Below are 56239 nucleotides of genomic sequence, written 5' to 3'. Positions count from 1 at the left end.
CGAACCCAGCCCTGCGGGACAGAAGGAGGGTCTTTACATGACCCTGAAATGGTCGGCAGTCGTGGTCGCAACAGTCTCGGTGACACTCTGCGTCACCGGCAACGCGGTGACCCTGGCCCTCGACGGCGGGCAGCTTCCGCTGCTCGTCAACCTCGTCGCGCTCGTCGCCGCGAGCACCGCGATCGTCCTGGCCGTGATCGCTGAGCTGCACGAGCGGCTCAACGACCGGGTCACCGCGCTCACCGAGTTCCTGGTCGAGCGACTTCGGGAGATCGAGGCGCACACCGGCGACCGCAACGCCGGATTCGTGGAGGGCTACCTGCTCAGTCACGGTCAGGAAGCGGCCGTATTGCCGTTCGGTCGCCGAGGACGGGGAGCCGCCGAACGCTGAGCGCAAGGGCCGAACGAGCCGACTCGGGCCAGGATTGATCGCCAAAAGCCGGGGTACGCTGTGGCGCGTGCCACCGTTGAATCTGGGCGACCAACCGCCGAAGATCCCTTTGAATGCCGACCAGGCCTGGCGAATCACCGCCGACCGGGCCGGCGAGACCGTGCTCTTCTTCGACTTCGACGGCACACTCGCGCCCGTCGCCGACGACCCGACAAAGGTGCAGCCCGCGCCGAAGGTGCTGGCCGCTATCGAGGCGCTGGCCCCGGTGGTACGGCGGATCGCGATCGTCTCCGCCCGGCCCGTCGAGTTCCTGCGGGAGCACTTCGACGGGCTGAGCGGCGTGGACCTCTACGGCCTGTACGGCTTGGAGCACAGCCACTCCGGCGGCGAGACGGTCACCGAGCCGGCCGCCCTGCCCTTCGTGCCCACCATGAGCGAGCTGGCCGACCTGGCCCGCGCCGAGCTTCCGGCGCAGGCCCTGGTGGAGTACAAGCGGCTGTCGGTGGCTCTGCACTGGCGTACCGCCCCGCAGCTGGCGGAGACGGTCGAGCAGTGGGGCCGGGCCCAGGCCGAACGCCTCGGGCTGCGGGTGCAGATCGGCCGGATGGTGCTGGAGATCAAGCCGCCGGTCGACCGCGACAAGGGCATGGTCATCGACGAGCTGGTGCAGGACGCGGGGGGCGCCTGGTACTTCGGCGACGACGTCTCCGACATCAAGGCGTTCGCCGCGCTGCGGGCCCGCGCCGCCGCCGATGCCGACTTCATGGGAGTCTGCGTCGCTGTCGCCAACCCGGAGACCGGTGCCGAGGTCGCCGAGGCCGCCGACCTGACCATCGACTCACCGGCCGCCCTGGGCGACTTCCTCACCGAGGCCACCCATCACCTGACCTGACGGCCGGAAGAACGGCCGACCTGGTCAGGCCCCGAAGCGGCGCTGACGGGTGGCGTACGAGCGCAGTGCGCGGAGGAAGTCGACCCGGCGGAAGTCCGGCCAGTTGAGTTCGCAGAAGTAGAACTCCGAGTGTGCCGACTGCCAGAGCATGAAGCCGGACAGCCGCTGCTCCCCGCTGGTCCGGATGATCAGATCCGGGTCCGGCAGGCCGCGGGTGTAGAGGTGCTCCGAGATGTCGTCGACGTCGAGGGAACCGGCCAGTTCCTCAAGCGTGCCGCCGTTGGCCGCGTGCTCCAGCAGCAGCGAGCGGACCGCGTCGGCGATCTCCCGGCGGCCGCCGTACCCGACGGCGATGTTGACCTGAGCGCCGCCGCTGCGGTCCCGGGTCCGCTCCTCGGCGGCCTTGAGCGCGGCGGCGTGGTGGGCCGGCAGCACGTCGAGCGCGCCCACCATCCGCAGTCGCCAGGGGTTGCCCGCCTCGGCCAGCTCGGTGGTCAGATCTTCGATGATCTGGAGCAGCGGGTCCAGTTCCGTCGCGGGGCGGGAGAGATTGTCGGTGGAGAGCAGCCAGAGCGTCACGTGCCCCACCCCGGCCGCGTCACACCACCGCAGCAGCTCCTTGATCCGTTCGGCACCCATCCGGTGCCCGTCGTTCGGGTCGACGAAGCCCATCTCCCGGGCCCACCTGCGGTTACCGTCGCACATCACGCCCACGTGGCGGGGCACCGGACGGCCCGCGAGCTTGGCCGTCAGCCGCCGCTCGTAGACGGAGTAGAGAAGTTTCCGCAGAGTCATCACTTGCAGAGTAGCGAGCCCGCGCGCAGGAGAGCGTGCCGGTGGCAGATACCGCACCGAGCGGCCGAGACCCGGTCGAATCGCCCCAGCTCAGGACGCGGGCGCGGCGGTGGAAGCACGGCGTACGCCATAGAGGGCGAGGAACGCCGCGGCGACGAGTGGCGTGCCGTCGCGGATCAGGCCATCCACACCGAGTAACCACCAGCACAGCGGAAGGTCCACCGCGAGCACGATCACGGTGATCACCACGAGCAGGATGCCCGCCCAGCGCTTGCCACGCATCAGGAACGCGGTGCAGAACAGCACCAGGTAGCTGGTCGCGATCCCCGCCGCCAACCAGAACAGCACCGCGGGCAGTGCGAACGGCCGGCCGTCGAGGATCTCCGCGACGGCCACCAGCGCCGGTACGAGCATCAGCGGGCTGTAGGTGAACGCGGCGACCCGGCTGGTCAGCAGCCAGGCGTTGGCCTCCGGTCGGCGTGGGGGCGTTTCCCGCCAGAAGATGCCGGAGCGCTCGATGACCAGGCGGGGCCGGTGCCGCACCAGATGGCCGGCGATGGCCGGGGAGCGGTACAGCAGCCAGACCACGGCGACACACAACGCGGTGAGCAGGGCGAACCCGAGCAGACCGGGCAGCGGTGGCACGCCGTGCCGGGGCACGATCAGCCGCCCGACCGCGAAGACGGTCGTGACGGCGAGGATCAGGCCGAGCGGGCGGGCCACCGTACGCCCTCGTCGTACGTGACCGATCAGCAGCAGGAAGCCGATCGACCGCAACATCGCCCAGCCGGTGCGTACCGCCAGCCCGAAGCCCTGCTCCGGGGCGTACCACCAGTTGAGCACCTCGACCACGACGGTGGCCGCGGCGGTCACGGCGAGCAGCACGGTCATGGCCCGGACGGCGGACGGCCGCCGGACCTCGGTCTCGGCGGCCGTCCTCATGGGATCCGATGATGCCTCGGATCCCGCCTCGATCACACCCCGCGCGGCGACTGTTCCGCGTCGAGTCGTGCCCGCAGGGCGTCCAGCTCGGCCCAGAGCACACCGGGCAGCTTGTCACCGAACTTCTCGAACCACTCGGTGACCATCGGCAGCTCGTTGCGCCACTCGTCCGGGTCGACCTTGAGCGCGATCCGGACGTCCTCCGGGGTCATGTCCAGGCCCTCGACGTCGAGGGAGTCCAGCGTCGGGACCATGCCGATCGGCGTCTCGACGGCCTCCGCCCGACCCTCGATCCGCTCGATGACCCACTTGAGCACCCGGGAGTTCTCCCCGAATCCGGGCCACAGGAAGTTGCCCTCCGGGTCCTTGCGGAACCAGTTGACGTAGTAGACCTTGGGCAGCTTCGACTCGTCGCCGTTGGCACCCTTGCCCATCTCGATCCAGTGCCGGAAGTAGTCGCCACCGTGGTAGCCGATGAACGGCAGCATCGCCATCGGGTCACGGCGGACCACACCGACCGCGCCGGAGGCGGCGGCGGTGGTCTCCGAGGAGAGGGTGGCGCCCATGTAGACACCGTGCACCCAGTCCCGGGCCTCGGTCACCAGCGGTACGGTGTCCCGCCGCCGGCCGCCGAACAGGATCGCGTCGATCGGCACGCCGTTGGGGTCGTAGTAGTCCTCGGCGAGAATCGGGCACTGGGCGATCGGGGTGCAGAACCGACTGTTCGCGTGCGAGGAGAGGCTGTCGCTCTCCGGCGTCCAGTCGTTGCCCTTCCAGTCGATCAGGTGCGCCGGCGGCTCGCCCATGCCCTCCCACCAGATGTCACCGTCGTCGGTCAGGGCGACGTTTGTGAAGATGGAGTTGCCCTTGTCCAGGGTCCGCATGGCGTTGGCGTTGGTCTTCCAGTCGGTGCCGGGTGCCACGCCGAACAGGCCGAACTCCGGGTTGACCGCGTAGAGGCGACCGTCCGGGCCGAAGCGCATCCAGGCGATGTCGTCGCCGATGGTCTCGACCTTCCAGCCCGGGATGGTCGGCTCCAGCATGGCCAGGTTGGTCTTGCCGCAGGCCGACGGGAACGCACCGGCGATGTGGTAGACCTTGCCCTCCGGCGAGGTGATCTTGAGGATCAGCATGTGCTCGGCGAGCCAGCCCTCGTCGCGCCCCATCACGCTGGCGATCCGCAGCGAGTAGCACTTCTTGCCGAGCAGTGAGTTGCCGCCATAGCCGGAGCCGTACGACCAGATCTCCCGGGTCTCCGGGAAGTGCGAGATGTACTTGGTCTCGTTGCACGGCCAGGCCACGTCCTGCTGACCGGGGGCCAGCGGGGCACCGATCGAGTGCAGAGCGCGGACGAAGTCCGCGTCGTCACCCATCGCCTCCAGGATCTTGGCACCCATCCGGGTCATGATCCGCATGGAGGCGACCACGTACGGGCTGTCGGTGATCTCGACACCGAACATGGGCTTCTCGGCCTCGACCGGACCCATCACGAACGGAATGACGTACATCGTCCGACCGCGCATCGAACCGCGGTACAGATCGGTCATCGTCCGCTTCATCTCGGCCGGCGCCATCCAGTTGTTGGTCGGGCCGGCGTCCGCTTCGTCCACGGAGCAGATGAACGTCCGCTCCTCGACCCGGGCGACGTCCGTCGGGTCGGTCCGGGCATAGAACGAGTTCGGTTTCTTCTCGGGATTGAGCCGGATGAGGGTGCCGGCCTCGACCAGTTCATCGGTGAGGCGACGCCATTCCTGATCGGACCCGTCAACCCAGACCACCTGGTCAGGGGTGGTCAGTTCAGCGACCTCACGGACCCAGGCGAGCAGTTTGGGGTGGGACGTCGGGGCCTGATCGATACCCCGAACGGTGGCCGGAGCAACCATGACACTTCTCCTTGTGGTCGACGCTGACCGGTCTATTGGAGTGCACGAGTCTCGGCGCGCGTTGTGCGTCGCCTTCGTGGAAACCTGGGATTGCGCTCAGCGTAAACCGAGGGACCTCCACAGTCAGTGGGACTGGTTGTGAAGAACTGCACAAGGTACGGGTACGCTGCCGCTTCACGGCCCTTTACCCGCTTTCGCGCGCAGTTTCACGCAAATCTTGCGGTGAACCTCTATCAAGGCCACCCGGCGACGGCGCTTTGGCACCTGCTGGGAGGTAGCGGAAATCGACTCCGGATTGAATCGGTCCGGTTACGCTCCGTTCGTGCCCGTCCGCACCGCCGCGCCACCGGACACCGCAGGTCGTCACTACCCGCCTGCGGGGCCACCAACCGGTACGCTCGCACGGTGGCCGCCACGATGACCGGAGAGCCAGGCTCCCGGCAGACCCGATCGGGTCTGATCCACTCCCTGCGCGACCGTTTCGGTCACCTCGTGCGCGAGATGAGCAAGTTCGCGACCGTGGGCGGAGTGGCCTTTCTCATCGACTTCGCCCTGTTCAACTACCTGATCGGCCCTGCCGGGGTGGAACAGATCACGGCGAAGACGATCTCCACGGTGATCGCGGCCACGTTCGCGTTCCTGGGCAACCGGTTCTGGACGTGGCGGCACCGCCAGCGCTCCCACCCGGCCCGCGAGTACGCGCTGTTCTTCTTCTTCAACGCGGTGGGCCTGGGCATCGCGGTGGCCTGCCTGGCCATCAGCCGCTACGGCCTGGGCGGCATCTGGCCGGAGGTCTTCCAGACCCGGCTGGCCGACAACATCGCCAGCTTCGTCGTGGGCACCGGCCTCGGCACGCTGTTCCGATTCTGGTCGTACCGACGGTTCGTCTTCGTGGATACGGGAACTCCCGTCGCCGCGGAAGTTGACCGGGACCGCGGGGCGTGACCTCCCGCCCACCCGTACGGCCGGAGCCTGCCGGCCCGAGCCCACTGCCCTAAGGTGTTACGCATGCCTCTTGTCCGTCTGCTGCCTGAGCGCTGGCAGAAGTTCATCCATGAGGCGCTCAAATTCGGCCTGGTCGGTGGCATCAACACCGTCATCAATTATGCGGTGTTCAACGCCCTCGCCCTGACGATTTTTGTCGATGGTCAGCTGAAAGCGACGGTGATCGCCACGGTGGTGGCGACAATCACGTCATATCTGATGAATCGGCACTGGACGTACCGAGATCGCCCTAAATCGGCCATGCAGCGGGAATACGCCCTTTTCTTCCTGTTCAACGGGGCGGGCCTGCTGATCGAACTCGGTGTCCTCGCCGCCGCGAAGTACGGGCTGGGCATGACCAGCCTGTTGGCGCTGAACGTGGCCAAGACCGGCGGTGTGGTGTTGGCGACGCTGTTCCGCTTCTGGTCGTACCGCACGTTCGTCTTCCAACCTGCCGCGCCCGCCGAGGCCAGGCCGGCCTGGCAGGGCCTGCCCCGCGACGAGTGGGACACGATGGCCGGGATGGATCCGGTGGCCGAACTCGCCGAGTCCGTCACCGAGTTGGAGGAAGAGGAACCACCCGCCACCCGGCCGCCGAGCCTGACGCCTCGGCCGCTCCAGCCCCGCGCCGCGGCCCTGAGCAACGAGGCCGAACTCACCGCCGCGCTGGACAAGGAGCTGGAGGCCGAGCTGGCGGCAGAACTCCAGCCCGCCCCGGCGCACCGCCGCTTCCGGCGCCGCTGATCCGTGTGAACGCCCGAGAGCGCCCGCCGAGTCTGGCGGGCGCTCTCGGGCGTTCACGCAAGCTGGGTCATCTCGCTGTCGGGCGTACTCCCGTGCCTGGTCGGGCTGCTCAGGCGTCGGGGGCTCAGAGGCCGGACTTGTTGTCGCGTTCCGCGAGGATCTCGCGCAGCTCCCCGTCGCCCAACGAGTGCTTGTCGTGGAACGCCTCGACCAGCTCGTAGAGCTTGGTCTGGACCCGGTCGACCTTCGGCACGTCGGGCAGCACCGACTGGCCCCGCTCGCCGGCCGACTCGATGGTGAGCGTGCCGTAGCCCAGCAGTCGCCCGACGAACTGCTGGTTCATCGAGTGGTCGTTGACCCGGCTGAGCGGGATGTCCCGCCTCTCCCGGGAGAAGACCCCGTGCTGGAGCACCACTCGCTCGTTTGTGAACAGATAGTGCGTGGTGCGCCAGACGATGTACGGCCACGCACCCAGCACCAGTACGGCCAGCACCGCCAGCCCGCCGATCACGGCGAGGGTGATGGAGCCGCCTCCACCGGAGGGTAGGAACACCAGGCCGACCACCACCGCGGCGATGGCGAGCACCAGCACCGCCACCGGCCGGATCAGGGCCTTCCAGTGCGGACGCAGGTGCAGCACGACGTGCTCGTCCTCGGTGAGCACGTCTTCGGGGAACGCCACGGATACCTCCTCGCAGAACCGGACGCGCAGACGTTAACCCCCCACCCCCACTCCGCCACATCCACCACGCGGCCACCCTCCCCACCCCGTCCACCCACACCTCGCCGATCTTGCACTTTCGGTCCCCCTTACGCCCCGATATGCACCTTTAACCCCGACCAAAACTGCAAGATCGACGGGCCGAGCGCGGGGGGCGCGCGCGACGGGCCGAGCGCGAGGGGCGCGCGCGACGGGCCGAGCGCGAGGGGCGCGAGGGGTGGGGGTTTAGCGGAGGTGGAGGAGGTCGGCGGCGGGGAGGGAGTGGGTGGTGGGGGTGGGGTGGGGGGTGGTGAGGAGGAGGTGGCCTTCGCCGGTGATGGTGGTGGCGGTGCCGGTGAGTTCGGTGCCGTCGGGGAGCAGGGCGCGGACTTCGCGGCCGACAGTGGCGCAGACCTTCAGGTACGCCTCGCGCAGGCCGCTTGCGGTCGCGTCGCCGCCGGCGGCTCGCCAGCGGGCGTACCACTCGGCGAGTGAGCGGAGCAGTGCGCGCAGGAGTGGGTCCCGGTCGGTGGCTGTCGCACCGGCCAGTTGCAGCGAGGTGGCTCGCAGACCTGTCGGGTTCTCCGGCAACTCGTCGGCGCGCAGCGTGACGTTCAGCCCGATGCCGAGCACGACGGCGGGCGGGTCACCGAACTCGGGGCCGGGCACCGCCTCGGCGAGGATGCCGGCGCACTTCGCCCCGTCGATCAGCAGGTCGTTCGGCCACTTCAGGCTGGCGTCCAGCTCGGCCAACCGACCGACCGCCTCCACCAGCGCCACTCCGGCCAGCAACGGCAGCCAGCCGTACCCCGTCGGTGGTGCGGGTTGCCAGTCGCGGTCCGGCACCGCCTCCCCGGGCCGCAACAGCACGCTCGTCGCGATGCCCGCGCGCGGCGGCGACTGCCAGGTCCGGCCGCGCCGCCCTCGGCCGGCGGTCTGCCGCTCGGCCACCACCACCAGGCCCTCCGGCTCGCCGTCGCGGGCGGCCTCGGCGACATCGGCGTTGGTCGAGCCCGTCTCGGCGCGCAATTCCAGCCGCGCCCACGGACCGTACGGCGCGACCAGCGCCCGGCGCAGCCGCGCCGCCGACAGTGGCGGACGGTCCAGATCGGTGTACGGCGAGCCCGGCATCCCGTCAGCCTACGGTTTACCCCTCCTGCCGACCGCCGCCGACCTGAACCATCGTTATATTCCCTGGGTGACTACCGAGACCGGCAGCAACCTGCACAGCACCGCCGGCAAGCTGGCGGACCTGGCACGACGGGTCGACGAGGCGGTGCACGCCGGGTCGGCCCGTGCCGTGGAGAAGCAGCACGCCAGGGGCAAGAAGACCGCCCGTGAGCGGATCGACCTCCTGCTCGACGAGGGCTCCTTCGTCGAGTTGGACGAGTTCGCCCGGCACCGCTCCACCAACTTCGGCCTCGACCGCACCCGCCCGTACGGCGACGGTGTGATCACCGGCTACGGCACCATCGACGGCCGGCAGGTCTGCGTCTTCGCCCAGGACTTCACGGTCTTCGGCGGCTCCCTCGGCGAGGTCTTCGGCGAGAAGATCGTCAAGGTGATGGACCTCGCCATGAAGATCGGCTGCCCGGTCATCGGCATCAACGACTCCGGTGGCGCCCGCATCCAGGAGGGCGTCGTCTCGCTCGGCCTCTACGGCGAGATCTTCTTCCGCAACGTACGCGCCAGCGGCGTCATCCCGCAGATCTCGCTGATCATGGGTCCGTGCGCGGGCGGCGCGGTCTACTCCCCCGCGGTCACCGACTTCACCGTGATGGTCGACCAGACCTCGCACATGTTCATCACCGGCCCCGACGTCATCAAGACGGTCACCGGTGAGGACGTCGGCATGGAGGAGCTGGGTGGGGCCCGCACCCACAACAGCCGCAGCGGCAACGCGCACTACCTCGCCACCGACGAGGACGACGCGATCGACTACGTCAAGGCGCTGCTGTCCCACCTGCCGTCCAACAACCTGGACGAGCCGCCGGTCTTCCCGGTCGACGCGGAACTGGACGTCACCGACACCGACCGGGAACTGGACACCCTGATCCCGGACTCGGCCAACCAGCCGTACGACATGCACCGGGTGATCGAGCACGTGCTCGACGACGGGGAGTTCCTGGAGGTCCAGCCGCTCTACGCGCAGAACATGGTGGTCGGCTTCGGTCGGGTCGAGGGTCGGCCGGTCGGTGTGGTGGCCAACCAGCCCATGCACTTCGCCGGCACCCTGGACATCGCGGCCAGCGAGAAGGCGGCCCGCTTCGTGCGTACCTGCGACGCCTTCAACATCCCGGTGCTGACCTTCGTGGACGTGCCCGGCTTCCTGCCCGGCACCGGCCAGGAGTGGGACGGCATCATCCGCCGGGGCGCCAAGCTGATCTACGCGTACGCCGAGGCCACCGTGCCGAAGGTCACCGTGATCACCCGCAAGGCGTACGGCGGGGCGTACGACGTGATGGGCTCCAAGCACCTGGGGGCGGACCTGAACTTCGCCTGGCCGACCGCACAGATCGCGGTGATGGGCGCCCAGGGGGCGGTGAACATCCTCTACCGGCAGGAGTTGGCCGCCGCCGAGGACCCGGCCGCCGTCCGCGCCGAGAAGATCGCCGAGTACGAGGACACTCTCGCCAACCCGTACGTGGCCGCCGAGCGCGGGTACGTCGACGCGGTGATCGCGCCGCACGAGACCCGTACCCAGATCGTCCGGGCACTGCGGGTGCTCCGCACCAAGCGGGAAACCCTGCCCCCGAAGAAGCACGGCAACATCCCCCTCTGATCCCTCTGCCCCTCTCCCCTCCCCGCGCCCACCCCGCGCCCACCCCGCGCCCACCCCGCGCCCGCGATCTTGCAGTTTGGGTCGCCGCTCTGCGGCTTCTGCCCCTTATGCAGGGGCCAAAAGTGCAAGATCGCGGGGACGAAGGGGTGGGCAGGGGGGTCAGCAGGGGGGGTTGGCGGCTGTGCAGAGTCGTTGGGCGGCGATGGTGGCGACGCGGCGTAGCTCGGGGTCGGGGGCGTCGCGGTTGAGGGTCAGCACCGTGATGAGGTCGCCGACGCGCAGGACAGCGGTGGTGTCGGGGGGTGGGGGTTCCCGGGTTGCGCCGGTGTCCAGGTTGCGGGTTGCCGTGATGGTGTGCCGGATCAGCATCGCCTCGTCGCCGGCGAAGTCGCGGTCGGCCACCTCCCACCGGTGGTCCGCCTCGGCTCGGGCGATCCGGTCCTCCCACAGGACATCGCCGGTCGATCGCCAGTTCGCGCAAGGTGCGAGCACCTCGTCGAGCCGGCTGAAGAAGCCGGCGACCCGCTCCGGTGCGATCCGGTAGACGTCCTGGCTGAGCAGCACGTCGGCCGGCCGGCGGGCACCGTCCGCGCTCGCCCGCAGCAGGGTCTGCGAACGCGAGTACCGCGACGGCTCCCAGTACGCTGCCCGGCCCTGTTCCTCCAGGCAGACCGGCAGCAACTGGTCGATCTGCACCAGTTCACCGAAGCCTGCCTGACCGAGCGGCGGGTCAGTCATCGCCGTCAGGTCTGTCGGCTGCACCAGCGCCTCGTGTGGAATCTCCACGTACGCCGACGGCGACGCCTGCGGCTGCGGAACGGCAGCCGGTGACGCCCCGAGACGTAGCCCCGCGATCATCGGCCCGGCGGCCAGGAGCAGCACCGCGGTCGCCGCGCCCACCATGGCTCGACGCCGTCGTCGGCGGGCCCGCTCCCGCAGCACCGCAGGTTCCGGCCAGCGGACGTTCCGCAGGTCGTTGTGGAGTCGCTCGACGAACGTCATCTCGTCATGCACCGGGTGCCTCCTCCAGGTCAGAGACGGCGAGCAGTCCGGCGAGCGCGGTACGCCCCCGGGAAAGGCGGGCCTTGACCGTGCCGACCGGGGCCGAGGTCTGCCTCGCCACCTCGGCGACCGGCAGGCCGACCAGGTAGTAGAGCGCGATGGCGACCCGCTGTTCCTCGGGCAGGCGGCGCAGGGCGGCGACCACCTCGACGGTCTCCGTGCCCGGTGCGGGGACGCTCTCCACCGCGCCGTGCCGCAGGTACGCCCGAGCCCGACTACGCAGGCTGCGCCATCGGCTCACCGCGAGCCGGCTGGCCACCACCCGTACCCATGCCTCAGGGTCGTCGTAGTGCCGCACCGTGGACCACCGTTGCCAGGCTCGGACGTACGCCTCCTGAACGGCGTCCTGGGCTTCGGCGAGGTCACCGGTGAGCACGTAGACGAAGCCGAGCAACCGTTGTCGGCTGCCCCGGTAGAAATCGTCGAACCCGTCGACGTCCGGCACCTGCCACCTCCCTGCGGGTCGTAGAGGACACGCACCAGGGGGTGGGTGCGGTTGCCACCGGACGCGAACCGGCCGCGCCGGAGGGTCAGGTCACCAGGTGATGCCGGCCTCCGCGAGCAACGGGCCGGCCAGCATCAGACCGCCGACGACCAGCACCGCCAGGTTGACCAGACCGAAGAGGACGACCCAGAAGAACGCCGGAAACCCGGTGATCCCGGCCAACTGGTCGGCGTCGGAGGCGGGCATCCCCCGCCGGGTACGCAGCCGTTGCAGCTCGATCACCGGTCGTACGCCGCCGAGCAGCAGGAACCACACACTCGTCCAGGCGAAGGCGGCCTGCACCTGCGGGCTGGCGTACCACGAGACGGCGAGCACCACTCCGCCGGTGACCAGCAGCGACAGCACCCCGAACAGGTTGCGGATCATGACCAGCATGGCGAGCAGGAGGATCACCGCGAGCCAGAGCAGCAGCGTGATCCGGTTACCGGCCAACAGCCACGCCCCGCCCAGGCCGACCAGCGGTGGCGCGATATAGCCGGCGAGCAGGGTGAGCACCATGCCCGGACCGGTGGGCCGACCCGCAGACAGCGTCAGTCCCGAGGTGTCCGAGTGCAGCCGGATGCCGCGCAGCTTACGGCCGGTGAGCAGCGCGGCCAGAGCATGGCCGCCCTCGTGCGCGATGGTGATCGCGTTGCGGGCGACCCGCCACGGCAGCCGGGTGCTGACCACCAGCAGCGCGACCACGCCGGTGACCAGCACCAGCAGCGGGGGCGGATCCGGCTGCGCGCCGACCAGGCGGTCCCAGAACTCCGTCATGCCCTCGATCGACACCATGGGGCGCGAGCCTACCGCCCGTGTTCCGGTGTCATTGCCGGGCCAACCGCCCGTACGGTGTGAGACTGACCGGGTGGCGATCGGATCGGGAGGTGTACGCCGGTGAGCGCAGCCCCTCTGGAACCCCACGTCGGCCTCTGGACGGAGGACGACTACTTCGCCATGGGCGAGACCCATCACCGGATCGAGTTGCTCGACGGGAGCCTGATCGCGAGCCCTGCTCCGAGCCGACGGCATCAGCGAGTCGCCAGGCGACTGGCGAACAGCATCGAGGCTGCGGCGGAGGTCAACGACCTCTCGGTCTACGACGCGATCAACGTCCGGCTCAGCGTCGATCGCGTGGTGATTCCGGATCTCGTGGTCACCGACGCCGATGACGAGGGGACGGTGCTGGACGCGGCAGAGGTGGTGCTCGTGGGTGAGATCGTCTCGCCGGGCAACGCGGCCGCCGATCGGGTGCTCAAGATGCAGCTCTACGCGATCGCCCAAATCCCCTGGTACCTGCTGGTCGAGCAGGACGGTGACACCCACTCGCTGCGGCTGTACCGGCTCGACGGAGGGCACTACGTCGAGGATCAGGTGGCCAAGGCCGGGGAGACGTTGACCCTCGCCGAGCCGTTCCGCTGGCAGATCGATCCGGCCACCCTGCGCTGATCACCAGGTGGGCTCGCACCACAAGCCGGACATCGAAAATTATCTTTACCTCTATTGCCTGGCCGAGCAGGCCCACCCAAAGATGACTGTCAATTGACTGTCGTCTCAGGAGGACGCCATGAGTCAGGTCAGGTCTTCGCTGCGTCGGCTGACCGCCGCCGCACTCACCGTGCTCGCCACCGCCGCCGCCGGGCTCGTCGCCACCGCGACCCCCGCCGCGGCGGCCACCGTGCCCGGCATCGACGTCTCGCGCTACCAGGGCACCATCAACTGGACCAGCGTGCGCAACGCCGGCATCCAGTTCGCCTTCATCAAAGCCACCGAGGGTACGAGCTACAAGGACCCGAACTTCAACACCAACTACGTCAACGCGTACAACGCCGGGGTGATCCGGGGGGCGTACCACTTCGCCCGGCCCAACATCTCCTCCGGCGCGGTCCAGGCCAACTACCTGGCCTCCAACGGCGGCGCCTGGTCGGCCGACAGCCGTACCCTGCCCGCCGCCCTGGACCTGGAGGCGAACCCGTACAGCGGCGGCTACTGCTACGGCCTGAGCACCACCGCGATGCGCAACTGGGTGCAGGACTTCCTCAACACCTACCGCTCCCGCACCGGCCGCTACGCGGTCATCTACACCACCACCAGCTTCTGGAACCAGTGCACCGGCAGCTGGAGCGGCCCGTGGAACAACCACCCGCTCTGGATCGCCCGCTGGTCCTCCTCGGTGGGTGCTCTGCCGGCCGGCGCGCCCTTCTGGAGCTTCTGGCAGTACACCGACTCCGGCAGCGTCCCCGGTATCAGCGGCGCGGTGGACCGCAACTACTGGAACGGCGACCGCAGCCGGCTGATCGCCCTGGCCAACAACACCTGACGTACGCCCCGACCACCGGCCGGCGTCCCGTGACCCTGCGGACGTCGGCCGATCGTCGGTGTAAGTGTCATGCGGCGTTCAGGCCGGACGTCGCTGTGAGTCGTAGGCGCGGCACTCAAGCCGCGCGATGCTGTCGCACAGGCCGGGCGTCGCTGTCGGTGCGTAAGGGCTCAGGCCCGTCGTCGCGAGGCGAGCGCGACCGGCACGCTCATGCCACCCCGGCGGGTGACGCTGCCTCGGCGGGTGAGGTGCCAGCCGGCGAGCGCGGCACCGGCCAGCGTCACCAGACTCAGCAGGGTCGCCAGCACCGCGACTCCGGCGGCGGCGACCAGCAGTACGACGTTGCCGAGCACCACGAGCGTCCACAGTGCCAGCCGCGGTCGGGCATCCCTTCCTCGGTAACCCATCTCGGGCCTCCCTTCCGTCGTCGGAGATCAGATACCCCGAACGGCGGAAGGTCATGCCTGTCGATCAGTCCTGACGGTCGGGCACGAACTCCCGGAAGGCCGTCTCGAAGTTCGGCAGCTGCGCTTCCCACTCGCTTCTCGGCACTTCCCAGCGCAGCGCGAAACCGCGGTTGCTGGCGGTGACGAAGCCCCGGTTGCGGACTCGTAGCTCCACCCCGTTACGGGTCTGGTACCAGTCCCAGTCGCCGCAGGTACGCCACTTGCAGTCGAACGACCAGATGTCGATCAGCCGGTAGTTCTGCACGCCACGGACGTTCTTGCGGCCCGGCTCGAGCTGCCGCCAGGTGGCGGCGGCGTCCCGTCCCGGGCTGTCCGTGCGGTCGATGGTCAACTCGCTGACGCCGTTCGGGTCCCGGTACTTCACCCAGGTCCCGCCGGCGCTGCGCCGCCAGCCGTCCGGCACGGCCACCTTGAAGCCGACCGGATCGTTTCGCATCGTCCAGCCGTCCGGCAGCGCGCCGTTGGTCGGCGGCGCCGTGCTGGGCGTGGCCGACGGGCTGGGCGGAGCTGCGCTGGTCGGCGGGGCTGCGCTGGTGGGTGGGGGCGCGGCCGGTTCGCTTGTCGCCGCCGTCGGCGTCCCAGAACTACTGGCCGCACCCGGCGACGTGCCGTCGTCACCACGGTCATCGCCGGTCAGCAGCGGCACCGCCACCACCAGACCAACCAGCAGCAGCGCAACCAGGGCACCGACGAGCAGACCGCGACGGTTGCGCTCCGAGCGCAGGAAGCCCGAGGTGAAGACGGAGCCGCGAGCCGGGGTCGGATCATCCGGCACCGACGGCATCAGCGAGGTCCGCTGCGGTACGACCCGGGTGTTGTCCTCAGCGGGCGCAGGAGCCACCCGGCGGGTCGCATCGGCGTCCGAGTGCACGGTCGACCGGTCCATCGTGGACGTCGAGCGGTCGACCTTCGCGGTCGACTCCGTACCGGTGCCCGCCGCTGCACCACCGGGAACAGCCGCCGCACCCGACTGGTCCGCCTCTCCCGCCCCGGCGGTAGCGCCCCCTCCAGCGGTAGCGCCCGAGTCGGCGTCGAGGCCGGACTCCGCTCCGCTGTCAGCCGTACCGCCAGCGGTTACGGGCGCCGAGTCGGTGCTCCGGGACGCGCCGGCATCGTTGTTCGTACCGGCCGCTTCGCCCTCGTCCACCGGGCTGTTCGCACCGGACACCAGGGCGGTGGGTGCCGCGTCCGAGCCTGCCGGTTGCGTCGCGTCGGAACCGACTGCAGCATCTGCCCTGCTCGCCGGAGCGGCGTCGGCGGGGACCTTCGCCGTCGGCGCGGCGTCCGAGTTGATCGAGGAGCCGACGGCGCCGGCGGCGGCGAGCGGGCCGGAAACCGGCGGCGTACGCGGGGCAGGCGGGCTGACCGGCGCGGACGGGGTCGCCGGTCGTTCCCCGGACGGCCGCGGCGCCGGCACCAACGGCGGGCGTGGCTCACGCGGCCCGTTCGGCCCCGGTCGGCGTACACCGCCCAGCAGTGAGATGCTCCGGGCCCGCCGGCCGCTGGCCTTGCGGAGCATGCGCTCGGCGGACTCGGCGGTGATGCGTTCCTGGGGGTCCTTGCGGAGCAGCCCGGTGAGCACCGACTTGAGTGGCCCGGCGTTACGCGGCGGCGGCACCGGCTCGGTGGCCAGCGCGGCCAGGGTGGCGATCGCCGACGGCCGGGCGAACGGGGACTTGCCCTCCACGGCGGCGTAGAGCGTGGCACCCAGCGACCACAGGTCGGCCTCCGGCCCGGCGGTGCCGTCGCGGGCCCGTTCCGGTGCGATGTACGCCGGTGAGCCGAGCACCATGCCGGTGCGCGTGACGTTCGGGTCGCCGGGGATGGTGGCGAGCCCGAAGTCGGTCAACACCACCCGCCCGTCGGTGCCGAGCAGGACGTTGCCGGGCTTGACGTCGCGGTGCATGATGCCGGCCTTGTGCGCGGCCTTCAGGGCGTTCAGCACGCCCAGGCCGATCTCGACCGCCTGGGCCGACGACACCGGCCCGTCCTCCGCGAGCGTGTCCTGCAACGAACGCGACGCGACGTACTCCATCACGATCCACGGGTCACCGTCGGTGCGGAGCACGTCGAAGATGCGTACGACGTTGATGTTGTTGAGCCGGGCGATGGCCCGCGCCTCGCGCAGCGAGCGTTCCCGCATCTCGCGGCGCTCGTCGTTGGTCAGACCCGGCGGCGGTACGAGTTCCTTGATGGCGACGTCGCGGTGCAGCACCTCGTCGCGCGCCTTCCACACCCGACCCATGCCACCCTGACCGAGCGGCGAGATGAGCCGGTACCGGTCGGCGACGAGTTGGGAGGCGGAAGCGTCTGACATCGCTGAGACGGTACCCGGCAGCGCTGACACCTACACCGTCGGCACGCCATTGTGCGACCAAGATCAAGGTGGCCACGTACCCTGAGCGGCATGTGTGGGGAAGAGCCGCTGTTGCGGATCGTGCGCGGTGTGCCGACCGCGGAGGAACTGGCCGCGCTGGTGGGCGCCATCGTCACCCGCCCCCGGGCCGCCGACCCTGCCCCGGCACCGACGTCGACGTGGGCCCGCAGCGGCCGACCGGGAAGCAACGGTCACCTGCCCGGTCCCGGCGCCTGGCGCGCGTCCGCACTGCCCCGCTGACCGGCCCGTCGCTCCTCACCGAGCCGCTTCTCGGCTGTCGCAGGGGCTGTGACGGGGCAGCCGTGGGCGGCGTCACCCATTAACCTCACTCTGGGGAACCGGGCCGTGACGGTTGGGAGGGGCGATGATCCCTGAAGAGGATCGACAAGCGTCCTGGTTGGGCGGTTACCGCACCATCGAGGCGGACATCCGGCAGATGCGAGAATTCGCTGACCGGCTACGTGCCGAGGTGGAGAGCAACTACACCCCGCACCTGCGCTACATCGCCAGCGACATGCTCACCCAGGTGTCCAACCCCGCCGATGCCTTCATCGAGCTGGTGCAGTTCATGCGCGCACACTGGGAGACCCAGCAGGCCGCCACCAACGCCGTCTGGGGCGTCGGCCACACCACCGGCCACCTCGCGGAAGCCGCCCATCAGGTGGCGCTGCGCTACGGCGACGCCGACGCCTTCTCCGCGGCCCGGGTCGCCGACATCGAACGCGCCCTCGCCCGACCCGGCATCACCGCCGCCCCGCCGACACCGTCGCCGTCGTTCGCCGACCCCACCGGCCCCGACCAGCCCGGACCGGTGGTGCTGCCATGAGAGACGTGGGCGTCGGCCGCAGCGGTGGCCTCACCAACTGGTACCTGATGAACGTCGCCGACATGTGGGCCTGCGTGCAGGACCACCAGACCGAACAGCACTGGCGGCACGTCGCCGGCTGGCGCAAGGTCTGTGACCTGGCCGGCCAGCACCTCACCCGGCTCAAGGCGTACCGCGACGGCCTGGCCCGAGCCTGGCCGCCGGAGACAAACGCCGCCGCCAAGGCGTACGTCGCCGAACTCGACGACCTGATCGACCAGGTGCAACGCACGCACGACGCCGCCTCCGCCAACCAGACCGCGCTGTCCGCCGCCACCCAGGCCATCACCAGCACCCGCACCGAGTTGAGCAAGGTCTACGAGGAGTACGCCCGCAAACTCCAGCAGAAGCGGACCTGGGAGACGATCGCCGCCGATCCCAAAGCCGCCGCCGGCAGTCGGGCCAGCGAACCCCCGGTGACCGATGCCGAACTCGAACGCCTCAACGTCCGAGCGCGCGGCATCATGTACGGCCTCAGCAGCGAACTCCAACAAGCCCAAGCAATGCTCCGCCAACCCCCTCCTCCGCCTTCCGCAGGCCGCGGCATCAACCAAAATGAACCGAATGTGTACGGGGCCACAGTCGGACCAATTCCGATCCTTCCGCCTATTGTTCCTATTCCAACGCCAAGGGCTCGTACGATCCCAGGCGGACAGCCACCAGGCGAGCGAGTTGCTGTACCCAAGGCCCCCGGAACCGGGCCAGTTCTTGGCGGCAACCGACCCATTTCGGAATCACCGCCGACAGCGTCAGGAAAGGCGGCCTCGTCGACACCTTCTCCCCCCACGAGCTCCGGAATTCATCCTGAGCCATCAACCGGCCTCGGTTATCAGCCAAGGCGCCCTGGAACGGGCCAGCCATCTCCCGGTTCCATCGGACGCCCGACTCCCGGACCACACTCGCCGACAGCACCTCGACCCGCAGCCAATAACGGCCTAATCGGCGGGATTCCTGGGATGATAAACGGCCCGTCCTCAGGAAGCGCCGCACAGCCTCGGCGCGTTAACCCAGTCGGAGGAGTAATCGGAGGTGGTGCAGCTGGCACTGCTCCTACAGGTGCAGCAGGTTCGCGACCCCGAGGAGTCCGTGGAATTTCCAGCGCCAACTCCTCACTCGCCAGTATGCCAGCAGCCGGCTGGCCCAACTCAGGCGGAATGATGAGTTCGCGGGGATCCGGCAGCCAAGACGGCGAGACAAGGCGATGGGATCCAGATCAACCCTGGCAAGTAGACCCGGGGGTCCCTCCGGTTGTTAAGCCCAACAACGACGACGAGCCAATCGACCCTGGACCCGCAATCGGACTCAAATAGATGGACTTTCTTACCCACGTCAGCACAATTACCCTAGCAGCCACTATCCTTGCCCCCTCAACAGCAGGCATGATCGGACCGGCAAGGACAGCCCCAGTGGGTGTCGATCGAATTCGCAGCGACCAGTGGCATCTTGCATACCTAAGAACCGCCAAAGCACACACGATCAGCCAAGGTGCTGGTGTGATGGTCGCGGTTCCGGACACTGGGATTGACCCACACCCCGACCTCGCAGATAACCTGCTTCCGGGAATCGACATTACATCGGAGAATAGTGAGAATGGCCAACGCGATAAAGATGGCCACGGAACAACAGTTGCAGGTCTTATCGCTGCCCATGGGCAGGCGACCAGCAAAGGCGCTCTCGGCATCGCACCCAAAGCGAAGATACTCCCAATAAGAGTCAATCTCGACAATCGTCACGTGGACGTTGACGACTTGGCAAGCGGAATTAATTACGCCGTTGGGCGAGGCGTGCAGGTAATCAGCATTTCCATGGCAACCGGACCGAGCATTAAGCTACAACAGGCCATCGAGTCGGCAATACGTGCGAACATTGTTGTGGTTGCCGGGTCCGGCAACCACCCACAGGAAGCCACGGTAGCGTTCCCTGCCGCATATCCGGGCGTCATAGCCGTGGGCGGAATCAATCGGTCAGGGGGAATTGCACCCATATCCGTTACAGGCCCGGAAGTCGATGTTGTAGCTCCAGCCGAGGAAATTTATAGCACAAGCACGGGCGGGAACTACAGCCGCAGTAATGGCACCTCCGACGCTACGGCGATTGTGGCGGGGGCGGCGGCGTTGGTGCGGGCCAGGTATCCGTATCTGCCGGCGGATGAGGTGGCGCACCGGCTGACCGCTACCGCGATCGACAAGGGGCCACCGGGGCGCGACGACCAGTACGGCTACGGGGTCATTGACCTGGTGGCGGCGCTGACGGCAGACGTACCGCCGAGGGGTTTTGAGTCGGTGCCGGCGACCTCGCCGGATGCGACTGGCCCGACCACGGCGGCGGCGGATGGGCCGTCGGCCGGTGGTGGGGGTGCGGCGACCGTGCGGGGGCTGGTCACGTTGGGGTTGTTGGTCGCGGGGGGTATGGCCTGGGCATTGGTGGTGCGTCACCGTCGTAGGTCCGATGATCCGCCACCGCGGGTCAGTCGCTGACCTCGCGTCGACACGACGGACGGCTGCGGCATGACGCCGAGCGGCTGCGACACGACGACGTGCGTCTGGGCGCAGGGGCGGGGGCGGAAGGGCAACCGGTAACGTCGGCGAGGTGCCTGATGTGATGCCTGTTCGGCTGGTGCTTGCCTCTGCGAGCCCGGCCCGCCGTAAGACGCTGCAAGCTGCCGGCATCGAGCCGGATGTGCTGGTCAGTGGGGTCGATGAGTCGCTTGTGGTGACCGAGCGGGCGGAGGATCTCTGCCTTGAGTTGGCCCGCTTGAAGGCGCAGGCGGTGGTGGCCCGGCTGCGGCCCGCCGACGATCAGCGCACGCTCGTGTTGGGCTGCGACTCCGTGCTCGCCTTCGACGGGCAGATCCTCGGCAAGCCGGCGGATCCCGCCGATGCCACTGCGCGGTGGGAACGGATGCGGGGACGCAGCGGCGTGCTGCACAGTGGGCATTGTCTCGTCGACGTCAAGGCGGGGCGTCAGGCGGAGGCGGTGGCCTCGACTGTGGTGCACTTCGCCGACATCAGCGACCACGAGATCGCCACGTACGTCGAGACCGGTGAACCGCTCGCGGTGGCGGGCGCGTTCACCATCGATGGTCTGGGCGGGCCGTTCGTGGAGCGGATCGAGGGTGATCCGAGCACGGTGATCGGGCTGTCCCTACCACTGCTGCGGCGGCTGCTGGCCGAGTTGGACCTGCGGATCACTGATCTGTGGACGAAGGTCGCGCCGGGTAACCAGTCGGTCGAGCCACTCGGATAACGTCCCGGCATGACGCTGAAGTCGATTCCGCTCACCGACGAACTGCACGGTTACCTGGTGGCCCACGGTGCCCCGCCCGACGAGGTGATCCGTGATCTGGCCGAGGAGACGCTGGCCCTGCTGCCGGAGCACGCGTCCATGCAGGTGGCACCCGAGCAGGCGGCCTTCCTGACCTTCCTGACCCGGCTGCTCGGTGCCCGGCAGGCCGTGGAGGTGGGCACCTTCACCGGGCTTTCCGCGCTGGCGGTCGCCCGTGGGCTTGTCGACGGTGGGCGGTTGACCTGCTTCGACATCTCCGAGGAGTACACGAGTGTCGCCCGCCGGTACTGGGCGCGTGCCGGGGTGGCCGACCGGATCGACCTGCGGATCGGCCCGGCCGGGGACAGGCTGCGGGAGTTGCCGAACGAGCGCTACCTGGACTTCGCCTTCATCGACGCGGACAAAACCGGCTACCCGATCTACTGGGCCGAGCTGGTGCCCCGGATGCGGCCCGGCGGGGTGATCGCCGTCGACAACGTGCTGCGGCACGGTCGGGTCATCGCACCGCAGAACGCCGACGACCGGGCCATCGCCGCGTTCAACGACGATGTCCTGGCCGACGTACGGGTGGACGCGGTGATGCTGCCGATCGCCGACGGTCTGACCCTCGCCCGGGTGCGCTGAGCCAGGGCAAGGGTCAGGAGCAGGGGTGCCAGGACTCGTTCGGTGGGCTGTTGCCCACGGTGTCGAAGCCGAACTGCTCAGGCGGTCAGTTGCCGAAGCAGTTCGGCGGAGTCGTGCAGCGCCGTCATCTGCACGAACCGGCCGTCCCTGACCTCATAGATGGCGTACTCGACGATTTCGAAGGAGGCGCCGGACGGTGCGACACCGAGCCACTCAGCAACCGGAGTGCCGGTGTTGATCGCGCGTACGGCGATGCGGTTGCGGTCGAACAGCAGTTCCTTGACCTCCCAGTGGAGGTCCGGAACGGCGTCTCTTGCGTCGTCATGTCGCCCTACCAGCTCAGGGTGCCGTGGTCGTCGGTGAGGGTTCCGGTCGGACTGTCCACGCCGAGCGTGGCGAGGCGTACGACCGTCTTGGCGCTCTCCTCGACCGGCCGTCCGACCCCGAGGTCGGCGGTCATGTCGGTGGCTGTGGTGCCGGGCTCCAGTGCGTTGAACTTGATGCCCGGGTACAACTTGGCGTACTGGACGGTGAGCATGGTGGCCGCTGACTTGGACGCCGCGTAGAGCGCCAGCGGGATGCCGAACTCCGGCCGTTCGGGGTTGTTCACCGCCCAGAACGATCCCAGGCTGCTGGAGACGTTGACGACTGTCGGGTTCGATGACTTCTTCAGCAGCGGCAACGCGGCCTCGGTGACCCGGACGACGCCCACCGCGTTGGTGTCGAACACGTGCAGGGCCTTCGGTCCGTCGATGTCTCCGGCGCCGAGGATGCCCGCGTTGTTGATCAGGACGTCGAGGCGGCCCTCGGCCGCATCGATTGTCGCGAGGGCGTCGCTGACCGACGCATCGTCGGTGACGTCGAGCTGTACGAACGGTGCGCCGAGTGCTGCCGCGGCGGCCTTGCCCCGCCCGACGTCGCGTGCGCCGATGTAGACGACGTGGCCCAGTGCGAGAAGCTGCCGGGCGGTTTCGAAGCCGATGCCCTTGTTGGCGCCGGTAACCAGTGTGACGGTCATGCTTCTCCTTTTGTACCGATCAGTTGCGAGTCAGCGTAACAGGGTTTTGTACCGATCGGTTGGTGGCTCGGGTCACTTCTGTACCGAGCGGTAGACTGCTGTCATGAGCACGATCGGACGTCCCCGCGCCTTCGACGAGGAGGCTGTCCTCGATCGCGCCACCGAGGTCTTCTGGCAGCACGGCTACGAAGGCGCGTCGCTGAGCGCCCTCACCAGCGCGATGGGCATCAACCGGCCGAGCCTGTACGCCACGTTCGGCAGCAAGGAGCAACTGTTCCAACGCGCCTTCGCCAGGTACCACGAGACCCAGGTGACCGCCGCGCGCGCCGCACTCGACAAACCCAGCGCGTACGCCGCCATCGAGGCGTTCCTGCGCGCCAGCGCCGACGGCCTCACCGCCGCCGATCACCCCGCCGGTTGCCTCTCCATCCAGGGCGGTCTGGCCTGCTCACCGGAGAACGCCGGGATCTCCGAGATCCTGGCCGCCGGTCGCGCCGCCACCGAGGCGGCCCTTGCGGAACGGCTGACCCGCGCCGTGGACGAGGGCGACCTGTCGGACGACACGGATGTCCGGGCGCTCGCCCGGTTCGTGATGGCGCTGAGCGAGGGCCACGCGGTGCACGCCGCAGCCGGCGCGAGCCGCGAAGACCTTCAGGCCTCCGTCGACATCGCCCTGCGCGCCGTCGGCGCACTCCAGCGCCGCTGAACAGCACGTCGCGCGGAGACCCGTCCGGTCAGACGGAGGCGGGCGTCGGCCGCTCGACGGGCGTCGGAGTCGGCAGGGCCCGGCCGAGTCGTACCGCGAGCAGCGCGGCCACCGCGATGAAGCCGGGCAGCAGCAGGAACGCCAGGTGGGCGCCGACGCCGTCGGCCACCCAGCCGAGCGCGACCGGCGCGATCCCGAAACCCACACCCATCGAGTACGCCGACCAGCCCGCCGCCTGATCCGTGGCGTCACCGGCGACGGCGAGGGCGAGCGAGATGGCCAGCGGGTAGTGCAGGGCGTTGCCCAGCCCCAGCACCACCAGGCCGACGACCGCCAGCCAGCCGACCGAGGCGACCCAGAAGAGGGCGAATCCCGCCAGCGACACTCCCAGCGCGGCGAGCAGGAGGGGTACCGGGCGGAGCCGGAGGGCCACCCGGCCGCCGAAGATCCGTCCGACGAACATACCGGCGACGATCGCAGCCACCGCCGCGGAGGCGGCACCGGGTGCCATCCCGGCGTGTACGCGCAGCACGTCGGCGGTCCACAGGGACAGGCAGACCTCGATCGAGCCGGTGACCGCCATCAACACCCAGGCGATCCAGTACGCCTTCGGCAGTCGACGCGTACCGGCGGAAACCGACGCCCTGTGCGGCTGGACGACGGCGACCCGCGGCCCGCGTACGCGTCGGGTCAGGGCGGCGACGGCGACCAACGCGATGAGCGCCACCACGATGGACATGCCGGGCCGCCAACCCCAGCCGGCGTTCACGCTGAGCCCGATCACCAGCGGGGCGAGGATGCCCATGCCGGCGCAGGCGGCGTTGGCCTCGGCCAGGGCCGCCGGAGCGGCCGATCCGTGCCGGGTGGTCAGCACCACGTTCACGCCGCTGACGATCAGCGTCCCGGCGGTGGCGATCACCATGACGATGGCGAGGGTGGCGGGTAACGGGCGCAGCAGGGCCAGCCCGCTCACCCCGGCGGCGACGCCGACCAGCCCTAACCAGATCGTCGGCGCCCGGCCGAACCGGCGGGCGACCGGGGCGAACAGCGCGCCGCCGGCCAGCGCACCGGCCGCGAGGGCGGTGCTGTGCAGCCCAGCGACGGCGGCGCTGGTGCCCTGCTCGTCGCGCAGCAACGGCACCACCGGACCGAAGCCGTAGAGGAAGAAACCCCACAGACCGAGCTGGGCGTACGCCAACCAGGTGATCCGGTCGTGATTGAGGCGGGGCACGCGCCCACGCTACAAGCGGGAGCGCGCGCCCGACCCGTGCTGAGAGCGAACTCTCCGCACGCTGCGCTGCGATGTTAAGAAGGGGCCCGTGCTCTACCGCAGGCGTTAATAAGGTGCCCTTCCTTTCACCCGGTCAGCGGACGCTGCGGGCGAACTGGCGGGCTGCCCAGTAGACGCCGGCAGCGGCCAGGATCGCGATGATGGTCAGCCCCTGCCAGACCTTGTCGTTGCCGATGTCGCCGCTGAACAGGGCCCGGGTGCCGTCCACCGCCCAGGAGAACGGGTTCCACTTGGCGATGCCCTGCAGCCAGCCGGGTGCGAAGGCGAGCGGCAGCAGGATGCCGGAGAGCAGCAGCACCGGCTGGGCGACCGTGTTCATCAGCGGGGCGAGCGCGTCCTCGCTCTTGACCTTCAACGCGACACCGTAGGAGACCGCCGAGGTCATCAGCGCGATCAGGGCGAGCATCAGGTACGCCAGCAGCAGGTCGCCGATGAACACGCGCAGGTCGAACAGGAGCGCGAGCAGGGTGATGATGACCGCCTGGACCAGCAGTGACACCACGTCGCGCAGGGAGCGGCCGAGCAGCAGGGCGAGCCGGCTCACCGGGGTGACCCGGGACCGCTCGATCACCCCGGCGCGTAGCTCGGCGATCAGGCCGAAGCCCTGGAACAGGCCGCCGAAGATGGCAAGCAGCACCAGCAGGCCGGGCACGAAGATCTTGTACGCCTCGGCCTGGGTGGGTGCGTTCAACGCCGGCTTGAGCAGCGGGGCGAACAGCAGCAGATACATCACCGGCTGGAAGACGCCGACGAATACCCACACCGGGTTGCGCAGCAGCAGGTGCAGTTGGCGCTGGAAGATCAGCCAGGTGTCGCGGGCGAGTTTCATGAGTTCTCCTGGTCGGGTCAGGACTCGCGCAGCGAGCGCCCGGTCTTGGTGAGGAAGACGTCGTCGAGGCTCGGGCGGTGCAGCTCGATCGACTTGAGGTCGAGCCCGGCACCGTCGACGCGACGCAGGATGCGCGGGATGGCGGTGGCCCCGTCGTCGACGAAGAGCCGCAGCCCGCCTTCTTCGAGCGCCTCCAGCCGGCTGACGTACTCCTCGACGGCGAGCAGCTTCTCCGCCTCGGCGGTGGCGTTGATGCTGAGACCGAGTTGCACCACGTCACCGGAGATCTCGCGTTTGAGCCCGGCCGGCGTGCCCTCGGCTACCACCTCACCATGATCCATGATCGCGATGCGGTCGCAGAGCGCATCGGCCTCGTCGAGGTAGTGGGTGGTGATGAAGACGGTCATGCCGTCGCTGCGCAGTCGCCGGATCTCGTCCCACATGTACGCCCGACTCTGCGGGTCGAGGCCGGTGGTCGGCTCGTCCAGGAAGACGATCTTCGGCTCGTGGATGATGCCGAGCGCGATCTCGACCCGACGGCGCTGACCCCCGGAGTAGGTCTTGCACTTGCGGTCGGCGAACTCGGTGAGCTGGAACGCCTCCAGCGCGCGGACCGCCCGACGCTGCGCCTCGGCCTTCGAGATGCCGTACAGCCGGGCCTGGAGGACCAGTTCCTCCCGCGCGGTGGACTCGTCCCAGGTGCTGCCGCCCTGGGCGACGTAGCCGATGCGGCGGCGCACCTCACCCGGATCGGTGCGCAGGTCGGCACCGGCGATGGTGGCCTGGCCGCCGTCCGGCTCGATCAACGTCGCCAGCATCCGCAGGGTGGTGGTCTTGCCGGCGCCGTTCGGGCCGAGGAACCCGAAGATCTCGCCCGCCGCCACGTCCAGGTCGACGCCGCGGACCGCGTCGACGGTCTTCGTCTCCCGACCGGCCCGGCTGCGGTACGACTTGCGCAGCCCTCTGGTCTCGATCATTGCTTCCCCCGTCCATGGCCGCTGTCGGCCACCATCGTGATCGATAGCCGATCACATCGGTGCGACACCACGCCGGATCGACGCTGGACCAATCCGTGCGCCATCCCACACTGATCGTTCGTTAGGGCCTGCCGGTCGGTCGCTAAACTCCCGGTCAGTAACCTCGGGGAGGAGCCACCAGGTGCGCAAGGTACTCATCGCCAACCGGGGCGAGATCGCCGTCCGGGTGATCCGCGCCTGCCAGGACTCCGGCCTGGGCAGTGTCGCGGTGTACGCGGATTCCGACCGCGACGCTCTGCACGTCACGCTCGCCGACGAGGCGTACGCCCTGGGTGGTGACACCGCCGCGGAGAGCTACCTGCGCATCGACAAGCTCATCGACGTGGCGGCCCGGTCCGGTGCCGACGCGGTGCATCCCGGCTACGGCTTCCTCTCCGAGAACGCCGACTTCGCACAGGCGGTCATCGACGCCGGCCTGACCTGGATCGGCCCCACCCCGCAGGCGATCCGCGACCTCGGTGACAAGGTCACCGCCCGGCACATCGCCCAGCGGGCCGGTGCGCCGCTGGTGCCCGGCACCGCGGACCCGGTCGGCAGCGCCGACGAGGTGATGGCCTTCGCCGTCGACCACGGGCTGCCGGTGGCGATCAAGGCTGCCTTCGGTGGTGGCGGGCGCGGCCTGAAGGTGGCCCGCACGATGGAGGAGATTCCGCAGCTGTTCGAGTCGGCCACCCGGGAGGCGGTCGCCGCGTTCGGTCGGGGCGAGTGCTTCGTCGAGCGGTACCTCGACCGGCCGCGCCACGTCGAGGCGCAGGTCCTGGCCGACCAGCACGGCAACGTGATCGTGGTGGGCACCCGGGACTGCTCGTTGCAGCGCCGGCACCAGAAGCTCGTCGAGGAGGCGCCCGCGCCGTTCCTGACGGCGGAGCAGCGGGCCCAGATCCACGACAGCGCCAAGGCGATCTGCCGGGAGGCCGGCTACCACGGTGCCGGCACGGTCGAGTACCTGGTCGGCAACGACGGGACCATCTCCTTCCTGGAGGTCAACACCCGGTTGCAGGTGGAACACCCGGTCACCGAGGAGACCGCCGGCATCGACCTGGTCCGCGAGCAGTTCCGCATCGCCGACGGCGAGAAGCTGCGCTTCACCGAGGACCCGACGCCGCGTGGGCACTCCATCGAGTTCCGGATCAACGGTGAGGACCCGGGTCGCAGCTTCCTGCCCGCCCCCGGCACGGTCACCGCGCTGCGGCTGCCCACCGGGCCGGGTGTCCGGGTGGACACCGGCATCTCGGCCGGCGACGTGATCGGTGGCAACTTCGACTCGCTGCTGGCCAAGCTGATCGTCACCGGGGAGACCCGCACCGAGGCGTTGGAGCGGGCCCGCCGCGCGCTCGCCGAAATGGTGATCGAGGGGATGGCCACCGCGCTGCCGTTCCACCGCCTGGTGGTCCGCGATCCCGCGTTCACCGCCGAGCCGTTCGCCGTGCACACCCGCTGGATCGAGACCGAGTTCGACAACACCGTGCCGCCGTTCACCGGCGTGGCCGACGCTTCCGCCGGCCCGGCCGAGCGCGAGACGATCGTGGTCGAGGTGGGTGGCAAGCGGCTGGAGGTGAGCCTACCTGCGGGCCTGGCCGCCGGTTCGGCGTCCGCCGCCCCGGCCGCGCGTAAGCCCGCCCGCCGTGGTGGCGGTGCCACGGTCGGCGCGACGGCCGGCGGCGACGCGCTGACCTCCCCCATGCAGGGCACCATCGTCAAGATCGCGGTGGCCGACGGGGACACCGTCGCCGAGGGCGACCTGGTGGTGGTGCTGGAGGCGATGAAGATGGAGCAGCCGCTGCACGCCCACAAGGCGGGTACGGTCAGCGGCCTGTCGGCCGAGGTCGGCGCGGTGATCACCGCCGGCGCCGCCATCTGCACCATCGCCTGAGGTGTAAGGAAGGGCCCCTTGTTAACGCCTGGGGTAGTAAAGGGGCCCCCTTTTAACACGGCACGCCGCCGCACGCGCAGCTCAGCGCAGGGTTTCGGCGGCGACGGCGCACACGGCCGTGGTGAGCGCGGTCAACACCGCCGAGTCGAGTCGCCAGTGCTGCCAGTAGAGCGGGATGTCCACCACCCGGCCCGGCGCGAGGTCCACGCAGCGGCCGGATTCCAGGTCGTCGGCGGCGATCTGCTCCGGCACCATCCCCCAGCCCAGGCCCAGTCGGATCGCGGCGCTGAACGCGGGCACCGACGGCACGTAGTGCACCGGCGGATCGAGGGCACGGCCGGCCAGCGTACGCAGGAAGCGGTGCTGGATGCGGTCCCTGCGGTCGAAGACCACCACCGGTGCGGCGGCGAGCGCCGAACGGGTGAGGCCGTCGGCGAACCACCGTCGCAGGCTCGACGGGGCGGCCAGCGCCCGGTACCGCATCGCGCCGAGTGGGCGTACCCGGCAGCCCTGCACCGCCTCCCGCTGGGCGGTCACCGCGGCCATCACCGCTCCCGCGCGCAGCAGTTCGGCGCTGTGGTCCTGGTCGTCCTGCCGGATGTCGAAGGAGAGTTCCGGTGCGGCGGGCAGCCGGGCCAGGGCGGCGGGAAACCAGGTGGCGAGCGAGTCGGCGTTGACCACGACGGCGACCCGGGTACGGCCGGGGTCACCGCCGAGTGGCCCCCGCGCGTCGGCCAACGCTTCCCGTTCCAGCAGCGCCAACTGCCCGGCGAGGCGGAGCAGCGGGCGACCGGCCTCGGTGGCGTCGCAGGGTCGCTGACGTCGGACGAGCACCTGCCCGACGGCTTCCTCCAGCGCCTTGATCCGCTGGCTGACCGCTGACGGGGTCACGTGCAGCAGCCGGGCGGCAGCGTCGAAGCTGCCCTCACTGACGACGGCGGCGAGCGTACGGAGCTGGGCGGAATCCAGACCGCTCATGAAGCTGTCCTTAACCATCTGAAGAATCTTTAGTTGGACTGATGATCAGGACCGACCCTACCGTCGACCCATGCTCACCTCGGCCGTCGCCGGTTTCTCGTTGTCCATCGCCCTGATCGTCGCCATCGGCGCACAGAACGCCTTCGTGCTCCGCCAGGGCCTGCGCCGGGAACACCTGGTGCCGGTCGTCCTGACCTGCGCGGTGTCGGACGCGCTGCTGATCGGCGTCGGGATCGCCGGGGTCGGTTCGGTGGTGGCCGCTCGACCGGACCTGCTCACCGCGATCCGCTGGGGCGGTGCCACCTTCCTGCTCGGGTACGCGGTCCTCGCCGCCCGCCGCGCGCTGCGCCCCAGCGCCCTCACGCCCGCGCAGCGGCCACCGGCCCGGCTCGGCGCGACGCTGGCGGCCTGCCTGGCCTTCACCTACCTCAACCCGCACGTGTACCTCGACACCGTGCTGCTGCTCGGTGGCATCGCCCAGCAGCACCAGCACCGCTGGTGGTTCGGTGTCGGGGCCGCGCTGGCCAGTGTGTGCTGGTTCACCGCGCTCGGCGCGGGCGCCTACCGGCTCGCCCCGCTGCTCGCGCGTACCCGCGTCTGGCAGGTGCTCGACGGCCTGATCGCGGTGGTGATGGTCGGGGTGGCGGCGGCGTTGGTGCTTGGCTGAGTGGGTGGTTTCGCCCACCACAGGCGGCGCGGTGGCGCATCGGCAGCAATGATGGCCGGGTGCGTTTCCTCAATGGCACGACCCCGGCTCACGACCTGACCTACAACGACGTCTTCATGGCCCCGGCCCGGTCCGAGGTGGCGTCGCGGCTCGACGTCGACCTGGCCACCGGCGACGGTACGGGCACCACGATCCCGCTGGTCGTGGCGAACATGACGGCGGTCGCCGGCCGGCGGATGGCCGAGACGGTGGCCCGCCGTGGCGGCATCGTGGTGATCCCGCAGGACATCCCGATCGACGTGGTGGCCGAGGTGGTCACCTGGGTCAAGCAGCGGCACCTGGTGCACGAGACCGCCGTCGCGCTCGGCCCGACGGACACCGTCGGCGACGCGATCCATCTGCTGCCGAAGCGGGCGTACGGCGCGGTCGTCGTGGTCGACGAGGCGGGCCGGCCGATGGGCGTGGTGACCGAGGCGGACACGGTCGGCGTGGACCGTTTCGCCCAACTGCAGGACGTGATGTCGGCCGACCTGCACACCGTGCCGGCGAGCGCGGACCCGCGTACCGGATTCGACCGGCTCTCCGAGGGGCGGCGGCGGTTGGCGCCGGTGGTCGACGACGACGGGCGGCTGGTCGGGGTGCTCACCCGCCAGGGCGCGCTGCGGGCGACGTTGTACCGGCCGGCCGTGGACGACCAGGGGCGGCTGCGGATCGCGGCGGCGGTGGGGATCAACGGTGACGTGGCGGGCAAGGCGGCGGCGTTGCTGACGGCCGGGGTGGACACCCTGGTGGTGGACACCGCGCACGGCCACCAGGAGCGGATGATCGCCGCGCTGCGGACCGTGCGCCGGCTCGACCCGTCCGTCCCGGTCGCGGCCGGCAACGTGGTCACCGCCGACGGCGTACGCGACCTGGTCTCCGCGGGCGCGGACATCGTCAAGGTCGGAGTGGGCCCGGGGGCGATGTGCACCACCCGGATGATGACCGGGGTCGGCCGGCCGCAGTTCTCGGCGGTGCTCGACTGCGCTGCCGCCGCTCGCGAGCTGGGTCGGCACGTCTGGGCCGACGGCGGGGTGCGCCATCCCCGGGACGTGGCGTTGGCGCTGGCCGCCGGGGCGTCCAACGTCATGATCGGCTCGTGGTTCGCTGGCACCTACGAGTCCCCCGGTGACCTCTACACCGACGAGGACGGCCGCCGTTACAAGGAGAGCTTCGGGATGGCCTCGGCGCGGGCGGTAAGCGCGCGTACCGGCGAGGACAGCCCGTACGACCGGGCCCGGAAGGCGATCTTCGAGGAGGGCATCTCGTCGGCCCGGATGTACCTGGATCCGGTCCGGCCCGGCGTGGAGGACCTGATCGACGAGATCATCTCCGGGGTACGCAGTGCGTTCACCTATGCCGGTGCCCGTACCCTGCCCGAGTTCCACGAGCGGGCGCTGGTCGGTGTGCAGAGCACGGCCGGCTACACCGAGGGGATGCCACTGCCGACGAGTTGGTGACACGGCAGGTCGAAAATAGTTTGGCCCCTGACTGTCAGGGTTCTAATCTGCCGGTATGAAACTGGTCCAACTCGGAGACGTACCGCTCGGCCGACTGCTTGTCGTCGCCGGGCACCTCACCGGCCAGCGATGGAACCGCTACCTCGCCGACGAGCACGGCCTCACCCAGGCCGGGATGGTCACCCTGATGGCCCTCGCCGAGCACGGGGAGCTGCCGCACCGCGCGGTGGCCGAGTTGTGTTTCGTCCGCCCGGCCACCCTCACCGGCATCGTCGACACCCTCGAACGCGACGGCCTGGTGCAACGACGCCGCGACGGCGCCGACCGGCGCAGCATCAAACTCACCCTGACCCCGGCCGGCCGGGACCGGGTCGCCGCGCTCACCGCGATGATCCGGGCTCGACGCCCGCTCACCTCGGTCGACGCCGACCCGGCGAAGGCGGCCGTGATCCGGCAGTTCCTCCTCGAGGTCATCGGCCAGGACGAGTCAGCCGGCAAGCCCGAGGGAGGTCCGACATGCTGATCCGGTTGCTGCTGGCCAATCTGCGCCCGTACCGGCGACCGCTGGCCGTGGTGGTGCTGCTCCAGTTCGTCAGCACGATGGCCTCCCTCTCCCTGCCGAGCCTCAACGCCGACATCATCGACCTCGGTGTGGCCCGGGGAGACACCGACTACATCCTGCGTACCGGCGGATGGATGCTCGCCCTCACGGTGGTGCACATCATCTGCCTCATCGCGGCGGTCTACCTGGGCGCCCGCATCGCCATGGGCTTCGGCCGGGACCTGCGGGCGACGCTGTTCGGACACGTCAACCGCTTCTCCGCCCGGGAGGTCGCCCGCTTCGGCGCGCCGTCGCTGATCACGCGCAACACGAACGACGTGCAGCAGGTGCAGATGCTGGTGCTGATGAGCTGCACCATGCTGGTCTCCGCACCGATCATGAGCATCGGCGGCGTGGTGATGGCCCTGCGCGAAGACGTCGGGCTCTCCTGGCTGATGCTTGTCTGCGTACCGGTGCTGGCGATCGTGCTGGGCCTGATCATCCGGCGGATGGTGCCGAGCTTCCGGTTGATGCAGACCCGGATCGACACCATCAACCGGGTGCTCCGCGAGCAGATCACCGGCATCCGGGTGGTCCGGGCGTTCGTCCGCGAGCCGTACGAGACGCGACGCTTCGCCACCGCGAACGCCGACCTGACCGCCACCGCCCTGCGCACCGGCCGGCTGATGGCGTTGATCTTCCCCGTGGTGATGCTGGTGCTCAACGTCTCCAGCGTGGCGGTGCTCTGGTTCGGCGGTCAGCGGGTCGACGAGGGCGCCATCCAGGTCGGCGCGCTTACCGCCTTCCTGCAGTACCTGATGCAGATCCTGATGGCCGTCATGATGGCCACCTTCATGCTGATGATGGTGCCCCGCGCGGCGGTCTGCGCCGAGCGGATCACCGAGGTGCTGGACACCGACTCCTCGGTGGTGCCCGCCCCGGACCCGGTCGTCGAGGTGACCGGCCGAGCCGAGTTGGAACTACGCGACGTGCGCTTCCAGTACCCGGGGGCCGCCGAGCCGGTGCTGCGGGACATCTCCTTCCGGGTCACACCGGGCAGCACCACGGCGATCATCGGTAGTACGGGTGCGGGCAAGAGCACTCTGCTCTCCCTCATCCCCCGGCTTGTCGACGTGACCGCCGGTGCCGTGCTCGTCGACGGGGTCGACGTCCGGCAACTGGCACCGGAACAGCTGTGGAATCGGATCGGCCTGGTGCCGCAGCGGCCGTACCTGTTCACCGGCACGGTGGCGAGCAACCTGCGCTACGGCAACCCGGACGCCAACGACGAGGAACTCTGGACGGCACTGGAGATCGCCCAGGCCCGGGACTTCGTCGAGGCGATGCCGGAAGGACTGGCGGCACCTATCGCACAGGGCGGCACCAACGTCTCCGGTGGGCAGCGCCAGCGGCTGGCCATCGCCCGTGCCCTGGTCCGCCGGCCGGAGATCTACCTCTTCGACGACTCGTTCTCCGCGCTCGACCTCGGCACCGACGCACGACTGCGGGCGGCCCTGCGGCCGGTCACCGCCGACGCCGCCGTGGTCATCGTCGCGCAACGGGTGTCGACGATCATCGACGCGGACCAGATCATCGTGCTGGAGGACGGCGGCGTGGTCGGGATGGGCCGCCACGAGGACCTGCTGACGAGTTGTCCCACGTACGCCGAGATCGTGGCGTCCCAACGCACCACGGAGGTGCCGGCATGAGCGAGCGCCAGCGAGCGAATCATCAGCTCAGCGCAAAGGTGCCTCATGACGGCACGCAGCGAAGCGGAGTGCCGGCATGAGCGAGCGTGGATCTCAGGCCGCCATTCCGGCGCAGCAGTCGGGCAGCGAGAGTGCGCCGAAACGGCTGCCCGGCGGCGGCCACCGCGGCGGTCCGCACGGCGGCATGGGCATGGGCATGCCCGCCGAGCGTTCCTTGAACTTCCTGCCCAGCGCGCGGCGCCTGATGGGCCGGCTACGTCCGCACCGCCTGCACCTGAGCGCCATCATCGCGCTGGCGGTGGTAAGCGTCGGGCTCACCGTGATCGGGCCGAAGGTGCTCGGGTACGCCACCGACCTGATCTTCACCGGGGTGATCGGCCAGCAGCTGCCGGCGGGCACCACCGCCGAGCAGGCCGTTGCCGCCGCCCGGGCGGCCGGCAACAACAACTTCGCCGACATGCTCGCCCGGATGGACGTGGTGCCCGGGGTGGGCATCGACTTCTCCGCGCTGGGCCGGGTGCTGCTGCTCGCGCTGGGCCTGTACGTGGTGGCCAGCCTGCTGCTGTGGTGGCAGGGCTGGCTGCTCAACGGCGTCGTCCAGCGGACCGTGTTCCAGCTGCGGGCCGAGGTCGAGGAGAAGCTGAACCGGTTGCCGCTGCCCTACTTCGACAGGCAGCCGCGTGGGGAACTGCTCAGTCGGGTCACCAACGACATCGACAACGTCTCGCAGACCCTCCAGCAGACGTTGAGTCAGCTGCTGGCCGCGCTGCTCACCGTGGTCGGCGTACTCGGCATGATGTTCTGGATCTCGCCGCTGCTGGCCCTGGTGGCGCTTGTCGCGGTGCCGCTGTCGGTGGTGGTGACCGGGCAGATCGCCAAGCGGTCGCAGCGCAAGTTCATCGCGCAGTGGACCCACACGGGCGAGCTGAACGGGCAGATCGAGGAGGCGTTCACCGGGCACGAACTGGTGAAGGTCTTCGGTCGGCAGCGTGAGGTGGAGGCGGCCTTCCGCGCCAAGAACGACGAGCTGTTCGCGGCCAGCTTCGGGGCCCAGTTCATCTCCGGGATCATCATGCCGGCGATGTTCTTCATCGGGAACGTCAGCTACGTGGCGATCGCGGTGGTCGGCGGGTTGCAGGTCGCCTCCGGCTCGATGAGCCTCGGCGACGTGCAGGCGTTCATCCAGTACTCCCGGCAGTTCACCCAGCCACTCACCCAGGTCGCCTCGATGGCGAACCTGCTCCAGTCGGGGGTGGCCTCGGCCGAGCGGGTCTTCGCGGTGCTCGACGCCGAGGAACAGCAACCGGATCCGGCGGTTCCGGCCCGGGTGAGCGACCCGCACGGCCGAGTCGAGTTCGAGCACGTCTCGTTCCGGTACGACCCGGACAAGCCGCTGATCACCGACCTGTCCCTGGTCGCCGAGCCGGGGCACACCGTGGCCATCGTCGGGCCCACCGGCGCCGGCAAGACCACCCTGGTCAACCTGATCATGCGCTTCTACGAGTTGGATGCCGGCCGCATCACGCTCGACGGGGTGGACATCACCGCGCTGCGCCGCGACGACCTGCGGGGCCGCATCGGCATGGTCCTGCAGGACACCTGGCTGTTCGGCGGCACCATCCGGGACAACATCGCCTACGGGCGGCCGGACGCGACCGAGGAGGAGATCCTCGCCGCCGCCCAGGCCACCTTCGTGGACCGGTTCGTCCGCAGCCTGCCCGACGGCTACGACACGGTGATCGACGAGGAGGGCAGCAACGTCAGCACGGGCGAGCGGCAGCTGATCACCATCGCCCGGGCCTTCCTCGCCGAACCCTCGCTGTTGATCCTCGACGAGGCGACCAGCTCGGTGGACACCCGTACCGAGGTGCTGCTCCAGCGGGCGATGGCGGCGCTGCGGTCGGAGCGGACCAGCTTCGTCATCGCGCACCGGCTCTCCACCATCCGCGACGCCGACCTGATCCTGATGATGGAGGACGGTCGCATCGTCGAGCAGGGCACCCACACCGAACTGCTCGCGGCGGGCGGGGCCTACCACCGGCTCTACCAGTCGCAGTTCCAGCAGCCGGTCAGCGGCGACGACCCGGTCGCCGTGCCTGCCTGAGGGTGGTGGCCGGGCCGCTGACACGGGACCTGTCAGCGGCCCGGCTGCGGGCCCGGGCATCAGGAACGGGGGACCCGACGCACGCGCGGGCCGCGCGCCGACAACGGTACGCCGCCCGGCGACGTTTCGGCGACCCTCACCCCACACCGGGATATTTAGATATTCGCCGGTAGAAAGCAGTCACATGCCCCAACGCCCGGGCAGTGTCGCTGGTCACGAGGGGGCGGGGTCGTCGTCGGTGATGCCGGACACACCGTCAGGCTCGACACGTATCCGGACCGGCCGCAGCGCGAGGGGACAGTGGTGCCCGAACTACTCACCCAGGTGGCATCACCTGACTGGGCATACCTCCTCCTGTTCGGTCTGCTGGCGCTGGACGCCTTCGTGCCGGTGATACCCACGCAGCTGTTGATGATCACCGGCGGCGCGCTCACCGTCTACGGCGGGCTGGACCTGCCGCTGGCCATCGCCATCGGGGCGCTCGGCGTGTTCACCGGGGACCTGGCCTGTTACCTGCTCGGCCGCAGCACGTCACGGCGTCAGCCACCGCGCCCCGAGGTGACCGGTCGGGCCCGACGGCTGACCGGCCGGCTCGCTGCCGGCCTGCGCCGGCCCGGCCCGACAGGGCTGCTGCTCTGCCGGTTCGTGCCGGGCGGCCGGATGACTGTCTGCTTCGCCTCCGGCCGTGGCCGTTATCCGCTGCGCCTGTTCCTGCCCTACGCCGGTACGGCGGCGGTGGGTTGGGCGTCGTACGGCGGCCTGGTCGGGCACCTCGGCGGCGCGGCGCTGACCGGGTCGGCGTGGCGGATGGTGCTGATCGCGGCGGTGGCCGCCGCCGGCTTCGCGTTGACCGGCTGGGCGCTGGCGTTGATCGCCGCCCGGCTGACCCCGGCCCCCGCCGAACTGCCCGCCGACTGAGGTCAGCCCGTACGGCTCACGGAAGGCCGACCGGCCTCCCTGGGGGGAACACCGGATGACCCGGTCCGGGTGCACCCCGGGTCGGATTTCGGTGCTCGTCCCGGATCCGTCTGGGGTGGGTTCGGCGACAGGCTGAGGCATGCCTGGAATCCGGAACAACGGTGCACTGGCCCTCGGCGGGATCGCCCTCGCCGCGCTGCTCGGCGTCATCGGCCACCTCGGCGTACGGGACCTGGACCCGGTGAGCCTCACCGTCAGCGACTACGCCGTCTCCGAATCCGGCGGAGTCATCCACCTGGCGATGCTGACGCTGGGCGTGGCGTCGGCTCTGCTCGTACCGGCCCTGGGTCGCCTCGCCGGGCCGGGGGCCCGCGCCGGTCGGCTGGGCGCGGCCCAACTGCTGCTCGCGGCGTGGGCCGGTGGGCTGCTGCTGGCCGGTCTGGTGCCGACCAACCCGCCGGGCACCGAGATGGGCACCGCCGCATACGTGCACCGGTACGCCTCGGTGGTGGCGTTCCTCGCCCTGCCGGTCGTCGGCTGGCTGCTCGCCGCCCACCTGCCCACCGGGGCCCGTACCCGCCACTGGCTGCGCGTCCTCGCGGTGGTCAGCCTGCTGCTGGCCGCCACCCAGATCTGGTCCGCCTATCCCGGTGACCGCGCCTTCTACGGACTCATCGAACGGGGGCTCATCCTCAGCGAGGTCACCCTGCTCGCCCTGCTCGCCCTGCTCGCCGTCGCCCTGCCCGCGCACTCTCACGCGCGGACCGGGCGACGGGAGGTCACTCCAGTTCGTGCAGCATCAGTTGCCGGGCGGCCTCGGTGACCGAGCCGGAGAGGCTGGGGTAGATCGTGATGGTCTGCGCCAACTCGTTGACGGTCAGGTTGTTCTCCACCGCCATGGTGATCGGCAGGATCAGCTCGCTGGCCTTCGGGGCGACCACCACGCCGCCGATCACCTGGCCGCTGGCCGGGCGGCAGAACAGCTTGACGAAGCCGTCGGCCACCTCGTCCATCTTCGCCCGGGCGTTGCCGTCAAGCGTCAGCATCACCTGCCGGGCCGGCACCTTGCCCGCGTCCACCTCGTCCTGCGAGACGCCGACGGTGGCCAGCTCCGGGTCGGTGAAGACGTTCGCCGCGACGGTCCGCAGCCGCAGCGGCCGGACCGCCTCGCCGAGCGCGTGCCACATGGCGATCCGGCCCTGCATGGCGGCGACGCTGGCCAGCGGCAGCACCCCGGTGCAGTCGCCGGCCGCGTAGATGCCGGGCACGTTGGTACGGGAGACCCGGTCGACCGTCACGTAGCCGCCCCGGGCCAGTTCGACGCCGTACTCGGCCAGGCCCAGCGCCTCGGTGTTGGGGATCGAGCCGACCGCGATCAGCGCGTGCGAGCCGTACACCTTGCGGCCGTCGGAGAGCTCGACCTCGACGCCGTCGTCGGTACGGCGCACCCCCTCGGCGCGGGAGTTGTTCAGGATGCTCATGCCCCGGGCCCGGAACACCCGCTCGATGGCCTGCGCGGCGTCGGCGTCCTCGTGCGGCATCACCCGGTCCCGGCTGGAGACCAGGGTGACCTGCACCCCCATGGCCAGGTACGCGCTGGCGAACTCGGCGCCGGTCACCCCGGAGCCGACCACGATCAGGTGCTCCGGCAGCTCCGGCAGGTCGTACACCTGTCGCCAGGTCAGGATGCGCTCGCCGTCGGGCACGGCGGTGGGCAGCTGGCGGGGGGTGGCCCCGGTGGCGATCAGCACCGTCGACGCGCCGATCGCGTACGCGGCCTCCTCGCCGTGCGGGGTGACGATCACCCGGTGGGTGTGACCGAGGGTGTCCTCGCCCAGCCGGGCCCGCCCGGAGACGAAGGTGACCCCGGCCTTGACCAGCTTGGCGTGGATGTCGCTGGACTGCGCCAGGGCGAGCCGCTTGACCCGCTCGTTGACCGCCGTGGCGTCGACGGTGACCGCCTCCAGGCCGTCGGAGTGCACCCCGAAGACCTCGGTGTCGCGGTACCCGGTCACCACCTCCGAGCTGGCGATGAACGTCTTCGACGGCACGCAGTCGGACAGCACGCAGGCACCGCCGGCACCTTCGTCCTCCACGACTGTGACGTCGGCGTCCAGTTGGGCCGCCACCAGCGCCGCCTCGTATCCCGCCGGCCCGCCGCCAATGATCACGATCCGGCTCACCACGACCGCCCCTCGTCCATGCTCACAGTGACTTTCTTCTCCCCGGCGCGTGCGACACGCACCGTCGTATTCTCCCCCGAGCGCCCGTCGGGCTATCGTCATCGCCGTGCGTCATTACGCCGCCTACGGCTCGAACCTGGACCCTGCTCGGATGCGTGCCTACTGCCCGCATTCGCCGATGGTGGGCATCGGCTGGCTGGAGGGCTGGCGGCTCACCTTCGCCGGTGAGGACGTCATCGGCTGGGAGGGTGCGGTCAGCACCGTGGTCGAGTCGCCCGGCGACCGGGTCTTCGTGGCCCTCTACGACATCCACCCGTACGACGCCGCCCAGCTCGACGAGATCGAGGGCGTCACCTCCGGCACGTACCGGAAGCTGACCGTCCGAGTGTCGACGCTGGACGGCGACGTGACGGCCTGGGTCTACGTCTTCGACGGCTACGAGGGTGGGTTGCCCACCTCGTGGTACCTCTCCGAGATCGCGAACGCCGCCGAGAAGGCGGGCGCGCCGGACGACTACGTCCTTGAACTGCGGTCCCGCCCCACCGGCACCGCGTCGGCGTAGCGCGTCTCCCACGCCCTCAGTCTGCTACCGGCCGTCCGCACGGCGGGCGTCGACCCCGGAACCCGGGCGATCTGTCCTGGTCGGCCCGCTTTCGTCCCCTGGGCCAGCCAAGAGGTCAGCCCTCGGTGTGCGCCCGGGTCGCGGCGAGCAGCTCCACAAGTTCCGCGCCGCCGGCCGGACCCAGCGCCACGAACGCGGGTGCGACGAGACGGTTGGTCACCGCTTCGGCCCACAGCCGCCGCCGCACCAGCGGCGCGACCGGCGGGTACGGCGGTGGCCACCCGCACGCGATCGCACCGCTCTCCCCCTCCGGCCCGGCCAGCACCGCCTCCAGCGGTGACATCCCGCTGGCGCGTACCGCCACCAGATGGGCGCCGGTGAAGTGCTCCCGCAGCAGGCGCAGCCCGACGGCCAGTCGCGCGCCCGCAGAGGTAGCGGGCAACGGCATGGCCCGCCACGCCGCGAACAACGGCATCGCGCTGGCGTCGGCCGCCGCCACGACCCGTTCCACCAGGTCGACCAGGCGGTCCAGGTGCGGCAGGTCGGCCAGCCGTTCCTCGCCCCACCGGCAGCACTCGACCAGGCTGGCGGCGGCCACCTCCAGCGGTCGCACCGTGCGGGCGGCGGCGTCCCAGCCGTCGGCCACCGCGTCGGGGGCGATGAAGCCGAGCGCGGCGGCCACGGTCTCGGCCCGCACGTCGCCCAGGGCACCGGCCCGGCCGGTGATGTAGAAGGCCCAGCCCGAGATGCCGAGCAGCCGGGCCCGACGCAGTGTGGTGGGACAACGGCTGTACGCGTCACCGAGCGCGAGCACCGCCGGCTTGCTGGCCGCGGCCACCTGTTCCGGAGTCATCCCCGACCGCCGGAAGGCGCATGCGGCCGGCACCCGGCCGAAGGTCCGTCCGTGCGGATACGTCCGTCCGTGCGGATACGTCCGTCCGGGTGAAAGCTGGCCGAAGGTCCGTCCATGAGGAGTCAGTCTGCCGCGCCGCCGCCAGAGCCCGCATCCTCCTCCTCGGCTTCCAGCGCCTCGACCGCGGCTTCGACCTCGCCGGTGCGCCGCCGGGCCGCACCGGCAGCCCGTTCGGCCGCCCGACGGGCCAACCGGGCTCGGCTGAGCTCCTGCTCGGCCACGGCCCGGCGGCGCTCCAACTCGGCAAGTTCCGCTTCGAGCCGGTCCAGGGCGGCGGCACCGTCGCGCTCGGCCGCCGCCGCGCCCGCCAGCTCGTCCTCGGCCCGTTCCTGATCGGTACGGGCCCGGGTCAGCTCCTTGTCCAACGCGCGACGGCGGCGCTCACGTTCGGCGCGGGCCGCCCGCTGGGCCTGCTCGGCGCGCAACGCACCACGCTGGGCCGGTTGTTGCCGGGCCGGTGCGGCCGACGGCGGCTCCTCTCCCCCGGTCACCAGGCGCAGTTGCGGCCGGGGCACCTCGCCGAACCCGGCGTAGTGGGTGGAGCGCAGCAGGCGTCCGGAGCGGACCTGCTCGGCGACCTGCACGTCGGACAGAGCGGCGTTCAGGGTCGCCTCGACCTCGGCCAGCGGCAGCTTCCCGCTCGATGGCGCCCCCTCCACGTCGGCCGCCAGCCGGCGCACCTCGGCGACGAGCGCACCCACCACGGCGCGCCGTTGCGCGGACAGCTCGCGCAGCCGTGGGCCACGCAGTTCACGCTGCGCGGTCCGCAGCGCGTCGGCCAGTTGCACCAGGTCTGCCACCAGCTCAGGGCGGTCCAACGCGAGCAGGTTGACCAGCCAGGCGGCGACGGTCGGCCGACGCAACCGGGCGATCTCCCGGGCGGTACGCGGATCTCCGGCCTGGCGCGCCTGCGCCACGGCGGCGTCCCGGGCCGCGACGAACCGGTCCGGCGGCGTGCGGTAGAGCTCCTCGACGAGATCAGGCGCCGGTTCGGGCATCGGCTCAGCCGTCGATCCGGCTGCCCGGCTCCAGCCGCTGGTACTCGCTGCCCGACAGCGCCGTGTACTGCCGGTCGAGCACCGTGAGGCCGTTCGTGTTGAGCAGCCCGTCGTGCAGGGCGAAGGCCCGACGCGGCGCGACCGCCCGGATGAAGTCGACCACCTCCGAGAACTTCGACCAGGGCGCGTGGATCGGCGCGAAGAGGGTGTCGACCGGTACGTCCTGCGGCACGAAGAGCGCGTCGCCGGGGTGGTAGACGACGTCGTTGAACAGGTAGCCGATGTTGTCCACCACCGGGATGTCGGGGTGGATCACCGCATGCCGACCGCCGTAGGCGCGTACCGGCACCCCGGCGGCGGTGAACGAGTCGCCGGGGTTCACCGGATGCAGCGCCTCGGCCGCGTCGCCCAGCACCGTGGACACTGACGCCGGGCCGTGGATGACGAACGGCCGTCGCTCCAGCTGTCGGTTGATCGCCTCGGCATCGACGTGGTCGGGATGCTCATGGGTGATCAGCACCGCGTCGGCGCCGTCCAACGCCACCGCCGCTTCGCTCAACATGCCCGGATCGACGACCAGCACCCCACCGTCGTGCTCGATCCGTACGCACGAGTGGGCGTACTTGGTGAGCCGCATCGTGATGCCTCCCATATCGAATCGTGACTTCTTCAGCGCAGTCTGCCGGAACCTGTCAGGTGGCGCGGGGCGTCCGAGTTATCACCCCGCAGCCGGGGGTCGGGAAGAGGGGAACGGGGATGAGACTACGAAGAGTCCGTCGGCACCGGACAGCGGCGGCGGGTGCGCTGCTCGCGTTGTTGATGCTCGCGGGTTGTGGCAGTAGCAGCGGCAGTGACGAGGCGACCAGCTCGGACGCGGGTGCCGCCGCACCGCCGATGGCGGACCGGGGGGCCGGTGAGCCGGCGCAGGGCGGGGCCGGCACGGCGACGGACACCCGGGTCGACCAACGCGCGATCATCTACACCGGATCCCTGGAGATCAAGGTGGACGATGTGGAGGCGAAGGCCCGCGAGGCCGTCGCGGCGGCGACCCGGGCCGGTGGCTTCGTCGGCGGCGACCAGCGGCGCAGCGCCGCGGCGGACGCGGTCGCGGAGTTGCAGTTGCGGGTACCGGCCGACCGGTTCTACCCGGTGGTGGAGGAACTCGCCCGGCTGGGCAGCCAGCAGCGTCGGCAGATCGACACCCAGGACGTCACCGAGGAGACCATCGACCTGGACGCGCGGATCGCCACCCAGCGGGCCCGGGTGGACAGCGCCCGGCGGTTGCTGGCCCAGGCCGACTCGATAAGCGACCTGATCAGCCTGGAGAACGAACTGGGCCGCCGGGAGGCCGACCTCGCCTCATTGGAGGCGAAGAAGCGGCGGCTGGCCGACCTGACCGCACTGTCCACGATCACCGTCACGCTTGTCGGCCCGAACGCGAGCACCACCGAGGACGAGGATCAGCTCGGCTTCCTGGTCGGGCTCAGCGGCGGCTGGAAGGTCTTCCTGGCCTCGATGACCGTACTGGTCACCGTGCTCGGCGCGGTCCTGCCGTGGCTGCTGGTGTTCGGCGTACCGCTGGGGTTGCTCTGGTGGTGGCATCGGCGACGCCGGCGCAACCGGCCGACCGGGCCGGCGCTGGTCGCGCCGGTCGGCGCGCCGCCACCGCCCGGGCTGGCCGTGCCGGGCGAGGTCAGCGCTGCGCCGCCAGTGCCTGGAGCGCGGTCTGCACCATGAGCCGTACGCCGGCCGGGATGGCGCGCTCGTCCACGTCGAACGACGGCCGGTGCAGGTCCACGTTGGGCCCGGCGCGGCCGACGCCGAGCCGGGCCAGCGCACCTGGGACGTACTCCAGGTACCAGGAGAAGTCCTCACCGCCCATGCTCTGCGGGGTCTCCGCGACGCCCTGCGGGCCGAGCGCGGCGATGGTGGCCGCGGTCAGCACGCTGATGGCCTGGCTGTCGTTGCTGACCGGCGGACGGCCACGCAGGTACTCGATGTCGACAGTGGCACCGGTCGGGGCGAGGACGTCGCGGACCACCTGGGTGACGATGTCCGGGGCGCTGTGCCAGGTGTCGCGGTCCATCACCCGCAGCGTGCCGGAGGCGGACGCCTCGGACGGGATGACGTTGTACTGGGTGCCGGCGGAGGCGTGACCGAAGACCAGCAGCAGCCCGCTGTTCGCCGGCACGCGGCGGCTGACCAGGGCGGGAACCTCGGTGACGAGCCGACCGAGAGCGTCTACCAGGTCGACGGTCAGGTGCGGACGGGCGGTGTGGCCACCCGGCCCGGTGAGTCGTACGGTGACGTTGTCGGCGGCAGCGGTGATCGGGCCGACCCGCAGCCCGATCCGGCCGACCGGCAGGCTCGGGTCGCAGTGCAGCGCGAAGATCTGCACCACGTCTTCGAGGCCCCCGGCCTCGATCACCTCCAGCGAACCGCAGGGCAGGATCTCCTCGGCGGGCTGGAAGATCAGCCGCACCCGGCCCGGCAACTCGCCCAGGTCGGCGAGCTGGGCCAGCATCATGCCGACGCCGAGCATGACAGTGGTGTGCACGTCGTGACCGCAGGCGTGGCAGACCCCGTCGACCGTGGAGCGGTACGGGACGTCCTTGGCGTCGGCCAGCGGCAGCGCGTCGATGTCGGCGCGCAACGCGATCACCGGGCCGTCCGGGCGGCCGTTGATGTCGCAGATGACCCCGTTGCCCTTGGGCAGCATGCGTGGGTTGAGTCCGGCCAGGGAGAGTTCCCGGGCGATCAGGGCCGCCGTCTCGAACTCCTGACCGGACAGTTCGGGATGCGAGTGGATGTGACGGCGAGTGGCGATCAGGCCCGGTACCCGCAGGGCGAGCAGGTGGTCCAACTCGGCCGGCAGGGGTTGGCCGCCCGGCGGCGGCGCTTCGGACCAGGACGCCACCAACTGTTCGCCGGTGGGCATCGTCAACGCAGTCGTCACGTCGAAATCTCGATCACTAGAAATGGATGGATCATCGGGGACAGCAGACAGGGTAGACCCCTGGTGGTAACTCTGCGCAACCTCGTTCCGGTGATGGTCGGACCGCACAGCGTCACGTATGCCCTGCTGAGAGCCACCGGAGCGGAGCGAGACAGCAGGTAGATCGCCGTTGAACGTCGTCATCCGCCCCTCACCTCCTACAACGCGTAATCGGGTAAGCGGACCGAAAATCCTTCGGCGGACCTTCGGCACTGTTTCCGAATTGTCGCATTAGTCGCTCGATCAACTGACCCTACGACAATTACCCGACCACACCCGGCGACGAGCGCACCGTGGCACGTTCACACGCACGGTCGCCCTCCGGCCGGACACCGTGTGCGTCAGAGATCAGCCGGAGCACGCCCACGGGCGCACTCGAACCGCAGTACCCAGGACGGGCGCACCGACACGCAGCGCGACGGTCGGTCAGAACCGGTCGGTCGGACGGTAGAGGCCCCACACCTCGCGCAGCGCCCCGCACACCTCACCGACGGTGGCCCGCAGACGCAGCGCCTCCTTCATCGGGTAGAGCACGTTGGCGCTGCCGGTGGCGGCCTCCCGCAGATCGGCCAGGGCCCGCTGCACGGCGGCACCGTCGCGCTCGGCGCGCAGCCTGGCCAGCCGTTCGGCCTGCGCCGCCTCGATCGTCGGGTCCACCCGCAGCGGCTCGTACGGTTCCTCGGCGTCGATGGCGAACCGGTTGAGGCCGACCACCACCCGCTCCCCCGAGTCGATCTCCTGGGCGATCCGGTACGCCGACTGCTCGATCTCCCGCTTCTGGAAGCCCGCCTCGATCGCCTCCACCGCCGAGCCGTGCTCGAAGACCCGGGCCATCAGCGCGTCCGCCGCCTCCTCGATCTCCGAGGTCATCGCCTCCACCACGTACGACCCGGCGAACGGGTCGACGGTGGCGGTCAGGTCCGTCTCGTACGCCAGCACCTGCTGGGTCCGCAGCGCCAGCCGGGCCGCCTTCTCGGTCGGCAACGCGATCGCCTCGTCGAAGCTGTTGGTGTGCAGCGACTGGGTGCCGCCGAGCACCGCGCCGAGACCCTGCACAGCCACCCGGACCAGGTTCACCTCGGGCTGCTGGGCGGTCAACTGCACGCCCGCGGTCTGGGTGTGGAAGCGCAGCATCATCGACTTCGGATTCTTCGCCCCGAACTCGTCGCGCATCAGCCGGGCCCAGATCCGCCGGGCCGCCCGGAACTTGGCGACCTCCTCCAGCAGGGTGGTACGCGCGACGAAGAAGAACGACAGCCGGGGGGCGAAGTCGTCCACGGCCAGCCCGGCGGCGATCGCGGCCCGGACGTACTCGACGCCGTTGGCCAACGTGAAGGCGATCTCCTGCACGGGCGAGGCGCCGGCCTCGGCCATGTGGTAGCCCGAGATGGAGATCGTGTTCCACTTCGGCACCTCGGCCCGGCAGTAGCCGAACGTGTCGGCGACCAGGCGCAACGAGGGCTTCGGCGGGAAGATGTAGGTCCCCCGGGCGATGTACTCCTTGAGGATGTCGTTCTGGATGGTGCCGTTGAGCGCGGCGCCCGGCACCCCGTTCTCCTCGGCGACGAGCTGGTAGAGCAGCAGCAGCACCGAACCGGGCGCGTTGATCGTCATCGAGGTGGAGACCTGGTCCAGCGGGATGCCGTCGAAGAGCAGCCGCATGTCCTCGATCGAGTCGATGGCCACGCCGACCTTGCCCACCTCGCCGGAGGCGATCGGGTCGTCGGAGTCGTACCCCATCTGGGTCGGCAGGTCGAAGGCGACCGACAGACCCATCGTGCCGGCCCGCAACAGTTGGTGGTACCGCGCGTTGGATTCGGTGGCGGTGCCGAAACCGGCATACTGGCGCATGGTCCACGGGCGTGACGTGTACATCGTGGGATAGACCCCACGGGTGTACGGGTACCCGCCCGGCGAGCCCAGCCGGGAATCCAGGTCACCGGGGACGTCTTCCGCCGTGTAGACGTCCTTGATCGGGAAACCGGACTCGCTCAACCGCCACTCGCTCATCACCGGATGGTAGGACGAAGCAACAGCTCAGCCGGTTCGGGGTGGCGCGCGAGTGACCTTGACGGACGCCACGACGAGAGGTGAGGGGTCGCACACGTACCGTTCGGTTGGGGAAACGTCCGTCGCGCCGGCTTTCGCATCGGGCGTCTGAACCAGCAAGATAGGGGGGTTGTGTCCCAGCCCCCTCGACTTCCCCGGTGGCTTTTCTGTGACTCAGATCCCGACGTGGAGCGGCGGACCAGTCAGCACTCCCACCAATGGACGCGCAACACCCGGCACCGTCATCGGTGACCGCTACTCGTTGCGCTCGGCGGTGGGCAACGGCGGCATGGGCACGGTCTGGCGAGCCACAGACACGCTGCTGCGCCGCGACGTGGCGGTCAAGGAGGTCATCCTCCCGCCGGGGCTGGCCCCGAGCGACCGCGACGCGATGTACGAACGCACTCTGCGCGAGGCCCGCGCCGCCGCCGCCATCGCCCACCCGGCCGTGGTGCAGGTGTACGACGTGGTCACCGAGGCCGGGCGGCCGTGGATCGTGATGGAGCTGCTGGACGCCCGCAGCCTCGCCGACATGGTGATCGAGGACGGGCCGATCGCCCAGCGGGTGGTCGCCAAGATCGGCATCGCGCTGCTCGGCGCCCTGGAGGTGGCCCACGCGATCGGTGTGCTGCACCGCGACGTCAAGCCGGCAAACGTGCTGATCTGCTCCGACGGGCGCTGCGTGCTCACCGACTTCGGGGTGGCCCGGATGCCCACCGACGTGCAGCTCACCACGCCGGGCATGGTGCTCGGCTCACCGCACTTCATCTCACCCGAGCGGGCCATGGGGCAGGAGTTCGGGCCGCCCAGCGACCTGTTCTCCCTCGGCGTGACGCTCTACACGGCGGTGGAGGGTCGACCCCCGTTCGACCGGGGCGACCCGATCGAGACCATGCACGCGGTGGTCGAGGACCCGCCGGCCCCACCGCAGCGCAGCGGCCCGCTGACCCGGGTGCTGATGGGCCTGCTGGAGAAGGACCCGGCTCGCCGACTCGACGTGCACACCGCCCGTGCCATGCTGCGCGAACTGCTCGCCGGCCCGCTGAGCAGCAACGCCGCCGCGGTCAACTCGATGACCGACCCGTACTCGGTGATGCAGGTGCCGCAGCCCGCGCCGATCAGCGCGCCACCCGCCCCGGCCAAGGCCAAGCCGTCCGGCCAGATCGGCGGCTCGGCGATGCTCGCCCCCGGCGAGTCGCTCACCGACCGGCTGGCCGCGCTGCGCCGCGGTGAGCGCCCCGGCCAGGCCGCCCCGGTCAGCGCCGCCGCGATGGAGGAGACGAGCGCCGACGGCCTGGCCCGACCGGGTCAGCACGGCGCGATGTCGCCGCCACCTGTCGGCCGCACCTACGGCACCGCTGCGGACGCGACCCAACACTTCGGCGGGGCGGACGCGACGCAACGCTTCGGCGGAGCCGATGCCACCCAGCGGATCGGCGGAGCCGACGCCACCCAGCGGATCGGTGGGGCGGACGCCACGCAGCGGGTCGGGCCGGCGGCGTTCGGCTACGGCGGCGGGCAGCCGGAGGCCACCCAGCACATCGGCGGTGACTACGGCGGTCAGTGGCCGGCAGCGCCCAGCCAGCCGTACGGTGCCCGCCCGACGCCCACCGGTGGCAGCCCGCTGGACAAGGCGAAGGCGGCCGGCAGCCAACTGGTCGGCACCGTCAAGGGCTGGCCACGCAAGATGCAGCTCGCCGCGGCCGGTGGCCTGGTGCTGATCCTGCTGATCGGCATCGTGGCGCTCTCCGGCGGCGACGACTCGTCACCGACCACCCCGGTCGCCGACCCCTCCTCCTCCGCCGACGCCGGTCCCAGCATCGAGATGCAGGAGCACTCGGGGCGCGGGGTGCAGGTGCTGGTGCCCAAGGGCTGGAAGAAGGCCGCTCCCTCCGGTGCCGTCTACGTCGACTACACCGACCCGGAGGACAGCGGCCGTCGGGTGCGCATCCTGAACGAGCCGTGGCGTGGCGACTCGGCCCGCTGGGCGGAGGTCGCCGCGAACGGTCTGAAGAGCAAGTCGACATCCTGCGCCAAGCCGTACAACCAGATCTCGATGGCGCAGAAGGAACTGGCCGGCAAGCCGTCGGCAGAGTTCGAGTACACCTGCGGTCAGGGCGAGGCCATGCGGCACGGTGTCTGGCACGGGGTGGCCCACGACGGCCGGATGTACTCCTTCTACCTCACCGCCAACGACTCCCGCTTCGAGGAGAGCAAGCCGATCTACGAGGAGATGGTGAAGTCGTTCCAGCTCACCAACGCCGGCTGAGTCGGGGCGAGCGCCCGTGGTGATCCGCCGTCGTGCTATCAAGAGCCAATGGCGGCGGACACCGAAGACCTTGACAGCATTCGCGAGCGGGCCGAGCGTTGGCTCGCCGACGATCCGGACCCGGCCGACCGGGCGGAACTGCGGGCGGTGCTCGACGGTCTTCCCGCCACCGCGCCGGAGTTGGCCGACCGGTTCGCCGGACCGCTGACCTTCGGCACCGCCGGGCTACGTGGCCCGCTGCGCGCCGGCCCGAACGGCATGAACCTCGCCGTGGTCACCCAGGCCGCCGCCGGGCTTGTCGCCTGGCTCGCGGCCCAGGGCGGCACCGGCCCGCTGGTGATCGGGTACGACGCCCGGCACGGCTCCCGGCAGTTCGCCGAGCGGACCGCCCAGGTGGCCACCGGCGCGGGACGCGCCGCCCTGCTGCTCCCCCGACCGCTGCCCACCCCGGTGCTCGCCTACGCGGTGCGGCAACTCGGGGCGGTGGCCGGGGTGATGGTCACGGCGAGCCACAACCCGCCACAGGACAACGGCTACAAGGTCTACCTCGGCGCGGAACTGGGCGGTGCCCTGGGTGCCGGGGCACAGATCGTGCCGCCGGCCGACGCCGGCATCGAGGCCGCCATCCGGGCGGTCGGCCCGCTCGCCGAGGTGCCGCTCGGCCCGGCTGGTCAGGTGCTCGGTGACGAACTGGTCGCCGGTTACGTGGCCCGCGCGGTCGAGGTGCTGCCGGCGGGTGGTCCGCGCGAGCTGAACGTGGCGTACACCCCGCTGCACGGCGTGGGGGCGGCCGTGCTGACCGCCGCCTTCACCGCCGCCGGGTTCCCGGTGCCCGGGGTGGTGCCCGACCAGGCCGAACCGGACCCGGATTTCCCCACCGTCAGCTTCCCCAACCCGGAGGAGCCGGGCGCGGTGGACCGGCTGGTCGCGCTCGCCGAATCGACCGGTGCCGACCTGGCCATCGCCAACGACCCCGACGCCGACCGCTGCGCCGTGGCCGTGCGGGGCGAGCAGAGTTGGCGGATGTTGCGCGGCGACGAGGTGGGGGTGCTGCTCGCCGACCACCTGATGCGACGCGGGGTGACCGGCCTGTACGCCACCACCATCGTGTCGTCGTCGCTGCTGCGGGCCATGTGCACCGCCCGGGGCCTGCCGTACGACGAGACGTTGACCGGGTTCAAATGGATCGTCCGGGCCGGTGGCGGAGCCGAGCCGTTGGTCTTCGGCTACGAGGAGGCGCTCGGCTACTGCGTGGCCCCCGAGCACGTCCGGGACAAGGACGGCATCACCGCCGCGCTGACCGTCGCCGAGTTGGCCGCCGGCCTCAAGGCGCAGGGTCGTACGCTCACCGACCGGCTTGACGAGTTGGCCGCCGAGTTCGGCGTGCACCACACCGACCAACTCTCCGTACGCGTCGACGACCTGCGGCTGATCGCCGACGCGATGGCCCGGATCCGCGCCGCCACCCCGGCCACCCTGCTCGGCCAGCCGGTCACCGAGGCACAGGATCTGCTCCCCGAGGCGGACGTGGTGATCCTGCGTACCGACGCCGCCCGGGTGGTGATCCGCCCCTCCGGCACGGAACCGAAGCTCAAGGCGTACCTGGAGGTGGTGGAACCTGTCGCGGACGGCGACGTCGCGGCGGCCCGCTCCCGCGCGGCGCTCGCCGTTGCGACGCTCCGCACCCAAACAGCACACGCCCTGGGCATGTAAGGAAGGGCACCTTCTTAACGCCTGCGGTATAGGAAGGGCCCCCTGTTAACACCAGGTCAGTGGCGGGGGCCGAGGGCGGCTTGGACGGCACGGCCCAGGGCGGCCACCACCAGGCCGACCGAGGGGCGGACCACCGACCCCTCGATGCTGACCTCGCCGGTGAAGCCGGCCCCGCTGGCGATCTCCTCCAGCCGGTGATGGGCCTGCTCGGCGGCCTCGCCGCTCAGCCCGAGGGCGGACTCCATGCGGAGCACGGCGACCAGGGTCGCCAGCGCCGCGGTCCGCTCGTCCGGTGCCGCTCCGGTCAGCGCGGCGGCGAGCCGTTGCCGGGTGTCCGCCTCCACCGAGCGGTCCAGCACCGGATAGCGGTGTACGTGGATGAAGCCCAGCTCGGTCTCGTCGACATCGCGGACGACGCCGTGCTCACACAGGTCACCGAGGATCCGGTCGCGCAGGCCGTGGCGCAGCCGTTGCACCCAGGACGACGGGCTGTGCGGGGTGTCGGCGGCGATCCGGGTGAGCACGTCGTCGATGACCGGCTCACCGGTCGGCGTCGGGTCGACCACCGTCAGCGCGCCGTCGTCGTACGCGATCCGTCCGGCCAGGGCCAACTCGATCAGAGCCGCCGCAGCCATCCCCAGGTCGAGGCTGATCCGCGGCATGGTCGCCTTGCCGGTCTCGTCGTCGTACGCGAGCAGGAGCAGTTCCTCAGCAAGCGGAACACCCGTCATGCCTCAGAACGCTATCCCTACCCCTGCCCCCGACACCCCGCCTCGCCCCGTTGATCATGAGGTTGACGGCACAGGTCAGAAGCGGGGCATGCCGCCGAACTGGCGGTCGCCGGCGTCGCCCAGGCCGGGGACGATGAACTTGCTGCCGTTGAGACCCTGGTCGATGGCGGCGGTGACCAGGCGCAGCGGCAGGTTGGAGCGCTTGAGGCGCTCGATGCCCTCGGGGGCGGCGAGCACGCAGAGCACGGTGATGTCGGTGCAGCCGCGCTCGGCGAGCAGCCGGCAACAGTGCTCCAGCGAGCCGCCGGTGGCCAGCATCGGGTCGAGTACCAGCACCGGCAGGCCGTTCAGATCCCGGGGCAGCGACTCCATGTAGGCGCGCGGCTCGAACGTCTCTTCGTCACGGGCCAGCCCGACGAAGCCCATGGACGACTCCGGCAGCAGCCCGAGCGCGGCGTCGGCCATGCCGAGGCCGGCCCGCAGCACCGGCACCAGCAGCGGAGGGTTGGCCAGCCGGGTGCCTTCGGTGGCGGTCACCGGCGTCTGCACCGGGTACCGCTCGATCGGGAAGGAGCGCGCAGCCTCGTACACCAGCATGGTGGTGAGTTCGTGCAGTGCTGCCCGAAACGAGGAGGAATCGGTGCGTTCGTCCCGCATGGCGGTCAGCCGGGACTGGGCGAGCGGGTGGTCAATGACGAGTACGTCCACGATCGCTCAACCTACCCGCCGCCGACGGCGGCGCGCGGCCCCCCGGCCCGACCAGCGACCCTGCTCACCACCGGAGCGCATTGGTCAAGATCACTCACCATCGGTCTGCGTAGACTTCGGGACATGACGGCGACAGCGACGTCGGCCCACTCGGAACTCACCGAGCTGGGACGATCCGAGACCGCTCTGCGGACCTTCCTGCACGGCCTACCGGGCGTGGACCAGGTCGGCGCCGAGCAGCGGGCGGCCCAACTCGGCACCCGCTCCATCAAGACCACCGCCAAGGCCCAGGCCATCGACCTCGCGATCCGAATGGTCGACCTGACGACGCTGGAAGGCGCGGACACTCCGGGCAAGGTGCGGGCGCTCGCCGCCAAGGCGCTGCGCCCCGACCCGGCCGACCCGTCCTGCCCGCACGTCGGCGCGGTCTGCGTCTACCCCTCGATGGTCCCGTACGCGGCCGAGGTGCTGCGCGGTTCCGGGCGGGCGGCGGGCGGCACCGCCCCGCACCTGGCCAGCGTGGCGACGGCGTTCCCGTCCGGTCAGGCGCCGCTGGAGGTCAAGCTCGCCGACACCCGCGCCGCCGTCGAGGCCGGTGCCGACGAGATCGACATGGTGATCAACCGGGGTGCCTTCCTGGCCGGCCGCTACCGCGAGGTCTACGACGAGATCGTCGCGATCAAGGAAGCCTGCGGCGGTGATGATGCCGGTCGCCAGGGGCGACCGCGAGCCCACCTCAAGGTGATCCTGGAGACCGGCGAACTCGGCACGTACGACAACGTCCGTCGTGCCTCCTGGCTGGCGATGCTGGCCGGCGGCGACTTCATCAAGACCTCCACCGGCAAGGTCCCGGTCGCCGCCACCCTGCCGGTGACCCTGGTGATGCTGGAGGCGGTCCGCGACTTCCGCGCCGCCACCGGCCGGCAGGTCGGTGTGAAGCCGGCCGGCGGCATCAAGACCACCAAGGACGCCATCAAGTACCTGGTCATGGTCAACGAGACCGTCGGGCCGGACTGGCTGGACCCGGACTGGTTCCGCTTCGGCGCGTCCAGCCTGCTCAACGACCTGCTGATGCAGCGCACCAAGCTGACGACCGGCGTCTACGCCGGCCCCGACTACTTCACCCTGGACTGACCGCGATGTTCGAATACGCTCCGGCCCCCGAGTCCCGCTCGGTGGTGGACATCAAACCGTCCTACGGCCTGTTCATCGACGGCGCGTTCGTCGACCCGGCCGACGGCGGCAGCTTCAAGTCGATCAACCCGGCCTCCGAGGAGGTGCTCAGCGAGGTCGCCGAGGGCGGACCGCAGGACGTGGACCGCGCGGTCCGTGCCGCCCGGAAGGCGTACGAGAAGGTCTGGGGTCCGATGCCGGGCCGGGACCGGGCCAAGTACCTGTACCGGATCGCCCGGATCATCCAGGAACGCTCCCGCGAACTGGCCGTGCTGGAGTCCCTGGACAACGGCAAGCCGATCAAGGAATCCCGCGACGTCGACCTGCCGTTGGCCGCCGCGCACTTCTTCTACTACGCCGGCTGGGCCGACAAGCTGAACCACGCAGGCTTCGGCGCCAACCCGCGGCCGCTCGGCGTGGCCGCCCAGGTCATCCCGTGGAACTTCCCGCTGCTGATGCTGGCCTGGAAGATCGCCCCGGCGCTGGCCGCCGGCAACACGGTGGTGCTCAAGCCGGCCGAGACCACCCCGCTGACCGCGTTGCTGTTCGCCGAGATCTGCCAGCAGGCCGAACTGCCGGCCGGCGTGGTCAACATCGTCACCGGTGCCGGCGAGACCGGACGCGCGCTTGTCGAGCACGACGGTGTGGACAAGGTCGCCTTCACCGGCTCCACCGACGTCGGTCGGGCCATCGCCCGCGCGGTCGCCGGCAGCCGCAAGAAGCTCACCCTGGAGCTGGGCGGCAAGGCCGCCAACATCGTCTTCGACGACGCCCCGGTCGACCAGGCCGTCGAGGGCATCGTCAACGGCATCTTCTTCAACCAGGGACACGTCTGCTGCGCCGGTTCCCGGCTGCTGGTCCAGGAGTCCGTCGCCGAGCAGGTGCTGGAATCGCTCAAGCGCCGGATGGCCCAGCTGCGGGTCGGTGACCCGCTGGACAAGAACACCGACATCGGGGCCATCAACTCGGCCGCCCAGCTGGCCCGGATCAGGGAACTGACCGAGGCCGGGGCCGCCGAAGGCGCGCAGCAGTGGTCGCCGTCGTGCGAGCTGCCCGAACGGGGCTTCTGGTTCGCGCCGACCATCTTCACCGGGGTCACCCAGGCACACCGGATCGCCCGCGAGGAGATCTTCGGCCCGGTGCTGTCCGTACTCACCTTCCGCACCCCGGCCGAGGCCGTGGAAAAGGCAAACAACACGCCGTACGGGCTGTCGGCCGGGATCTGGACCGAGAAGGGTTCCCGGATCCTGTGGACGGCCGACCGACTGCGCGCCGGGGTGGTCTGGGCCAACACGTTCAACAAGTTCGACCCGACCTCGCCGTTCGGTGGCTACAAGGAGTCGGGCTACGGTCGCGAGGGCGGCCGGCACGGGCTGGAGGCGTACCTCAATGTCTGAGCGGATCGCGGTACGCAAGACGTACAAGCTCTTCATCGGCGGGAAGTTCCCGCGAAGCGAGTCGGGACGGTCGTATCTCGTGCAATCCGCGAACGTGTCGCTGGCCTCCCGCAAGGACGCGCGGGACGCCGTCGTCGCCGCCCGCGCCGCCGTGAAGGGCTGGGCCGGGGCCACCGCGTACAACCGGGGTCAGATCCTCTACCGCGTCGCCGAGATGCTGGAGGGCCGCCGCGAGCAGTTCATGGCCCTGGGCGTACCGGCCGACGAGGTCGACGCCGCGACGGACCGCTGGGTCTGGTACGCAGGCTGGTCGGACAAACTGCCCCAGGTGTACGGCGGCGCGAACCCGGTCGCCGGGCCCTACTTCAACCTCTCCGCCCCCGAGCCGACCGGTGTGGTGGCGGTGGTGGCACCAGAGACACCAGCCCTGCTGGGCCTGGTCAGCGTGATCGCCCCGGCGATCGTCACCGGCAACACCGTGGTGGTGGCCGCCTCCCCGACCGCCCCACTGGCCGCGGTGACCCTGGCCGAGGTGCTGGCCACCTCCGACCTGCCGGGCGGGGTGGTCAACATCCTCACCGGTCGCCTGTCGGAGACCGTGCCGACCCTTGCCGCGCACATGGACGTCAACGCGATCGACCTGACCGGGGTCACCGACCCCGAGTTGGCCGCTGACCTGGAGGTCAAGGCGGCGGAGAACCTCAAGCGGGTGCTCCGGCCGGTGCCGGTTGATCACGACTGGTCGGCCGATCCTGGGCTGGGGCGGATGACGGCGCTGCTGGAGACGAAGACCGTGTGGCACCCGAAGGGCGTCTGAGGTCTTCGGGTTTGCCCTAGCTGTCCCTGGGTGGGGTTTCTAGCTGTCCCTGGGTGGGTTTCCGGGGGAGCCCACCCGCTCCGGGCGGTCAGGCTTGATCCCTGCGCGGGTGGGCTCCCCCGGAAACCCGTCCGTGGCATGCGCCGTCGTCGGCTTACGAATCACGGGGTCACGGGGTCACGGGCACGGGCCACGGGCCACGGGCCACGGGCCACGGGTCAGCGTTCGGGTTGCGCTCGGGTTGCGTCCGCTTCTCGGTCAACGGGGTGAGGCGGGGCTGAGAGCAGCATGCGCTGTCGCTGCGGTTGTGGGGATCGGGCGGGCGCGACTTCCCAGAGGTTTGCTGGGTGCAGTGCGGGTGATGGCGCGTCAGCCCGGTCCTGCTGGGTGAGGTCTGCGTGGCCGCGCGCAACAACGCCGAAGTTGCTGGGTGCAGGCCGCGTCGACACCGCAACATCACCGAACTTGTCGAGGGCGTCCGGCGCGACGCCGCAACAGGACCAGGTGATGCCGCCTCAGCTCGTAGCTGCTGGTCGGGTCCGGCGTGACGCGCACAACCGACTGGGCTGGGCCCGGCGGCCGCTCGCAATACCGCCGAAGTTGCTGGGTGCTGCGTGGGGCAATGCCGCAACAACGCCGAAATTGCTGGGTGCGGGCCGAGTTGATACCGCAACATCGCCGTACTTGCTGGGCCTGGTGCGGGGCGATGCCGCAACAGGGCACTCTGCACCGGCACCTGTGCGTCCGCCACCGACAGCGCTTGTCCAGGCGGTGGCTCTGCAACAACGCTGAAGTTGCTGGGTGCACGCCGGCGCGATGCCGCAACATCGCCGCTATTGCTGGACCTGCTCCGGGACAGCGCTACAAGGGGGCGAGGTCGGGGCCAGCGCGGTCGGGGCCAGCGAGGTCGGGGCCAGCGCGGTCGGGGCCAGCGCGGTCGGGGCCAGCGCGGTCGGGGCCAGCG

52 protein-coding genes are annotated in these 56239 nt (G+C 70.4%); 28 read left to right on the top strand and 24 right to left on the bottom strand.

Annotated features, from left to right (window positions below; translation table 11 throughout):
• The first annotated feature begins 37 nt into the window (after positions 1–37).
• Both Vgi01_RS03450 and otsB read left to right on the top strand, forming a co-directional pair.
• A complete protein-coding gene (locus tag Vgi01_RS03450; RefSeq protein ID WP_013731586.1) occupies positions 38–391 on the top strand; it encodes a hypothetical protein in 354 nt (117 codons plus the stop codon).
• Positions 392–458: 67 nt separating this feature from the next.
• Positions 459–1283, top strand: a complete 825-nt coding sequence (gene otsB / locus Vgi01_RS03445; RefSeq protein WP_102656571.1) for a trehalose-phosphatase — start codon at positions 459–461, stop codon at positions 1281–1283.
• A 24-nt stretch (positions 1284–1307) separates the two neighbouring features.
• Here the strand turns inward: otsB and Vgi01_RS03440 are convergent, their stop codons facing one another.
• The 3 genes from Vgi01_RS03440 to Vgi01_RS03430 form a co-directional block, all read right to left on the bottom strand.
• On the bottom strand, positions 1308–2078 hold the full coding sequence (locus Vgi01_RS03440) for an isoprenyl transferase (RefSeq protein WP_102656635.1): 771 nt from the start codon (positions 2076–2078) through the stop codon (positions 1308–1310).
• A gap of 90 nt (positions 2079–2168) precedes the next feature.
• The gene (locus tag Vgi01_RS03435) at positions 2169–3020 is read right to left on the bottom strand and encodes a hypothetical protein (RefSeq protein ID WP_204290111.1); all 852 of its coding nucleotides are present in this window, start codon (positions 3018–3020) and stop codon (positions 2169–2171) included.
• Positions 3021–3052: 32 nt separating this feature from the next.
• Entirely contained in the window at positions 3053–4903 is a 1851-nt protein-coding gene (locus tag Vgi01_RS03430) for a phosphoenolpyruvate carboxykinase (GTP) (RefSeq protein ID WP_204290110.1), read from the bottom strand.
• A 417-nt stretch (positions 4904–5320) separates the two neighbouring features.
• Here Vgi01_RS03430 and Vgi01_RS03425 point away from each other — a divergent pair, with 417 nt between their 5' ends.
• Both Vgi01_RS03425 and Vgi01_RS03420 read left to right on the top strand, forming a co-directional pair.
• Positions 5321–5848 (top strand): GtrA family protein, encoded by a 528-nt coding sequence (locus Vgi01_RS03425; RefSeq protein ID WP_233196626.1) that lies wholly within the window; start codon positions 5321–5323, stop codon positions 5846–5848.
• A gap of 63 nt (positions 5849–5911) precedes the next feature.
• A complete protein-coding gene (locus tag Vgi01_RS03420) occupies positions 5912–6631 on the top strand; it encodes a GtrA family protein (RefSeq protein ID WP_102656575.1) in 720 nt (239 codons plus the stop codon).
• Between the two features lie 124 nt (positions 6632–6755).
• On the opposite strand, the gene Vgi01_RS03415 is transcribed toward Vgi01_RS03420, so the two are convergent.
• Positions 6756–7313, bottom strand: a complete 558-nt coding sequence (locus Vgi01_RS03415; RefSeq protein ID WP_102656576.1) for a PH domain-containing protein — start codon at positions 7311–7313, stop codon at positions 6756–6758.
• Between the two features lie 264 nt (positions 7314–7577).
• The gene (locus tag Vgi01_RS03410) at positions 7578–8462 is read right to left on the bottom strand and encodes a biotin--[acetyl-CoA-carboxylase] ligase (RefSeq protein ID WP_204290109.1); all 885 of its coding nucleotides are present in this window, start codon (positions 8460–8462) and stop codon (positions 7578–7580) included.
• A 67-nt stretch (positions 8463–8529) separates the two neighbouring features.
• Between Vgi01_RS03410 and Vgi01_RS03405 the strand changes: the two genes are divergently transcribed.
• Positions 8530–10113: an acyl-CoA carboxylase subunit beta gene (locus tag Vgi01_RS03405; protein ID WP_102660571.1), complete on the top strand. Its 1584-nt coding sequence runs from the start codon at positions 8530–8532 to the stop codon at positions 10111–10113.
• A 159-nt stretch (positions 10114–10272) separates the two neighbouring features.
• On the opposite strand, the gene Vgi01_RS03400 is transcribed toward Vgi01_RS03405, so the two are convergent.
• From Vgi01_RS03400 to Vgi01_RS03390, 3 genes are all read right to left on the bottom strand, one after another.
• Positions 10273–11127 (bottom strand): hypothetical protein, encoded by an 855-nt coding sequence (locus Vgi01_RS03400; RefSeq protein WP_102660572.1) that lies wholly within the window; start codon positions 11125–11127, stop codon positions 10273–10275.
• On the bottom strand, positions 11120–11620 hold the full coding sequence (locus tag Vgi01_RS03395; RefSeq protein WP_013731575.1) for a SigE family RNA polymerase sigma factor: 501 nt from the start codon (positions 11618–11620) through the stop codon (positions 11120–11122). The genes Vgi01_RS03400 and Vgi01_RS03395 overlap by 8 nt, the downstream gene beginning before the upstream one ends.
• A 90-nt stretch (positions 11621–11710) precedes the next feature.
• Positions 11711–12454 (bottom strand): M50 family metallopeptidase, encoded by a 744-nt coding sequence (locus Vgi01_RS03390; RefSeq protein WP_102660573.1) that lies wholly within the window; start codon positions 12452–12454, stop codon positions 11711–11713.
• Positions 12455–12556: 102 nt separating this feature from the next.
• Here Vgi01_RS03390 and Vgi01_RS03385 point away from each other — a divergent pair, with 102 nt between their 5' ends.
• Entirely contained in the window at positions 12557–13108 is a 552-nt protein-coding gene (locus Vgi01_RS03385; RefSeq protein ID WP_204290108.1) for a Uma2 family endonuclease, read from the top strand.
• Positions 13109–13226: 118 nt separating this feature from the next.
• Positions 13227–13979 carry a GH25 family lysozyme gene (locus tag Vgi01_RS03380; RefSeq protein WP_013731572.1) on the top strand — a complete coding sequence of 251 codons (753 nt, stop codon included), beginning with the start codon at positions 13227–13229 and terminating at the stop codon, positions 13977–13979.
• Positions 13980–14149: 170 nt separating this feature from the next.
• Here the strand turns inward: Vgi01_RS03380 and Vgi01_RS03375 are convergent, their stop codons facing one another.
• The gene (locus Vgi01_RS03375) at positions 14150–14386 is read right to left on the bottom strand and encodes a hypothetical protein (RefSeq protein WP_043719689.1); all 237 of its coding nucleotides are present in this window, start codon (positions 14384–14386) and stop codon (positions 14150–14152) included.
• A 64-nt stretch (positions 14387–14450) separates the two neighbouring features.
• Positions 14451–16763 (bottom strand): serine/threonine-protein kinase, encoded by a 2313-nt coding sequence (locus Vgi01_RS03370; RefSeq protein WP_204290107.1) that lies wholly within the window; start codon positions 16761–16763, stop codon positions 14451–14453.
• 90 nt (positions 16764–16853) lie between these two features.
• Between Vgi01_RS03370 and Vgi01_RS03365 the strand changes: the two genes are divergently transcribed.
• From Vgi01_RS03365 to Vgi01_RS03345, 5 genes are all read left to right on the top strand, one after another.
• The gene (locus tag Vgi01_RS03365) at positions 16854–17063 is read left to right on the top strand and encodes an acyl-CoA carboxylase subunit epsilon (RefSeq protein WP_204290106.1); all 210 of its coding nucleotides are present in this window, start codon (positions 16854–16856) and stop codon (positions 17061–17063) included.
• Between the two features lie 124 nt (positions 17064–17187).
• Positions 17188–17649: a hypothetical protein gene (locus tag Vgi01_RS03360; RefSeq protein WP_204290105.1), complete on the top strand. Its 462-nt coding sequence runs from the start codon at positions 17188–17190 to the stop codon at positions 17647–17649.
• Positions 17650–19067: 1418 nt separating this feature from the next.
• Entirely contained in the window at positions 19068–20165 is a 1098-nt protein-coding gene (gene mycP, locus Vgi01_RS03355; protein WP_204290129.1) for a type VII secretion-associated serine protease mycosin, read from the top strand.
• 124 nt (positions 20166–20289) lie between these two features.
• Positions 20290–20934 carry a Maf family protein gene (locus tag Vgi01_RS03350; protein ID WP_373306845.1) on the top strand — a complete coding sequence of 215 codons (645 nt, stop codon included), beginning with the start codon at positions 20290–20292 and terminating at the stop codon, positions 20932–20934.
• Between the two features lie 9 nt (positions 20935–20943).
• Positions 20944–21597, top strand: a complete 654-nt coding sequence (locus Vgi01_RS03345; protein ID WP_102660579.1) for an O-methyltransferase — start codon at positions 20944–20946, stop codon at positions 21595–21597.
• 77 nt (positions 21598–21674) lie between these two features.
• On the opposite strand, the gene Vgi01_RS31360 is transcribed toward Vgi01_RS03345, so the two are convergent.
• Both Vgi01_RS31360 and Vgi01_RS03335 read right to left on the bottom strand, forming a co-directional pair.
• Positions 21675–21869, bottom strand: a complete 195-nt coding sequence (locus tag Vgi01_RS31360; RefSeq protein ID WP_373306846.1) for an ester cyclase — start codon at positions 21867–21869, stop codon at positions 21675–21677.
• Positions 21870–21928: 59 nt separating this feature from the next.
• Positions 21929–22615 carry an SDR family NAD(P)-dependent oxidoreductase gene (locus Vgi01_RS03335; protein WP_204290103.1) on the bottom strand — a complete coding sequence of 229 codons (687 nt, stop codon included), beginning with the start codon at positions 22613–22615 and terminating at the stop codon, positions 21929–21931.
• Between the two features lie 103 nt (positions 22616–22718).
• Between Vgi01_RS03335 and Vgi01_RS03330 the strand changes: the two genes are divergently transcribed.
• Complete coding sequence (locus Vgi01_RS03330) at positions 22719–23321, top strand: TetR/AcrR family transcriptional regulator (RefSeq protein ID WP_102660581.1); 603 nt, start codon at positions 22719–22721, stop codon at positions 23319–23321.
• 28 nt (positions 23322–23349) lie between these two features.
• Here the strand turns inward: Vgi01_RS03330 and Vgi01_RS03325 are convergent, their stop codons facing one another.
• The 3 genes from Vgi01_RS03325 to Vgi01_RS03315 all read right to left on the bottom strand — a co-directional run bounded on the left by Vgi01_RS03325 (position 23350) and on the right by Vgi01_RS03315 (position 26418).
• On the bottom strand, positions 23350–24552 hold the full coding sequence (locus tag Vgi01_RS03325) for an MFS transporter (RefSeq protein ID WP_204290102.1): 1203 nt from the start codon (positions 24550–24552) through the stop codon (positions 23350–23352).
• Positions 24553–24685: 133 nt separating this feature from the next.
• Complete coding sequence (locus Vgi01_RS03320) at positions 24686–25441, bottom strand: ABC transporter permease (RefSeq protein ID WP_013731559.1); 756 nt, start codon at positions 25439–25441, stop codon at positions 24686–24688.
• 17 nt (positions 25442–25458) lie between these two features.
• A complete protein-coding gene (locus Vgi01_RS03315; protein ID WP_102660583.1) occupies positions 25459–26418 on the bottom strand; it encodes an ATP-binding cassette domain-containing protein in 960 nt (319 codons plus the stop codon).
• 181 nt (positions 26419–26599) lie between these two features.
• On the opposite strand from Vgi01_RS03315, the gene Vgi01_RS03310 reads away from it, so the two are divergent.
• On the top strand, positions 26600–28351 hold the full coding sequence (locus tag Vgi01_RS03310; protein WP_102660584.1) for an acetyl/propionyl/methylcrotonyl-CoA carboxylase subunit alpha: 1752 nt from the start codon (positions 26600–26602) through the stop codon (positions 28349–28351).
• Between the two features lie 81 nt (positions 28352–28432).
• Here Vgi01_RS03310 and Vgi01_RS03305 read toward each other — a convergent pair whose 3' ends face one another.
• Positions 28433–29329, bottom strand: coding sequence for a LysR family transcriptional regulator ArgP (locus Vgi01_RS03305; protein WP_102660282.1), 897 nt, complete (start codon positions 29327–29329; stop codon positions 28433–28435).
• 70 nt (positions 29330–29399) lie between these two features.
• On the opposite strand from Vgi01_RS03305, the gene Vgi01_RS03300 reads away from it, so the two are divergent.
• The 7 genes from Vgi01_RS03300 to Vgi01_RS03270 all read left to right on the top strand — a co-directional run bounded on the left by Vgi01_RS03300 (position 29400) and on the right by Vgi01_RS03270 (position 37590).
• The gene (locus tag Vgi01_RS03300) at positions 29400–29996 is read left to right on the top strand and encodes a LysE/ArgO family amino acid transporter (RefSeq protein WP_204290101.1); all 597 of its coding nucleotides are present in this window, start codon (positions 29400–29402) and stop codon (positions 29994–29996) included.
• Positions 29997–30055: 59 nt separating this feature from the next.
• Positions 30056–31495 carry a GuaB1 family IMP dehydrogenase-related protein gene (locus Vgi01_RS03295; RefSeq protein ID WP_204290100.1) on the top strand — a complete coding sequence of 480 codons (1440 nt, stop codon included), beginning with the start codon at positions 30056–30058 and terminating at the stop codon, positions 31493–31495.
• Between the two features lie 55 nt (positions 31496–31550).
• Positions 31551–32018 carry a MarR family winged helix-turn-helix transcriptional regulator gene (locus tag Vgi01_RS03290; RefSeq protein WP_102660266.1) on the top strand — a complete coding sequence of 156 codons (468 nt, stop codon included), beginning with the start codon at positions 31551–31553 and terminating at the stop codon, positions 32016–32018.
• Positions 32012–33745 carry an ABC transporter ATP-binding protein gene (locus Vgi01_RS03285; RefSeq protein ID WP_102660267.1) on the top strand — a complete coding sequence of 578 codons (1734 nt, stop codon included), beginning with the start codon at positions 32012–32014 and terminating at the stop codon, positions 33743–33745. Before Vgi01_RS03290 ends, Vgi01_RS03285 begins: the two co-directional genes overlap by 7 nt.
• Positions 33746–33821: 76 nt before the next feature.
• Positions 33822–35849 carry an ABC transporter ATP-binding protein gene (locus Vgi01_RS03280; protein ID WP_204290099.1) on the top strand — a complete coding sequence of 676 codons (2028 nt, stop codon included), beginning with the start codon at positions 33822–33824 and terminating at the stop codon, positions 35847–35849.
• Between the two features lie 303 nt (positions 35850–36152).
• Positions 36153–36767, top strand: a complete 615-nt coding sequence (locus Vgi01_RS03275; protein WP_204290098.1) for a DedA family protein — start codon at positions 36153–36155, stop codon at positions 36765–36767.
• A gap of 139 nt (positions 36768–36906) precedes the next feature.
• Positions 36907–37590 (top strand): DUF998 domain-containing protein, encoded by a 684-nt coding sequence (locus Vgi01_RS03270; protein WP_204290097.1) that lies wholly within the window; start codon positions 36907–36909, stop codon positions 37588–37590.
• Here the strand turns inward: Vgi01_RS03270 and Vgi01_RS03265 are convergent.
• On the bottom strand, positions 37547–38950 hold the full coding sequence (locus Vgi01_RS03265; protein WP_013731548.1) for an NAD(P)H-quinone dehydrogenase: 1404 nt from the start codon (positions 38948–38950) through the stop codon (positions 37547–37549). The two genes, Vgi01_RS03270 and Vgi01_RS03265, sit on opposite strands and share 44 nt — an antisense overlap.
• 106 nt (positions 38951–39056) lie before the next feature.
• On the opposite strand from Vgi01_RS03265, the gene Vgi01_RS03260 reads away from it, so the two are divergent.
• Positions 39057–39512 carry a gamma-glutamylcyclotransferase gene (locus Vgi01_RS03260; RefSeq protein WP_043719680.1) on the top strand — a complete coding sequence of 152 codons (456 nt, stop codon included), beginning with the start codon at positions 39057–39059 and terminating at the stop codon, positions 39510–39512.
• A gap of 115 nt (positions 39513–39627) precedes the next feature.
• Here Vgi01_RS03260 and Vgi01_RS03255 read toward each other — a convergent pair whose 3' ends face one another.
• The 3 genes from Vgi01_RS03255 to Vgi01_RS03245 all read right to left on the bottom strand — a co-directional run bounded on the left by Vgi01_RS03255 (position 39628) and on the right by Vgi01_RS03245 (position 42060).
• On the bottom strand, positions 39628–40365 hold the full coding sequence (locus tag Vgi01_RS03255) for an SCO6745 family protein (protein ID WP_102660270.1): 738 nt from the start codon (positions 40363–40365) through the stop codon (positions 39628–39630).
• Positions 40366–40487: 122 nt separating this feature from the next.
• Complete coding sequence (locus tag Vgi01_RS03250) at positions 40488–41423, bottom strand: hypothetical protein (RefSeq protein WP_204290096.1); 936 nt, start codon at positions 41421–41423, stop codon at positions 40488–40490.
• A 4-nt stretch (positions 41424–41427) separates the two neighbouring features.
• On the bottom strand, positions 41428–42060 hold the full coding sequence (locus Vgi01_RS03245; RefSeq protein ID WP_204290095.1) for an MBL fold metallo-hydrolase: 633 nt from the start codon (positions 42058–42060) through the stop codon (positions 41428–41430).
• A 119-nt stretch (positions 42061–42179) separates the two neighbouring features.
• Here Vgi01_RS03245 and Vgi01_RS03240 point away from each other — a divergent pair, with 119 nt between their 5' ends.
• On the top strand, positions 42180–43160 hold the full coding sequence (locus Vgi01_RS03240) for a DUF4349 domain-containing protein (protein ID WP_204290094.1): 981 nt from the start codon (positions 42180–42182) through the stop codon (positions 43158–43160).
• Here Vgi01_RS03240 and Vgi01_RS03235 read toward each other — a convergent pair.
• Together Vgi01_RS03235 and Vgi01_RS03230 are read right to left on the bottom strand one after the other, a co-directional pair.
• On the bottom strand, positions 43117–44379 hold the full coding sequence (locus Vgi01_RS03235; protein ID WP_204290093.1) for an amidohydrolase: 1263 nt from the start codon (positions 44377–44379) through the stop codon (positions 43117–43119). The two genes, Vgi01_RS03240 and Vgi01_RS03235, sit on opposite strands and share 44 nt — an antisense overlap.
• Positions 44380–44844: 465 nt before the next feature.
• Positions 44845–46428 (bottom strand): acyl-CoA mutase large subunit family protein, encoded by a 1584-nt coding sequence (locus Vgi01_RS03230; RefSeq protein ID WP_204290092.1) that lies wholly within the window; start codon positions 46426–46428, stop codon positions 44845–44847.
• 208 nt (positions 46429–46636) lie between these two features.
• On the opposite strand from Vgi01_RS03230, the gene Vgi01_RS03225 reads away from it, so the two are divergent.
• Together Vgi01_RS03225 and Vgi01_RS03220 are read left to right on the top strand one after the other, a co-directional pair.
• Positions 46637–48736 carry a serine/threonine-protein kinase gene (locus Vgi01_RS03225; RefSeq protein ID WP_204290091.1) on the top strand — a complete coding sequence of 700 codons (2100 nt, stop codon included), beginning with the start codon at positions 46637–46639 and terminating at the stop codon, positions 48734–48736.
• Positions 48737–48784: 48 nt separating this feature from the next.
• Complete coding sequence (locus tag Vgi01_RS03220) at positions 48785–50449, top strand: phospho-sugar mutase (protein WP_204290090.1); 1665 nt, start codon at positions 48785–48787, stop codon at positions 50447–50449.
• A gap of 56 nt (positions 50450–50505) precedes the next feature.
• On the opposite strand, the gene Vgi01_RS03215 is transcribed toward Vgi01_RS03220, so the two are convergent.
• The gene (locus tag Vgi01_RS03215; protein WP_102660277.1) at positions 50506–51180 is read right to left on the bottom strand and encodes a GOLPH3/VPS74 family protein; all 675 of its coding nucleotides are present in this window, start codon (positions 51178–51180) and stop codon (positions 50506–50508) included.
• Between the two features lie 75 nt (positions 51181–51255).
• Positions 51256–51888: a uracil phosphoribosyltransferase gene (gene upp, locus Vgi01_RS03210; RefSeq protein ID WP_102660278.1), complete on the bottom strand. Its 633-nt coding sequence runs from the start codon at positions 51886–51888 to the stop codon at positions 51256–51258.
• 123 nt (positions 51889–52011) lie between these two features.
• On the opposite strand from upp, the gene deoC reads away from it, so the two are divergent.
• Genes deoC through Vgi01_RS03195 form a run of 3 tightly spaced genes read left to right on the top strand, consistent with a single transcriptional unit; the run spans position 52012 to position 55275 of the window.
• Positions 52012–53022 carry a deoxyribose-phosphate aldolase gene (deoC, locus tag Vgi01_RS03205; RefSeq protein WP_204290089.1) on the top strand — a complete coding sequence of 337 codons (1011 nt, stop codon included), beginning with the start codon at positions 52012–52014 and terminating at the stop codon, positions 53020–53022.
• Between the two features lie 5 nt (positions 53023–53027).
• A complete protein-coding gene (locus tag Vgi01_RS03200; RefSeq protein ID WP_204290088.1) occupies positions 53028–54458 on the top strand; it encodes an aldehyde dehydrogenase family protein in 1431 nt (476 codons plus the stop codon).
• Positions 54451–55275: an aldehyde dehydrogenase family protein gene (locus Vgi01_RS03195; protein ID WP_204290087.1), complete on the top strand. Its 825-nt coding sequence runs from the start codon at positions 54451–54453 to the stop codon at positions 55273–55275. The genes Vgi01_RS03200 and Vgi01_RS03195 overlap by 8 nt, the downstream gene beginning before the upstream one ends.
• Positions 55276–56239 lie beyond the last annotated feature (964 nt).

Origin of the sequence: Micromonospora gifhornensis, assembly GCF_016863515.1 — a bacterium.
Taxonomy (GTDB): domain Bacteria; phylum Actinomycetota; class Actinomycetes; order Mycobacteriales; family Micromonosporaceae; genus Micromonospora; species Micromonospora gifhornensis.
Note: the sequence above shows the minus strand (reverse complement) of the source record. Positions and strands in the feature narration are given on the sequence as shown.

Bases quoted from the DNA above. Each gene is read 5' to 3' on its own strand.
- Vgi01_RS03320 (WP_013731559.1), bottom strand. From the start codon at position 25,441: ATGAAACTCGCCCGCGACACCTGGCTGATCTTCCAGCGCCAACTGCAC.
- Vgi01_RS03285 (WP_102660267.1), top strand. From the start codon at position 32,012: ATGCTGATCCGGTTGCTGCTGGCCAATCTGCGCCCGTACCGGCGACCG.
- Vgi01_RS03430 (WP_204290110.1), bottom strand. From the start codon at position 4,903: ATGGTTGCTCCGGCCACCGTTCGGGGTATCGATCAGGCCCCGACGTCC.
- Vgi01_RS03250 (WP_204290096.1), bottom strand. From the start codon at position 41,423: ATGCCCGAACCGGCGCCTGATCTCGTCGAGGAGCTCTACCGCACGCCG.
- mycP (WP_204290129.1), top strand. From the start codon at position 19,068: ATGATCGGACCGGCAAGGACAGCCCCAGTGGGTGTCGATCGAATTCGC.
- Vgi01_RS03350 (WP_373306845.1), top strand. From the start codon at position 20,290: ATGCCTGTTCGGCTGGTGCTTGCCTCTGCGAGCCCGGCCCGCCGTAAG.
- Vgi01_RS03380 (WP_013731572.1), top strand. From the start codon at position 13,227: ATGAGTCAGGTCAGGTCTTCGCTGCGTCGGCTGACCGCCGCCGCACTC.
- Vgi01_RS03440 (WP_102656635.1), bottom strand. From the start codon at position 2,078: ATGACTCTGCGGAAACTTCTCTACTCCGTCTACGAGCGGCGGCTGACG.
- Vgi01_RS03200 (WP_204290088.1), top strand. From the start codon at position 53,028: ATGTTCGAATACGCTCCGGCCCCCGAGTCCCGCTCGGTGGTGGACATC.
- Vgi01_RS03345 (WP_102660579.1), top strand. From the start codon at position 20,944: ATGACGCTGAAGTCGATTCCGCTCACCGACGAACTGCACGGTTACCTG.
- Vgi01_RS03300 (WP_204290101.1), top strand. From the start codon at position 29,400: ATGCTCACCTCGGCCGTCGCCGGTTTCTCGTTGTCCATCGCCCTGATC.
- Vgi01_RS03330 (WP_102660581.1), top strand. From the start codon at position 22,719: ATGAGCACGATCGGACGTCCCCGCGCCTTCGACGAGGAGGCTGTCCTC.
- Vgi01_RS03255 (WP_102660270.1), bottom strand. From the start codon at position 40,365: ATGACTCCGGAACAGGTGGCCGCGGCCAGCAAGCCGGCGGTGCTCGCG.
- Vgi01_RS03280 (WP_204290099.1), top strand. From the start codon at position 33,822: ATGAGCGAGCGTGGATCTCAGGCCGCCATTCCGGCGCAGCAGTCGGGC.
- Vgi01_RS03420 (WP_102656575.1), top strand. From the start codon at position 5,912: ATGCCTCTTGTCCGTCTGCTGCCTGAGCGCTGGCAGAAGTTCATCCAT.
- deoC (WP_204290089.1), top strand. From the start codon at position 52,012: ATGACGGCGACAGCGACGTCGGCCCACTCGGAACTCACCGAGCTGGGA.
- Vgi01_RS03220 (WP_204290090.1), top strand. From the start codon at position 48,785: ATGGCGGCGGACACCGAAGACCTTGACAGCATTCGCGAGCGGGCCGAG.
- Vgi01_RS03360 (WP_204290105.1), top strand. From the start codon at position 17,188: ATGATCCCTGAAGAGGATCGACAAGCGTCCTGGTTGGGCGGTTACCGC.
- Vgi01_RS03375 (WP_043719689.1), bottom strand. From the start codon at position 14,386: ATGGGTTACCGAGGAAGGGATGCCCGACCGCGGCTGGCACTGTGGACG.
- Vgi01_RS03245 (WP_204290095.1), bottom strand. From the start codon at position 42,060: ATGCGGCTCACCAAGTACGCCCACTCGTGCGTACGGATCGAGCACGAC.
- Vgi01_RS03215 (WP_102660277.1), bottom strand. From the start codon at position 51,180: ATGACGGGTGTTCCGCTTGCTGAGGAACTGCTCCTGCTCGCGTACGAC.
- Vgi01_RS03230 (WP_204290092.1), bottom strand. From the start codon at position 46,428: ATGAGCGAGTGGCGGTTGAGCGAGTCCGGTTTCCCGATCAAGGACGTC.
- Vgi01_RS03290 (WP_102660266.1), top strand. From the start codon at position 31,551: ATGAAACTGGTCCAACTCGGAGACGTACCGCTCGGCCGACTGCTTGTC.
- Vgi01_RS03390 (WP_102660573.1), bottom strand. From the start codon at position 12,454: ATGGTGTCGATCGAGGGCATGACGGAGTTCTGGGACCGCCTGGTCGGC.
- Vgi01_RS03450 (WP_013731586.1), top strand. From the start codon at position 38: ATGACCCTGAAATGGTCGGCAGTCGTGGTCGCAACAGTCTCGGTGACA.
- Vgi01_RS03410 (WP_204290109.1), bottom strand. From the start codon at position 8,462: ATGCCGGGCTCGCCGTACACCGATCTGGACCGTCCGCCACTGTCGGCG.
- Vgi01_RS03315 (WP_102660583.1), bottom strand. From the start codon at position 26,418: ATGATCGAGACCAGAGGGCTGCGCAAGTCGTACCGCAGCCGGGCCGGT.
- Vgi01_RS03425 (WP_233196626.1), top strand. From the start codon at position 5,321: ATGACCGGAGAGCCAGGCTCCCGGCAGACCCGATCGGGTCTGATCCAC.
- Vgi01_RS03305 (WP_102660282.1), bottom strand. From the start codon at position 29,329: ATGAGCGGTCTGGATTCCGCCCAGCTCCGTACGCTCGCCGCCGTCGTC.
- Vgi01_RS03335 (WP_204290103.1), bottom strand. From the start codon at position 22,615: ATGACCGTCACACTGGTTACCGGCGCCAACAAGGGCATCGGCTTCGAA.
- Vgi01_RS03370 (WP_204290107.1), bottom strand. From the start codon at position 16,763: ATGTCAGACGCTTCCGCCTCCCAACTCGTCGCCGACCGGTACCGGCTC.
- Vgi01_RS03435 (WP_204290111.1), bottom strand. From the start codon at position 3,020: ATGAGGACGGCCGCCGAGACCGAGGTCCGGCGGCCGTCCGCCGTCCGG.
- Vgi01_RS03195 (WP_204290087.1), top strand. From the start codon at position 54,451: ATGTCTGAGCGGATCGCGGTACGCAAGACGTACAAGCTCTTCATCGGC.
- Vgi01_RS03270 (WP_204290097.1), top strand. From the start codon at position 36,907: ATGCCTGGAATCCGGAACAACGGTGCACTGGCCCTCGGCGGGATCGCC.
- Vgi01_RS03365 (WP_204290106.1), top strand. From the start codon at position 16,854: ATGTGTGGGGAAGAGCCGCTGTTGCGGATCGTGCGCGGTGTGCCGACC.
- Vgi01_RS03240 (WP_204290094.1), top strand. From the start codon at position 42,180: ATGAGACTACGAAGAGTCCGTCGGCACCGGACAGCGGCGGCGGGTGCG.